The organism is Paenibacillus sp. DMB20 (assembly GCF_000987955.1).
In the GTDB taxonomy this organism is placed as follows: domain Bacteria; phylum Bacillota; class Bacilli; order Paenibacillales; family Paenibacillaceae; genus Paenibacillus_AQ.
The window spans coordinates 1-57,671 of the sequence record NZ_LAZU01000017.1; the positions used below are offsets into that span (position 1 = coordinate 1).

The 57,671-nt window shown below is 52.2% G+C and carries 50 protein-coding genes, 3 pseudogenes, 1 riboswitch and 1 other annotated feature (1 of these 55 running past the window's edge); of the genes and pseudogenes, 39 read left to right on the forward strand and 14 right to left on the reverse strand.

Going from position 1 to position 57,671, the window contains the following annotated elements:
- The first annotated feature begins 393 nt into the window (after nucleotides 1-393).
- Nucleotides 394-1,236 carry a M15 family metallopeptidase gene (locus XI25_RS05545; RefSeq protein WP_046677734.1) on the forward strand — a complete coding sequence of 281 codons (843 nt, stop codon included), beginning with the start codon at nucleotides 394-396 and terminating at the stop codon, nucleotides 1,234-1,236.
- 136 nt (nucleotides 1,237-1,372) lie between these two features.
- Here XI25_RS05545 and XI25_RS05550 read toward each other — a convergent pair whose 3' ends face one another.
- A complete protein-coding gene (locus tag XI25_RS05550; RefSeq protein ID WP_046677735.1) occupies nucleotides 1,373-1,738 on the reverse strand; it encodes a hypothetical protein in 366 nt (121 codons plus the stop codon).
- Nucleotides 1,739-2,460: 722 nt separating this feature from the next.
- Here XI25_RS05550 and XI25_RS05555 point away from each other — a divergent pair.
- The 9 genes from XI25_RS05555 (at nucleotide 2,461) to XI25_RS05595 (ending at nucleotide 11,120) form a co-directional block, all read left to right on the forward strand.
- Nucleotides 2,461-3,285, forward strand: a complete 825-nt coding sequence (locus XI25_RS05555) for a sugar phosphate isomerase/epimerase family protein (protein ID WP_046677736.1) — start codon at nucleotides 2,461-2,463, stop codon at nucleotides 3,283-3,285.
- Nucleotides 3,286-3,318: 33 nt separating this feature from the next.
- Entirely contained in the window at nucleotides 3,319-4,671 is a 1,353-nt protein-coding gene (locus XI25_RS05560; protein ID WP_046677737.1) for an amino acid permease, read from the forward strand.
- 82 nt (nucleotides 4,672-4,753) lie between these two features.
- Nucleotides 4,754-5,776: an SIS domain-containing protein gene (locus XI25_RS05565; protein ID WP_046677738.1), complete on the forward strand. Its 1,023-nt coding sequence runs from the start codon at nucleotides 4,754-4,756 to the stop codon at nucleotides 5,774-5,776.
- Nucleotides 5,777-5,835: 59 nt separating this feature from the next.
- The gene (frlD, locus tag XI25_RS05570; protein ID WP_046677739.1) at nucleotides 5,836-6,618 is read left to right on the forward strand and encodes a fructoselysine 6-kinase; all 783 of its coding nucleotides are present in this window, start codon (nucleotides 5,836-5,838) and stop codon (nucleotides 6,616-6,618) included.
- Between the two features lie 62 nt (nucleotides 6,619-6,680).
- A complete protein-coding gene (locus tag XI25_RS05575) occupies nucleotides 6,681-7,415 on the forward strand; it encodes a GntR family transcriptional regulator (RefSeq protein WP_046677740.1) in 735 nt (244 codons plus the stop codon).
- Nucleotides 7,416-7,665: 250 nt separating this feature from the next.
- The gene (locus XI25_RS05580) at nucleotides 7,666-8,454 is read left to right on the forward strand and encodes a zinc ribbon domain-containing protein (RefSeq protein ID WP_046677741.1); all 789 of its coding nucleotides are present in this window, start codon (nucleotides 7,666-7,668) and stop codon (nucleotides 8,452-8,454) included.
- Nucleotides 8,455-8,546: 92 nt separating this feature from the next.
- Nucleotides 8,547-9,383, forward strand: coding sequence for a TrmB family transcriptional regulator (locus XI25_RS05585; protein WP_046677742.1), 837 nt, complete (start codon nucleotides 8,547-8,549; stop codon nucleotides 9,381-9,383).
- Between the two features lie 207 nt (nucleotides 9,384-9,590).
- Nucleotides 9,591-9,893 carry a hypothetical protein gene (locus XI25_RS05590; RefSeq protein ID WP_046677743.1) on the forward strand — a complete coding sequence of 101 codons (303 nt, stop codon included), beginning with the start codon at nucleotides 9,591-9,593 and terminating at the stop codon, nucleotides 9,891-9,893.
- A gap of 126 nt (nucleotides 9,894-10,019) precedes the next feature.
- Nucleotides 10,020-11,120, forward strand: a complete 1,101-nt coding sequence (locus XI25_RS05595) for a metallophosphoesterase (RefSeq protein ID WP_046677744.1) — start codon at nucleotides 10,020-10,022, stop codon at nucleotides 11,118-11,120.
- A 142-nt stretch (nucleotides 11,121-11,262) separates the two neighbouring features.
- On the opposite strand, the gene XI25_RS05600 is transcribed toward XI25_RS05595, so the two are convergent.
- From XI25_RS05600 to XI25_RS05615, 4 genes are all read right to left on the reverse strand, one after another.
- Nucleotides 11,263-12,120, reverse strand: a complete 858-nt coding sequence (locus tag XI25_RS05600) for a carbohydrate ABC transporter permease (protein WP_046677745.1) — start codon at nucleotides 12,118-12,120, stop codon at nucleotides 11,263-11,265.
- Entirely contained in the window at nucleotides 12,110-13,063 is a 954-nt protein-coding gene (locus XI25_RS05605) for a carbohydrate ABC transporter permease (protein ID WP_046677845.1), read from the reverse strand. Before XI25_RS05605 ends, XI25_RS05600 begins: the two co-directional genes overlap by 11 nt.
- A gap of 7 nt (nucleotides 13,064-13,070) precedes the next feature.
- Nucleotides 13,071-14,387, reverse strand: coding sequence for an ABC transporter substrate-binding protein (locus XI25_RS05610; RefSeq protein WP_046677746.1), 1,317 nt, complete (start codon nucleotides 14,385-14,387; stop codon nucleotides 13,071-13,073).
- A gap of 103 nt (nucleotides 14,388-14,490) precedes the next feature.
- The gene (locus tag XI25_RS05615) at nucleotides 14,491-15,042 is read right to left on the reverse strand and encodes a glycerol-3-phosphate responsive antiterminator (protein WP_046677747.1); all 552 of its coding nucleotides are present in this window, start codon (nucleotides 15,040-15,042) and stop codon (nucleotides 14,491-14,493) included.
- 420 nt (nucleotides 15,043-15,462) lie between these two features.
- Here XI25_RS05615 and XI25_RS05620 point away from each other — a divergent pair, with 420 nt between their 5' ends.
- The 3 genes from XI25_RS05620 to XI25_RS05630 all read left to right on the forward strand — a co-directional run bounded on the left by XI25_RS05620 (nucleotide 15,463) and on the right by XI25_RS05630 (nucleotide 22,975).
- On the forward strand, nucleotides 15,463-20,577 hold the full coding sequence (locus tag XI25_RS05620; RefSeq protein ID WP_046677748.1) for a choice-of-anchor I family protein: 5,115 nt from the start codon (nucleotides 15,463-15,465) through the stop codon (nucleotides 20,575-20,577).
- A 188-nt stretch (nucleotides 20,578-20,765) separates the two neighbouring features.
- A riboswitch (purine riboswitch) is annotated at nucleotides 20,766-20,865 on the forward strand.
- Nucleotides 20,866-21,007: 142 nt separating this feature from the next.
- On the forward strand, nucleotides 21,008-21,577 hold the full coding sequence (locus tag XI25_RS05625; RefSeq protein ID WP_046677749.1) for a xanthine phosphoribosyltransferase: 570 nt from the start codon (nucleotides 21,008-21,010) through the stop codon (nucleotides 21,575-21,577).
- Nucleotides 21,578-21,613: 36 nt separating this feature from the next.
- Nucleotides 21,614-22,975, forward strand: coding sequence for a nucleobase:cation symporter-2 family protein (locus XI25_RS05630; protein ID WP_046677750.1), 1,362 nt, complete (start codon nucleotides 21,614-21,616; stop codon nucleotides 22,973-22,975).
- A gap of 94 nt (nucleotides 22,976-23,069) precedes the next feature.
- Here XI25_RS05630 and XI25_RS05635 read toward each other — a convergent pair whose 3' ends face one another.
- The 5 genes from XI25_RS05635 to XI25_RS05655 form a co-directional block, all read right to left on the reverse strand.
- Nucleotides 23,070-23,408, reverse strand: a complete 339-nt coding sequence (locus tag XI25_RS05635; protein WP_046677751.1) for a DUF4870 domain-containing protein — start codon at nucleotides 23,406-23,408, stop codon at nucleotides 23,070-23,072.
- A 174-nt stretch (nucleotides 23,409-23,582) separates the two neighbouring features.
- A complete protein-coding gene (locus tag XI25_RS05640; RefSeq protein WP_152669073.1) occupies nucleotides 23,583-25,538 on the reverse strand; it encodes an electron transport protein in 1,956 nt (651 codons plus the stop codon).
- A 40-nt stretch (nucleotides 25,539-25,578) separates the two neighbouring features.
- Nucleotides 25,579-25,851 carry a hypothetical protein gene (locus XI25_RS05645; RefSeq protein ID WP_046677753.1) on the reverse strand — a complete coding sequence of 91 codons (273 nt, stop codon included), beginning with the start codon at nucleotides 25,849-25,851 and terminating at the stop codon, nucleotides 25,579-25,581.
- Between the two features lie 74 nt (nucleotides 25,852-25,925).
- Nucleotides 25,926-27,077 carry an MGDG synthase family glycosyltransferase gene (locus tag XI25_RS05650; RefSeq protein ID WP_046677754.1) on the reverse strand — a complete coding sequence of 384 codons (1,152 nt, stop codon included), beginning with the start codon at nucleotides 27,075-27,077 and terminating at the stop codon, nucleotides 25,926-25,928.
- Nucleotides 27,078-27,131: 54 nt separating this feature from the next.
- A complete protein-coding gene (locus XI25_RS05655) occupies nucleotides 27,132-28,151 on the reverse strand; it encodes a serine hydrolase domain-containing protein (RefSeq protein WP_046677755.1) in 1,020 nt (339 codons plus the stop codon).
- Nucleotides 28,152-28,528: 377 nt separating this feature from the next.
- Between XI25_RS05655 and XI25_RS05660 the strand changes: the two genes are divergently transcribed.
- The 17 genes and pseudogenes from XI25_RS05660 (at nucleotide 28,529) to XI25_RS05740 (ending at nucleotide 43,988) form a co-directional block, all read left to right on the forward strand.
- Complete coding sequence (locus XI25_RS05660; protein WP_046677756.1) at nucleotides 28,529-28,717, forward strand: hypothetical protein; 189 nt, start codon at nucleotides 28,529-28,531, stop codon at nucleotides 28,715-28,717.
- A gap of 262 nt (nucleotides 28,718-28,979) precedes the next feature.
- Nucleotides 28,980-29,728 (forward strand): annotated as a pseudogene (gene map / locus XI25_RS05665) (type I methionyl aminopeptidase).
- Between the two features lie 368 nt (nucleotides 29,729-30,096).
- Nucleotides 30,097-31,155, forward strand: coding sequence for a cytochrome c oxidase subunit II (coxB, locus tag XI25_RS05670; RefSeq protein ID WP_046677757.1), 1,059 nt, complete (start codon nucleotides 30,097-30,099; stop codon nucleotides 31,153-31,155).
- 157 nt (nucleotides 31,156-31,312) lie between these two features.
- Nucleotides 31,313-33,159, forward strand: a pseudogene (gene ctaD / locus XI25_RS05675) (cytochrome c oxidase subunit I).
- Complete coding sequence (locus XI25_RS05680) at nucleotides 33,156-33,782, forward strand: cytochrome (ubi)quinol oxidase subunit III (RefSeq protein WP_046677758.1); 627 nt, start codon at nucleotides 33,156-33,158, stop codon at nucleotides 33,780-33,782. The pseudogene ctaD and the gene XI25_RS05680 overlap by 4 nt, the downstream one beginning before the upstream one ends.
- Before the next feature lie 3 nt (nucleotides 33,783-33,785).
- On the forward strand, nucleotides 33,786-34,109 hold the full coding sequence (locus XI25_RS05685) for a cytochrome C oxidase subunit IV family protein (protein WP_046677759.1): 324 nt from the start codon (nucleotides 33,786-33,788) through the stop codon (nucleotides 34,107-34,109).
- A 175-nt stretch (nucleotides 34,110-34,284) separates the two neighbouring features.
- Nucleotides 34,285-35,193, forward strand: a complete 909-nt coding sequence (gene ctaG, locus XI25_RS05690; protein ID WP_046677760.1) for a cytochrome c oxidase assembly factor CtaG — start codon at nucleotides 34,285-34,287, stop codon at nucleotides 35,191-35,193.
- A 19-nt stretch (nucleotides 35,194-35,212) separates the two neighbouring features.
- A complete protein-coding gene (locus XI25_RS05695; RefSeq protein WP_046677761.1) occupies nucleotides 35,213-35,677 on the forward strand; it encodes a DUF420 domain-containing protein in 465 nt (154 codons plus the stop codon).
- 196 nt (nucleotides 35,678-35,873) lie between these two features.
- Nucleotides 35,874-36,596 carry a hypothetical protein gene (locus XI25_RS05700; RefSeq protein WP_235439680.1) on the forward strand — a complete coding sequence of 241 codons (723 nt, stop codon included), beginning with the start codon at nucleotides 35,874-35,876 and terminating at the stop codon, nucleotides 36,594-36,596.
- Between the two features lie 55 nt (nucleotides 36,597-36,651).
- Entirely contained in the window at nucleotides 36,652-37,068 is a 417-nt protein-coding gene (locus XI25_RS05705; RefSeq protein WP_046677847.1) for a GntR family transcriptional regulator, read from the forward strand.
- Nucleotides 37,058-37,960 carry an ABC transporter ATP-binding protein gene (locus XI25_RS05710; protein WP_046677848.1) on the forward strand — a complete coding sequence of 301 codons (903 nt, stop codon included), beginning with the start codon at nucleotides 37,058-37,060 and terminating at the stop codon, nucleotides 37,958-37,960. The genes XI25_RS05705 and XI25_RS05710 overlap by 11 nt, the downstream gene beginning before the upstream one ends.
- 18 nt (nucleotides 37,961-37,978) lie before the next feature.
- Entirely contained in the window at nucleotides 37,979-38,881 is a 903-nt protein-coding gene (locus XI25_RS05715; RefSeq protein WP_046677762.1) for an ABC transporter ATP-binding protein, read from the forward strand.
- Nucleotides 38,874-40,163, forward strand: coding sequence for an ABC transporter permease (locus XI25_RS05720; RefSeq protein ID WP_046677763.1), 1,290 nt, complete (start codon nucleotides 38,874-38,876; stop codon nucleotides 40,161-40,163). Before XI25_RS05715 ends, XI25_RS05720 begins: the two co-directional genes overlap by 8 nt.
- A 295-nt stretch (nucleotides 40,164-40,458) precedes the next feature.
- Nucleotides 40,459-40,995, forward strand: a complete 537-nt coding sequence (locus XI25_RS05725; RefSeq protein ID WP_046677764.1) for a sigma-70 family RNA polymerase sigma factor — start codon at nucleotides 40,459-40,461, stop codon at nucleotides 40,993-40,995.
- 4 nt (nucleotides 40,996-40,999) lie between these two features.
- A complete protein-coding gene (locus tag XI25_RS05730) occupies nucleotides 41,000-42,013 on the forward strand; it encodes a DUF4179 domain-containing protein (protein ID WP_046677765.1) in 1,014 nt (337 codons plus the stop codon).
- A 206-nt stretch (nucleotides 42,014-42,219) separates the two neighbouring features.
- A complete protein-coding gene (locus XI25_RS05735) occupies nucleotides 42,220-42,927 on the forward strand; it encodes a hypothetical protein (RefSeq protein WP_046677766.1) in 708 nt (235 codons plus the stop codon).
- Between the two features lie 95 nt (nucleotides 42,928-43,022).
- A complete protein-coding gene (locus XI25_RS05740; protein WP_046677767.1) occupies nucleotides 43,023-43,988 on the forward strand; it encodes a formylglycine-generating enzyme family protein in 966 nt (321 codons plus the stop codon).
- A 109-nt stretch (nucleotides 43,989-44,097) separates the two neighbouring features.
- On the opposite strand, the gene XI25_RS05745 is transcribed toward XI25_RS05740, so the two are convergent.
- The 4 genes from XI25_RS05745 to XI25_RS05760 are packed head-to-tail and all read right to left on the reverse strand — an operon-like array spanning nucleotide 44,098 to nucleotide 46,759.
- Nucleotides 44,098-44,442, reverse strand: coding sequence for an EamA family transporter (locus XI25_RS05745; RefSeq protein WP_046677768.1), 345 nt, complete (start codon nucleotides 44,440-44,442; stop codon nucleotides 44,098-44,100).
- A complete protein-coding gene (locus XI25_RS05750; protein WP_046677769.1) occupies nucleotides 44,426-44,779 on the reverse strand; it encodes a DUF2304 domain-containing protein in 354 nt (117 codons plus the stop codon). Before XI25_RS05750 ends, XI25_RS05745 begins: the two co-directional genes overlap by 17 nt.
- The gene (locus XI25_RS05755; protein WP_046677770.1) at nucleotides 44,776-45,480 is read right to left on the reverse strand and encodes a glycosyltransferase family 2 protein; all 705 of its coding nucleotides are present in this window, start codon (nucleotides 45,478-45,480) and stop codon (nucleotides 44,776-44,778) included. Before XI25_RS05755 ends, XI25_RS05750 begins: the two co-directional genes overlap by 4 nt.
- Nucleotides 45,446-46,759, reverse strand: a complete 1,314-nt coding sequence (locus XI25_RS05760; RefSeq protein WP_082112225.1) for a glycosyltransferase family 39 protein — start codon at nucleotides 46,757-46,759, stop codon at nucleotides 45,446-45,448. The genes XI25_RS05755 and XI25_RS05760 overlap by 35 nt, the downstream gene beginning before the upstream one ends.
- A 179-nt stretch (nucleotides 46,760-46,938) precedes the next feature.
- Between XI25_RS05760 and XI25_RS05765 the strand changes: the two genes are divergently transcribed.
- The 9 genes and pseudogenes from XI25_RS05765 to nhaC all read left to right on the forward strand — a co-directional run bounded on the left by XI25_RS05765 (nucleotide 46,939) and on the right by nhaC (nucleotide 57,567).
- Nucleotides 46,939-47,928 carry a LacI family DNA-binding transcriptional regulator gene (locus tag XI25_RS05765; RefSeq protein ID WP_046677771.1) on the forward strand — a complete coding sequence of 330 codons (990 nt, stop codon included), beginning with the start codon at nucleotides 46,939-46,941 and terminating at the stop codon, nucleotides 47,926-47,928.
- Nucleotides 47,921-48,799 (forward strand): ribokinase, encoded by an 879-nt coding sequence (rbsK, locus tag XI25_RS05770; protein ID WP_046677772.1) that lies wholly within the window; start codon nucleotides 47,921-47,923, stop codon nucleotides 48,797-48,799. The genes XI25_RS05765 and rbsK overlap by 8 nt, the downstream gene beginning before the upstream one ends.
- A 1-nt stretch (nucleotide 48,800) precedes the next feature.
- On the forward strand, nucleotides 48,801-49,199 hold the full coding sequence (rbsD, locus tag XI25_RS05775; RefSeq protein ID WP_046677773.1) for a D-ribose pyranase: 399 nt from the start codon (nucleotides 48,801-48,803) through the stop codon (nucleotides 49,197-49,199).
- A gap of 16 nt (nucleotides 49,200-49,215) precedes the next feature.
- Nucleotides 49,216-50,696 (forward strand): annotated as a pseudogene (locus tag XI25_RS05780) (sugar ABC transporter ATP-binding protein).
- Nucleotide 50,697: 1 nt separating this feature from the next.
- Entirely contained in the window at nucleotides 50,698-51,666 is a 969-nt protein-coding gene (locus XI25_RS05785) for an ABC transporter permease subunit (RefSeq protein WP_046677774.1), read from the forward strand.
- Nucleotides 51,667-51,680: 14 nt separating this feature from the next.
- Nucleotides 51,681-52,598, forward strand: coding sequence for a ribose ABC transporter substrate-binding protein RbsB (rbsB, locus tag XI25_RS05790; RefSeq protein WP_046677775.1), 918 nt, complete (start codon nucleotides 51,681-51,683; stop codon nucleotides 52,596-52,598).
- A 259-nt stretch (nucleotides 52,599-52,857) separates the two neighbouring features.
- A complete protein-coding gene (tyrP, locus tag XI25_RS05795; RefSeq protein ID WP_046677776.1) occupies nucleotides 52,858-54,270 on the forward strand; it encodes a tyrosine-tyramine antiporter in 1,413 nt (470 codons plus the stop codon).
- 12 nt (nucleotides 54,271-54,282) lie between these two features.
- On the forward strand, nucleotides 54,283-56,151 hold the full coding sequence (tdc, locus tag XI25_RS05800; RefSeq protein ID WP_046677777.1) for a tyrosine decarboxylase: 1,869 nt from the start codon (nucleotides 54,283-54,285) through the stop codon (nucleotides 56,149-56,151).
- 18 nt (nucleotides 56,152-56,169) lie between these two features.
- Nucleotides 56,170-57,567, forward strand: coding sequence for a Na+/H+ antiporter NhaC (gene nhaC, locus XI25_RS05805; protein WP_046677778.1), 1,398 nt, complete (start codon nucleotides 56,170-56,172; stop codon nucleotides 57,565-57,567).
- Between the two features lie 78 nt (nucleotides 57,568-57,645).
- Nucleotides 57,646-57,671: a binding site (T-box leader), on the forward strand (it continues 196 nt past the right edge of the window).

Genomic DNA, 57,671 nt, shown 5'->3' on the forward strand with positions numbered 1-57,671 from the left:
GGACCGGCCGGGGATTGGGCCGGCCTGCTGCCGCAGGTGCGCGGCGCAGCCAAGGCGCTGGGGCTGGTTGTCCGCCAGGCGGCGGACAACGCCGAGCGCCTGCGCCGCGGGATGCCGAGCCGTGACGACGGGCGAGAATAGCCCTTTTAAGGCTTTTCGCCCATATTTAGAAAGCATAAGATTTCATGCTGCCCCAAAACGCCGTTTGCCCTTCTTGAAAGACAACGGCGTTTTTTTGCGGACAAAAGCCGAAAAAACGGGCTTGCTTGCCGTATGAGGGAATCACGTTCAGATGCGGATGTCTTTTTCTGTCATATTGGGGTTTGTCCCCGTAAACCGCTATGGGGTACAATGGACATCTAAGAGAGACATGAGGAAAGGAAGAGACGGAAGATGAGCGTTTTAACAGGGAAAGTCAAACGTCGGACAAGCCTGATGCTTTCTTTTTTGATGCTTGCGGGAGCGCTGCTGGCGGGATGCCAGTCGGCAGGCTCCGGCGAAGCGAAAGGACGGGACCTGCAATCGCAAGCGGAGGCGCAGCAGGGCGGTACGCTGCCGGAGGAAGGCAATGAGGCGGATCCCGTCATGGCCAAGCGGAGCGAGAACGCTCTTCAGGCAACGGCCCGGGAAGAGAATGGCATGCAGGTTGTAACGAATGAGGATTCGGTCGCCGTCGTCGTGAACAAGCAGCGCAGCCTGCCCGACGGATATGCGCCGGGCGACCTCGTGGAACCGAACGTAAAGTTCTCTTTCGACGAACCCCATGAGAAACGGAATATGCGCAAGGAAGCCGCGGAGGCGCTGGAGAAACTGTTCGCGGCGGCGGAAAGCGAAGGCATCGAGTTGCGGGCGGTTTCGGGCTACCGTTCTTACGAGCGCCAAAAGTCGGTATATGAGAGCCATGTCCGCTCCAAAGGGGAAGAAGAAGCCCGTCGGATCAGCGCGGTTCCGGGAACGAGCGAGCATCAGACCGGCCTGTCGATCGACGTGTCGAGCGCAAGCGCAGGTTATGAGCTGAGCGAGGCCTTCGGCGATACGAAGGAAGGCTTGTGGCTGGCGGAGAATGCCCCGGAATACGGCTTTATTATCCGTTATCCTGAAGGTCAGGAAGGGATTACGGGGTACGTATACGAGCCGTGGCATATCCGTTATGTCGGAGAAGACCTCGCCCCGGACATTGCCGCCAGCGGATTGACGCTAGAAGAGTATTTCGACGAGGCCAACATGAAGCTGTAATCCTGTCAGCAACCCGAACCGGATTTCGGCCGGTACCTTGAGCCGATATAGGACAATACAAAAAAACCTTTCTTTCAACCAATGGCCTGTCGGCCTTTGTCGGAGGAAAGGTTTTTTTACGTGCGGCGGGCTGATCCTATTTGTTTAGCGGAGACCCTTCGTAGCCGGGGTGATCATACCCCGAGTTCTCTATTTTGGGAATGATGTTCATCTCCTTGATCGTCTGCCGGGTACTCTCGTCCCCATAGCGGTAGAGAAAGCGGTAGAGCGCGATGGTCCGCTCGTCATACTCCTCCGCGGCATCATCGTGATCCGCGGATTTATAAGGCACAAAGGTGCGTTTAAACGCATATTTGTCGCTTCCGCCCACCTCATCCAGTAAATCTTTCAGCTGTGTAAGCTCCCCATCGTTCAAGGATACGACAAACTCGTTCGAGTCATTGGGTACGTCCTGTATCAGATTGTGAGCTACGGAAACGTAGTAACGTCTCTTTTCGTTCATGGCTGATCCCTCCGTGATCCGTTTTGAAGCGCCATCGTCCTTCTATGGGGGACGGTGTCGTCGCTCCTGCTTCTTTTATCCATTGTTTACACGTTCACACGGTCCGTGAATCAAGGACAGTTTCCCCAACCTGGTTCTTGTCACGCATACAAATCTTCTTTCCGTCAACGGCTCCAACGGCCATTCCATGAAAATTCTCCTGGGAGGCGTACAGCTATGCCCGAGAACCGCCGAAGAATTGCTTTTTGTCCAGAAGCAGGATTCTAACGGACAATAGATCCGTTATCGCCGCTTTTAAGGCTAAAAGAAATTCTAACGGACAACAGGTCCGTTATGGATCATTTTGACGTATTTTCCTCGTCTCATCCGCTCGTAAGAGTCTTCCATGTCCGTTAGAAAACGAATAGCGGGTTTATGGATGGGTAGCGGACTCCATGTCCGTTAGGTTGTCATCACGGTCATAGACTCAGGCCTCCCTCTCCCGCCGCCATCAACTCTGGCAGCCTTGCTATTGTTGCCATCAACCCTTACTATTGCAGCCTTAAACTCTGGTATCACTATCCCGTGCCTAACCCCCGGATCCCTGCTGCCCCTGAAAATTCCTTCCGAACGTCAAACCGCTTCCTCGGCATGAAAAAATAGTTTGCAATTATGTCATGTATAATTATAATACATTATATAACAAATGAATACGGTTACATTGGAGAGGAGGTGAACACATCATGATCCTGGCCGGCATGAACATCACTTTTCGTCATTATCCCTTCGATTTTTTCCTGAACAGCATGGAGAAGCTTGGGCTTCGGCATATCGAGCTGTGGGGAGGGGAGCCGCATTTTTACATCGACAGGCAGCCGCTTCGCTCCATAAGGACCATCCGCAAGTCAATAAAAGAAAGAAGCCTGCAGGTTGTCTGTTACACGCCCGAACAATGCGTATACCCCTTTAATCTGGCATCCTCCGATCCGGACCTCAGGTGCAGAAGCTTGGCCTATTTTGAAGAGAATCTGTATGCGGCAGCGGAGCTGGAGGCGCCGATGATGCTTGTCACGTCGGGGATCGGGGATTATTCCGTCCCCGCCGCAGAATCCTGGAAATATGCGTGCGACTCGATTAGCCGTTTAGCCCGCGCTGCGGAAACAGAGGGAATAGGTCTGGCATTGGAGCCTTTAACCCGGTTCGAGACCAACCTGATTTATGATTTGCAAGGTCTGAAGAACATGCTGAAGGAAATAGGCTCGCCCGCCTTGTTGGGAATGATCGATACCGTCGCCATGCAGCTGGCGGGTGAAACCCCGGATGATTATTATGCAGCATTCAGCCAAGTGCCTCATTTCCATCTTGTTGACGGGGACGGCTGCTCCGATGCCCATCTTGGGCTAGGGGACGGTAAATTGGACTGGCCTTCCTATATGGGGGCTCTCCTGCGGCATGGCTATAAAGGGGCTTTCACGCTGGAGATCATGGGCTCCCGCTATTACCGGGATCCGGAAGACGCAATTCGCAAATCGCTGGCAGGGCTACGAAAATTCGGTTTTTCCTCGTGATTCACTATTTCGTTTAAAATGGAGGAAACGTGAATGAGCAACGGCACGCTTACAAGAAAACTCGGTTTCTGGTCCGCATTGGCACTGGCTGTCGGAACCACCATCGGTTCGGGCATATTCGTCTCGGTAGGCGAGGTGGCGGGGGCATCCGGCACGCCGATGATTTCGATCCTGGCTTGGTTGATCGGCGGTCTGATCGCGATCCCGCAGATGATGGTGCTGGGGGAGCTCTCCACCGCATATCCGGAGAACGGAAGCGGTTATGTGTACCTGAAAAAAGCCGGTTGGCGACCTTTCGCATTTCTTTACGGCTGGGCCGCCTTCTGGGCGCTTGACCCGCCATCGATAGCCATTATGGCATTGGCGCTTGTATCTTACGTCGCGATATTCTTTCCGTTTTTCGCGGGACTCGCCGGAAAATTGCTTGCGGTGTGCATCATACTGGCCATTACGGCTCTCCATTACCGCAGCGTCAAGGACGGCGGAGCGTTTCAGGTGTTTATTACCGCCGTCAAGGTCATTCCTTTCGTTATCGTTATCGTCCTGGGCTTTCTGTACATGAACCCCGGGTACTTTGCCTATACGCCACCCGCCGGAGGGAACGCGGGAGGAAGCTTGATCGGCGGGATATCGGCAACGACATGGGCTTATACGGGGATGGCTTCGATCTGCTTCATGGCCGGGGAGTTCAGGAATCCGGGCAAAGTGCTGCCGCGGGCGTTGATCAGCTCGGTCCTGATCATTATGCTGCTGTATACCGCGTTGTCGGTCTCCGTTACCGGTCTTATGCCTTTTGACCGTTTAATGAGTTCGGATGCGGCTTTGTCCGAAGCGGTGTCCCTTATTCCCGGGCTCTCGGGCATGGCTTCTTCGTTTATCGCCATTACGGCGATCATCGTCATCTTCGGCTCGTTAAGCTCATGCATCATGTTTCAGCCTCGGCTTGAATATGCCATGGCGAAGGACGGGCTGTTCTTCAAGCGGTTTGCGAGGGTTCATCCCAAGTACGAAACGCCGAGCTTCTCGATCATCGTTCAGGTTTCCTACGCGTGTTTACTCGTGTTTTTGACGGATCTGACCACGCTGCTCGGTTATTTCACATTAATTCAGCTGGTAATTAACATATTGGACTTTGTATCCGTTTACAAATGCCGGAAAAATGAGGACTACAACCCGGTCTATCGGATGCCGATGTGGCGTATAACGACGATCTTGGCCATACTGGGCGCGGCTTGGCTGGCTTGGGGAACCTTTACCTGGGCGCCGGTTGAAGGCATGATTGCCGCACTTGTCGTCATTGTGACGGGCCTCCCGGTCTACTTCTATTGGGAGAAACGAAACCGTTTAACCCGCAAGCAGGAGCCCGGGGCTCCGATCACGCAATAAATCAAAAGTTTTCTTGTTACAAAAGTGTTAATATGTTATATTACAAAACATAACAAATATAAAAGAGAGGCTGGTTGATCCCATGCTCGAACTGGACAAAACAAAAGTTGATTTTCTCGTGACTTCAAGTATGATTCCTGAGGTGGAAACGTTCATTCAAGAAGGTCAGCCCAAAATCGCGAAAATTGCGCAGCAATTGGTCGACAAGCAAATCCGGAAGATCTATTTTGTAGGGTGCGGCAGTTCCAAAGCGGTCGGTTCCGCCGCGAAATATTTGATCGATAAATACAGCACCTTCATTGCTAATGTTCATACGGGTTGGGACTTTGTTGACCATACCCCCCGCGCGCTGGGCTCAGACTCTGCGGTTGTCGTGATCTCCCATTCCGGCACGACGGAGGAAGTCGTGAAAGCTTTGCGTTTGGCCAATGAAGCCGGAGCCGTCACGATCAGCGTAGTCAACCAGGGAAAAGGCAATCCGCTGGGCGAAGAAGCGCAGTATGTCATCGACTATAACGCGCACGCGATGTGGGAATGCCACCTGCTGGCCTTGTATTTCCTCGCGCTGGAGTGGATCCGCAACGCGGAGCCGTCGAAGGAGGTAGAGTCGATTCTTGCGGATATCCCGAAACTGCCGGGCGTTCTTGCCGATCACATCGACTCGTTCGAGGCGAAAGCGCTGGAAATGGCAAAATCGGTCAGCGGCTGGAAGGGATTCTACACGGTGGCTGCCGGCCCGCTGCTTTCGCTGGCATACAAGGAAGGCGTCATTACCAACATGGAATTTATGTGGGGACACGGCGCCGTGATCGAGAGCGGGGAATTCCGCCACGGTCCGCTGGAAATCGTGGAGCCCGGCGTACCCTTCGTTTTCCTGATCGGGACGGACGCTTCGCGCCATATTACGGAACGGGCCCTTCGTTTCGTGAACAAGTATAAAGGGGAATCTCTCGTGTTCGACTACAAAGAGCTGTCGGGGGGCTTGCATGCCGATCTGGCGCCTATGGTGATGTTTGTGCCGCTCGAATGGTTTTCGTATTACTTTGCCGTCGCGCGGGATCACAATCCCGACGACCGCCGCTATTACGGCGTCGTAGAATATTAAACCGTCCGATTCCCCTATCCTCCGGATAGGGGAATATTTCCACCCAGGGAGGCGTTGACATGAAAGCCGTTACCATTGGAGACAACTGCATGGACGTCTATTTATCCCGGCAGGAGAGCTATCCTGGCGGAAATCCGGTAAATGTGGCCGTCTATCTCAAACAGCTCGGACTGGACGTTTCGTATATCGGCTGGGTCGGCTCGGACGAATACGGACGGCAAATGACCGAAGCCATCGGGAAAAAGGGAGTGGACCTCAGCCATCTGCATATCAAAAACGGGCATACGGCCATCACTTTTGTGGAGCTGCAGGGAAATGACCGCGTATTCGGGGAATACCGCGAGGGGGTTATGGAGAAGTTTCGCTTGACCCGGGAGGACCTCGAGTTTGCGGCCTCGCACCAGTTGGTTCATGCCGGAATATGGGGCCGCTGCGAATCTTGTTTTCCGCAGCTGCACGCTATGGGGTTGATCACTTCGTTTGATTTCGCGGACCGGCTGGAGCGGGAAATTCCCCCCGAGCTGCTAGCTTCGGTCGATTATCCGTTTTTTTCCTACTCGCAGGATGACGCCTATATCCGCGAATACTTGAAGGAGATACAAGCCAAGGGCGCCAAAGCGGCCATTGCCACGCTCGGAGAGAACGGAGCGCTGGCTTACGACGGGGAGCGCTATTACAAGGAAGCTGCTCGGGAGGTTGCGGTGGTCGACACGATGGGGGCAGGCGATTCCTTTATCGCCGGATTTCTCTACGGGATCGTTCAGCGGCTTCCTCTTGCCGGCTGCTTGGAGCAAGGAACGAGCAAAGCGGCCCGGACGATAACGTATTTCGGAGCCTGGTAGCTGGAAATGTACTGGATTTTGCATGTATAATATAAGGAAACTACTGCTGACACGAGGTCGCCATGAATCTAAATCCTTTAAAAACACAGCCGTTGTACATGCAAATCAGACAAATGCTTAGCAACGATATTAAAGAAGGAAAATACAAGCCGGATGAGCAAATCCCGACGGAAGCGGAGCTGTGCGAAATTTATCAGGTAAGCCGAATCACGATCCGCAAAGCGATCGAGGAGCTCGTAAAGGACGGGACATTAACCCGCATCCAGCGTAAGGGTACGTTCGTAACCACCAATCGGTTTCAGAATGAGCTGCTGTCCGTGAGCGGCTTCTCGGAGTTCAGCCATCAACTGGGGCATATGGGGAACTCCAGGATTCTACGAAGCGAAATCATTGAAGCGAACCATGATATGGCGGAGCAGCTTCGGGTCGAAGAAGGCAGTCCGGTATTGGAGCTCGAACGCCTCATGTATGTCAACGAGCGTCCATTGTTTTATGATCTTGCCCACTATCCCTTAACGCGTTTTCCCGGCTTGGAGAAGAGAATCGACCGCGCAGAATCGATATATAAAATCCTTAAGGAAGATTACGGAACGGAAATCGACAGCAACGATAAAATCATCAACGTGATCGGAGCAACCCGGGAACTGGCAAAATATCTCGAATGCGATACGGGCGCAAACTTGTTTCGTATCGTCAAAACCGCGTATGACGCGGAGGATCGGCCCGTCCACCTTTCCGTATTCATGTGCGAAACCAACCGGGTGAACCTGACGGTGCACCGTGCCAAGAACAAATAAACGACAGCCCTCGGCGGTTTAGCATCACGCTTGCCGCCGAGGGCTTTTTTGTGATTCAAGAACTACGACCCTTTTCCCCCGACTAAGGTCCATTTGGCTTCACGGCCGGAATTCGTTATAATTCCTTTGAAGGAATACGAAGTTATCACGTTTATGTTCATGTTTATTCTTGCGGTATCAGGATGCGGGCTCTCGTCGTTTCTCTTCCTGATATTTTGAAATAAACCGGATTCGAGGAGGAGAGACACCGATGAATTTTTTGCAAAGGCTGAAGGATGGGGCAAACAAAGCGACCGAAAAAGCCCAAAATGTTGTCGAGGTTAACAAATTAAACGGTCAGATTTCAGACATAGAAAACAAAAAAACTTCCTATTATGCGGAAATGGGGAGAGTATTTTACGAGGGATACCGCTCGCAGGATATGACGGTCGCGGAGAAGGAAATGGTGAACCTTGCCAAATCCTGCGACGCTCTTCAGGAGCAGATCGATGAGCTGCGCTTAAGGATTGCCGTCCTGAAGAACGAGCGGCTGTGCCAGTGCGGACGCACCGTTGCGCTGGATGCGAACTTCTGCCCATACTGCGGAAGCAAGCTGGACAACGGCATGAAGGCCGGACCGCAGCGTCGCAGCGAGCCTCGGGAAGAGCAGCCGGAGCGGGAGGTTCTTTTTCCGGAGGAAATCGCGATTCCCGAGAAGGGCGAAGAGCCTTTCATTTACCGGCCGGATGCGGCAAGCCTGGAACCGGAAACCGAGGCGCCTGTATATGAGCACGAGGACGAGGAGCTGCTGCGCCGCCAGGAGGAGGAACGGGAACGCGAACGCGAACGCGAACGCCGCCATCTGGAGGAACTGGAGCGTGAACGGGAGCGCCAGTTGGAATTGGACCGCCGAATCCGTTTTTGGCAGGAGAACAACCAGAGTCAGGAAAACCTGCCGAAGGAAGGCGCGGTAAGGGACACCGTGAAATGCCAGATTTGCAGCGCCGACCTGCCGAAGGGCTCCAAATGGTGCCCGCGATGCGGTGCGGAGCAAATCTAGCGCGTATGGATGACAATGCAGCATTGCGCATGAACAGCGGGATGGACGGCGATGGAAAGCATCGCCGCAGGCAGCTTTGGGAGGACATATAAATGGAACAGTTACTGCATCATTTGCGCAATCTGGGCTTTACCGAAATCGAATCTAAAATTATGGTCGACCTTGCGGAGCATGGCCCCGCCGGAGGCTACGAGGTTGCAAAGCGTCTCGGAGCCTCACGCTCCAACGTATATGCAGCCATGCAGCGGCTGGAGCGTCAGGGAGCACTGCAGCGCGAAAGCGGCGAGCCCGTACGCTACAAGGCGCTGAAGCCGGAGGATTTGACCCGGATGATATCGGGCCGGGTGGAAGCATCTCTCGCCTACGTGGAGAAGAGCCTTCCAAGGCAGGAGAAGGATGGGGAACCGTTTCTTAACGTCGAAGGCGATAAAGCGGTGCTGGAGCTCGCGGCGAAAAAACTCGCCCAGGCCGAACGCGAAATTGTGGTGGATGTATGGCGGGAAGAGGCGACGCTGCTGCGCGAGGAGCTCGAAGCGGCGGAAAAACGCGGCGTCCGGGTGCTTTGGGCGTGCGACGGACCGGATAACGGTCTTGCCCGTACGCTGGCCTGGCCCGGCTGGAAGGGGATTTCGGAACGAAAGCGGGGAGGACGCAAATTCTCTTTTGTCATCGACAGGGAATGGTGCATGCTGGGCATGCGGGGCGGAGAGATGGACACGCAGGCGCTTGTGACCTCCCACCCGGTCATGGCTGAACTTCTGCTGCACCATTTTTCGCAGGAAATGGTTCTGTTTGAACTTGAGCAGGATATGGGCCGACAGCTGGAGGAGAGGTACGGCTCCCATTACGGAGCCATTCAGGGCAAGTACGTCGCCTGCGGTCCGGATAATCAGGAGGAAGAAACGGTTGGGGGCAAAGAGGAATCATAAGGGCGGCGCCAGTGAATTTCATCATTTCAAAGATTTGTAAATGGAAATATACTGGGACATACTAGGATGGGATGACGCCGGGAATGGTCCCGGTTTTTGCCGTTTTTCAGGACTGTTTTCCGCCGAATATAACAGCTTCCCAACCGGCGCAGGCAGATGCCTGCCTATCATGACGGCCCATGGCCAACGGAAAGGAGAAGTTTGACTATGGAATGCATCATTCATTTTACGGTTGCGTATGAGGAGGGCCCCAAGAAACTGCGGGGTTTGGTTTTTGTGGATAAAGGAAAGCTGCCGGATGGCGATCAGATTCTGGAGATGTTCCGGGATATGGAGTACAATGTGGTACCGGATCCGAACGAAGAATTGGTATACAGGCCGGCGGATGCGGGCGAGAAATACAAGTATATCCGGGTTAACGAGCTGGATGTCGGGGAAGCCAAATATACGGAGGACCGCAACCTCAAATCGATCGTAGGCAACCTGCTTCCGAAGCGCATCGGTTTGTAGGGTTAAGGGACCCCGCTAATCAGCGGGTTAGACCAATATGCCGGAACAAGCCAATGTTCCTTCAGGTGCACGGTCTGGGGTATGTCGCCGCCTCTTGACATGATGGGGTTACGGAAGGGGAAGGCGATGTTTATTTGGATAGGGATAGCAACGCTCCTGATATACGGCTTTCTGGTCTTTTATATTGGCAGGAGCTTATGGAAATGGATGAGCCCGGGGTCATCCTGGCAGCTGAAATTTTTATATATTGCCGTGCTGGCCGTCGTATCAACATCTTTTATTTCCGGACGGTTTCTAGGCAATCTTACGGTATTGAACATGATCGGCTCTTACTGGATGGCCATATTTTATGTATTGATTATCCTGCTCCCGCCGATGCATGCCTGCTTATGGCTCCTGCGGTTGACTGCGCTAAACAAGGATATCGCCGAGAAAAGGGCAGGCTTCGCCGTGCTGGTGCTGATGGTGGTGCTGATCGGTTACGGCACCTTTAACGCCTATAGTCCCGCCGTTCGCGCTTATGAAATCAACATCGCCAAAGATGCAGGCCCATTGAAGCGGATGAATATCGTGATGGCCTCCGACATGCATTTCGGATTGCTCTCGGGCAAAGCCCATGCCGAGCGGCTGGTCGAGGAGATTAATGCATTGAAGCCGGATATCGTATTATTTCCGGGCGATATTATCGATGACGATGTGGATGCCTACTTGCGCCAGGGGATCGACAAAATATTAACCGGAATCCAAGCGCGCTACGGGGTGTATGCATCCCTCGGCAATCATGACAGGTTCGAGGGAGAAATTACGGAACTGATCGGCGTATTGGAGAATAGCGGAATGACAGTACTTTATGATGAAGCGCTAACCGTAGAGGGGCTTACTCTGGCGGGGAGGCGGGACAAGCAGGATAAAGATAGAGCGGACCTGTCTTCCATCCTCCGGGGCACGGATCTGACCAAGCCGGTCATTCTTCTCGATCACCAGCCGAATGCTCTTGACGAGGCGCAGCAGGAGGGGGTGGATCTGATTCTTTCCGGCCATACTCACCGGGGGCAGGTGTTCCCTGCCCATCTGATCACTCAGGCATTGTTTGAGAACGACTGGGGATATTTGCAAAAGGGCCGGCTTCAATCTATCGTATCCTCCGGCTACGGGTTCTGGGGCCCTCCGATCCGACTGGGCTCCCGCTCCGAGATCGTGCAGATTCACGTTGCATTTGGCAGATAGCCCTGCAGAAAACGGTTGCATGCGGCAAATCTAAAAGTCTGCCGCCTTTCGACTGTCTATATAACAGGGGTGCCCTAAGAAGAATCATTCTTCTTATGAGCACCCCTGTTTACGTACAATCGCTAGCGGTTCGCCATGTCTCCTATTTAAAGGTGGAGTTTGCCATGGCGGCGACGATATGACGCTGCATGGCGCTGAACACGATGACGATCGGCAGGATGGCCATGACGCTGGATGCCATGATCACGTTGAAATACATGGCTTCGTCTCCCGCGATGGAATCGCGCAGCATCGCAATTCCCACGGTCAATACCCGCATGTCGTCGGTGTTGGTCATAATGAGCGGCCAGAAGTAGGAATTCCAGGACGAGATGAAAATCAGAATGCCCAGCGTCACCACCGTCGGCATGGCCATCGGCAGCAGCATCCTGTACAGGATGGTAAAGCGTCCGGCCCCGTCGACCCGTGCAGCCTCAAGCACGTCATTATTCAGCGACTTAAAAGCCTGCCGGAGCAGAAATATGCCGAAAGCCGAAGCGCCATGCGGAATGATTAACGCCCAGTATGTATTGAGCCATCCCAGGTCCGAGATCATGACATATACGGGAACGAACGTGATCTGCTCCGGTACGATCAAGGCCGCAAGCACCAGGAAGAAGAGGGCGTCCCTTCCCCAAAAGCGTCCTTTCGCGAAAGCATATGCCGCCATCAATGCCACGTTCAGCTGCAGCACGATTAACCCGGCGGACATGAGCAGCGTATTGCCGAAGAAGCGGGCATACGGAATCACGCGGAACGCCTCGGCGTAATTTTCCCAGGCGAAGGTTTTCGGCCAGAAGGTAGGCACCGCCATCCGCATCTCCGCCTGGGTCTTCAGCGAGCTCACGAGCAGCCAGTATACGGGGAAGAACATGATAAGCGTAACCAAAACCGCAACCGAAATCCTCACGGCGGTCAAGGTTTTGTAATGCTTTTGCCCAGCCATCCGGTTATCCTTCATAATGCACCTTCTTCCTGCCGACCAGCCACTGAAGCAGCGTCAAAAGCAAAATAATCACGAACAAAATCATGACGAGCGCCGAGGCTCTGCCGGTTTTAAACTCCGCGAACGCCATCGTATAAATCCAGTACACGATTGCATTCGTTTTCTGGAGCGGCCCGCCGTTGGTCATGACATCAATCGATTGAAACGCTTGCATCGAAGAAATAAAACTGGTGATGACCAAGAATAAAGTCATTGGAGAGAGCAGCGGCAGCGTAATGTAACGAAAAACAGACGTGCGGCTGGCACCGTCGATGGCTGCGGCTTCATAATATTCGGCCGGTATTCCGCGCATGCCCGCAATAAACAGGATCATGGCAAAACCGACGCCTTTCCATACCGAGACGGCCGCGAGCGCGGGCAAAACCGTCTGAGGATTGATGAGCCACTCCACAGGATCCATGCCGAATAATGCCGTGATGCGGTTCAGAAGCCCATACTGCCCGTTGTAGATCCAAGTAAATACCATGGCTGCAACAACCATGGAAATATAGTACGGCATAAAAATAACGCCGCGCATAAAACCGAACAGGCGGGAGGACGTGACATTCAGTAGCAGGGCCAGCAGCAGGCCGATGACCAGCGTCAGAACCACATCCATCACCGTGTACATGAACGTCACCTTGAGCGATTGGTAAAAGTCCTCGCTGGCAAGTATTTTCGAATAGTTGTCCAGGCCGACGAATTTTTTGACCGGTCTCGTCATGTTCCAGTTGGTGAAGCTGATGTATACGGAATAGATGAGCGGATAGAACAGAAACACGCCGAGAAAGCCCAGGGCCGGCAAAGCAAACAGAAAATCCTTCCACTTTTCGAGTGCTCCGTAAGATAAAAACCGTTTATGAACGGAAGCGGAAGTCCGAACGGACGCCGCTCCCATGGATTGTTCTTTCATATTCATCCCCGAATCACTCATAATCCGCCAAAATCTCGTTAACCTTTTTCGCGGCTTCCTTCATCAGCGCAACCGGATCCTCATGATTCAGCACCATGCCGCCCATCACTTCGTTGTATACGGCGCTGAATTCCGGATAAGCCGGATGCTGCATGCGAGGCGTAACGTTGTCGAAATGCTCGTATACCGCTCTGTATTGAGGCCATCTCTCAAAATACTTTGCTCCTTCTTTCGACTCGATCGCGGATTTGCGCGTAGGCAGGTATCCTACCGATTCAGCCCATTTGATGTTGTTGTCGGCGGAGGTCATGAATTCAATGAATTTCCAGGCAGCTTCCTTTTCTTTCTCCTTTGCGCCTTCCATCATGACGATCCCGGCGCCGCCGATGTTGGAGGTACGGTTTTTGTCTCCCGGCAGGAACGATACGCCGACCTCGAAGTCCGCGTTTTCCCGGTAAGTCTTCAGCATCGCGGAGGTATGCTGCACCATGGCGATTTGTCCGCTTAAAAACATTTGACGCATGTTATCCGAAGCGCCTTTCCCGTAGCCCATCTGCATCGATCCTTCGTCGATCCAACGCTTGAAATTTTCGAGGTAACGCAGGGATTCCGGGGTTTCCACCGCTGATTTTGCCATGTCGTCGGTGAGGATTTTTCCACCGCCGTTAATCAGCCAAGGATCGGAGTACCACGCATCCCATCCGGGAACGGCAAATGCATAACGTTTGGTTTTTCCGCTTTCCTTCAGAGCAACCTTTTGGTTAAAGCCGTCGATTTCATCCCAGGTCTGCGGCGGCTGCACGCCGAGCTTGTCCAGCATCGTTTGGTTGTACACGAACACGCTGGTGCTGACGATCAGCGGGAATCCATACTGTTTTCCGTTATAAGCGTAAGCATTCAGCATGCCCTTCGAGAAATCATCGGTGTTCACCTTGTCGCGCTCGATCCAAGGCGTGAGATCCGCAAAAACGCCGCTGTCGGCAAAGTTCGGCAGGGAGGATACTTCCACGTTGGTAACTGCAGGGACATCGCCGGCCGCTACGGCAGCCTGCAATTTTTTATGCAGGTCAGGATAGCCCCCCTGAAATACCGGCTCTACCGTGATGTGCGGATACTTTTTGGAAAACTCTCCGATCATGTAATTCAGGCCTTCCAGTTGATTCTCCGCATGGGCATGCCAGTATTGAATCGTAACCGGCGTTTTGTCTTCCTTCAGTTTCGGATCCGCCGCGGCTGCGGAGCCGGAATCCCCTCCGGACCCGCCGCAAGCCGTCAACCCTACGGCAAGGGTGGTTGCCAATGCCATGCTAAGCCATTTTTTCATCTTCATCCCTGTGTAATACCCCTTTCGAATAAGTAGATGTGTGTTTCATGCTTAAAGGGTTTTCTCATGTTCTCCACCCAGGTTCGCTCATGGATCAGTTGAAAAATAGCTACCAGTACCTTGTGTCGCCGATGGATACATGATCCGCTCCGCTTTCCATCGCCTGACGAATTTCCTCATGGCTCCGTATCAGTCCCCCGACGGTCAAGGGGCACTTTATTCTCTGCTTCATCTCCGCGATTACCCTCGGCATTAATCCGGGCATGAGTTCAACCTCGTCCGGACGGGCCTGTTGTATCATCTTGATCGCCGTTTCCACCGCCGCCGAATCGATCGCAAACACGCGCTGTATGGACAGGATGCCGGCTTGGCGGGCGGCCGCCACCGCATGGGTTTTGGTCGTCACGATCCCGTCGATGCCGAAGGTGTCCGCCATGTATTGCACCGCATAGCTGTCCCGGCCTATACCGCCGACCATCTCGAGATGCACAAACACCTTTTTGCCGGTCCGGTGCAGATTCTGAACGATGCATGAAAGCTTCAACATGTCTCCGGTCATCAGAATGACTCTTTCAACATCGCTGTTAACGGCAGCTTCAATCTGCTCTAGCTTGGTAATCGATGCGATAATCGGCAGGCGGCTATCGTTAAGCTTGCTCACGCTTCATCCTCCTTTTTCCAACCTTCTCAATGTACACGCTCAGGATAAAGCGAAGGTTAACGTTATGTAAAAACTGTGTAATTGTTAATGAAGAAATTTTTCCGATGCTCCGGGATGGCGGGCAAACGTCATGTTTTTTAGCAAAATAAATAACCCGAACACAATCCGACCATAAAGGACGGCATCGTGCACGGGCTTTCTCATCATCTCTACCCCGGGATATGCAGCTACTATTAAACTAACGCTTGTTGATCAAGAGAATATAAACGGATTGTAAAATCTTTGTAAACGACGATGCGAATTCATGGTTAATCCGAAAATAAAAAAACTCGTTTACACAAACCTCGATATATTTTGAGCTTCAGATAACAATTCCTCCCTACACTTTTAACTAGTTTCATATAAATAGGGGGGATCGTTTTGAAGGGAAAGGGCGCAAAAGTAGTCTCGCTGCTGATGGCGGCGGAAATAACCGTTGCTTCCATGTTTACGGGAGGAGCGGTATTTGCCCAAGAAAGCGTGGAGATGAGGCAAACGGCAAATGCTGAAAATACGGTCCAGGGTTCGGACAAGGCGGCTGCGGATTTCGGCATCTCGAACGTATCGCTTCCCGAGGCTTATGCAGGAGAGGCCTATTCCGTCATGGTTGATGTGTACGGCGGACAAGCACCTTATACGTTCCGGGCGGAGGGTTTGCCGGCCGGCCTTTCCATTGCTGCGGATTCGGGCCTGTTAACGGGAATGCCGGCTGCGGGACAAGAAGGAGAGCATTCCGTGGAGGTAACGGTCCATGACAGCTCGGTTACGCCGAAGGTAGCCCGTTCCATATGGAAGCTTCATATACAGGGATCCCGACTGGATCTTGTGGAGGACCAAATCGCGGTCGGGATGATCGGGCATTATTCGGTCGGTACGGCCAACAAGGATGGCGGCGTCGCCGAAATCGTCAAATATAACAAGGATAATGGGAAATTTTATCTCGTCAACGGTTCGACCCAGCCGGCCAGCCTCGAAATCATATCGCTGGGCGACGGCAGCAATCTGCAAAGGGATAAACGGATCAATATCGAAGAGCTCGCAAACAACGAAGGATTTCAATTCGGGGATCTGACCAGCGTGGACGTAAACACGGAAACGGACCGGATTGCTGCAGCTGTGCAGGAGCAGGATCATGCGAAGCCCGGAAAAGTGCTTGTGCTCGATTACGAAGGCGGCTTGGTAAAAACCTATGAAACCGGCGTTCAGCCCGACATGGTCAAATATACGTCGGACGGACGTTACATACTGACTGCGGACGAAGGGGAACCTCGCACGGCGACCGCCCCCGATCCCGAGGGCAGCGTGACCATCGTGGATACGGTAACGGATGAGGTCTTCCATTTGAAGTTTGATCAGCCGGATCTTATTGATGACAAGGTCCATGTCCGGGGGCCTGCCGAAGCGGACGGGGCGATCCGGACCCGAGGATCCAAGGCGGACGCCGTTCATGACCTGGAGCCGGAATATATTTCCTTATCCGGGGATGAAACGACAGCCTATGTCTCTTTGCAGGAGAACAACGCCATCGCGGTCGTGGATATTGCGGGTAAATCCATCAAGGGAGTTCACGGGCTGGGCCACAAAGATTTTAACCTTCCCGGCAATGAGCTCGATCTGGTGAAGGACGGCTCGATTAAGCTGGAGAACGTGCCGTTTTACGGGATGTATATGCCGGACGGAATCGCCACGTACAGCGCGGGCGGCAAGCAGTATGTGCTGACCGCCAATGAAGGGGATGCGACAGGCTGGCCTGAACGCAGCAATGAAAGCAAAATCGGAAATCTGAAAGCGGGATTGGATCCTTCCTCCCCGGCAGCGATGTTCCTGGCCGACAAAGGAACGGCCTACGACAAGGTTGAAGTCGCCGCCGACATGGTGAATTCCGGACTGTACTTGTACGGAGGACGCTCCTTCTCGATCTGGAATGCGGAAGACATGTCTCCGGTATATGACTCCGGAAGCGATTTTGAGAAAATTACGGCGTCGCGATTGCCGGAGTATTTCAACGCGAGCAATGACAAGAGCGAGATGGATGGCCGGAGCGCGAAAAAAGGGCCGGAGCCGGAATATGTAACGACCGGCAAGGTCGGCCTTAAGACTCTCGCCTTTGTCGGACTGGAGCGGATTGGCGGAGTGATGACCTATGACGTCACGAATCCGTCCAACCCGGTATTTCTGAACTACCTCAATACGCGGGATTTTCAAGCAGGATTAACATCCGATTCCGGGCCGGAGGGACTGGAGTTCATTGCTGCGTCCGACAGCCCTACGGGACGGCCGCTGCTGCTCGTCGCCAATGAGGTCAGCGGCACGGTGGCGGTTCTGGAATTGAAGGTTGCCAAGGTAACCGTGGATCAGCCAGCCCTTGAATTGGCCGTGGGAGCCGAACCTGTCCGTTTGAATGCCTCCGTGGAACAGGCCGGCGGAGGCCATGCCGGGCTTGCGTGGAGCTCATCGGATGAAAGCGTGGCAACGGTTGACGGCACCGGTCTGGTTACCCCGCTGGCAGAAGGCGACACGGTGATTGCCGTAACGAGCGAAGACGGTTACGGATCGGCGGAAGTGCCGGTAAAGGTGAAGGGCTCCGCGCCTGGAGGAGAGCCATGGAAACTGACGGTCATGCACACGAATGATACGCATGCGCACCTGGCCGACGTGGCAAGACGCGCAACCCTGGTGAAGCAGGTCCGCAGCGAGGCCCGAAATACCCTTCTGGTGGATGCGGGCGACGTGTTTTCCGGCGATTTGTATTTTACCAAATGGTTTGGCCTTGCCGACCTGGCCTTTATGAATTACATGGGGTATGATGCAATGACCTTTGGCAATCATGAGTTTGACCAGGGAACGAAAGCGCTGGCCGAGTTTGTTGCGAAAGCCAAATTTCCGCTGGTCAGCTCGAACATCGATTTCAGCAAAGACTCCCATATCGCTCCTTTGCTAAAAAATCCGGCAATCATCAATAAGGATCAAACCACGGAAAACGCCGGCGTATATCCTTACGTGATTCTTGAAGTGGACGGCCGGAAGATCGGAGTCTTCGGCCTGACAACCGAAGATACGGCGGAAACCTCCAGTCCGGGCAAGGACGTGACTTTCCGCAACGCGGCCGAAGCTACCCGCGAAACCGTGGAAGCGATCGGGAAGGAAGGCCCGAACATTATCATCGGCCTGTCGCACCTGGGTTACGCCAGGGATAAGGGGCTTGCCGAGGCTGTGGAGGGAATCGACCTGATCGTGGGGGGCCATACCCATACAAAATTGGAAACGCCTGAAGTCGTAACGGACAGCCGATACCATACGCCGACCGTCATCGTTCAGGCGAACGAGTGGGGCAAATATCTGGGACGGGTCGATCTGGCCTTTGACAAGCATGGCGTAGTGCAAACCGGACCGGAGCTTGGAGGCCGGCTGATTCCGGTTGACGGCAGTGTGGAAGAGGATGCGCAGGCGAAGGAAATGCTGGCTCCGTATGATGCCGAATTGAAGGAATTGATGGGCCGGATTATCGGCAAGGCAGCCGTTCTTCTGGACGGCAAACGGGAAAATGTCCGTTCCAAGGAGACGAATCTCGGCAACCTGATTGCCGACGGCATGCTGGCAAAAGCCAAAGAGCTTAAAAATGCCGATGTCGCCATCATGAACGGGGGAGGCATCCGGGCCTCCATCAATGCGGGCGAAATCACGATGGGCGAGCTGCGGACGGTGATGCCGTTCGGCAATACCCTGTTCGTTATGGACGTGACGGGCCAGCAGTTGAAGGGCGGGCTGGAAAATGGAATCAGCGGGGCCAAGCTGACGGATCTGCCGGGTAAATTTCCGCAAATTGCCGGCATGAAATTCAAATGGGATCCGAGCGGGCCGGCCGGAAACAAAGTATTTGATGTTCAGATCAAGAAGGGAGGCAGTTATACGCCGTTGGTTCTGTCCGAAACCTATCGTCTGGCGACGAACAGTTTTGTGGCGAAGGGCGGAGACGGATATAAATCTTTTGCCGAGGCGATTGCCGAGGGCCGATATAATGAAGATTTGGGTTACCCGGATTATGAAATTTTCATGGAGCATGTGACGAAACTCGGGGGAGAGGTATCGCCATCGGTGGAAGGAAGGATTACGGAGCAGAAGAAACCGTCGAATCCGGGAGGCGGACCCTCTCCGGGATCCGGTTCGGAATCCGGCGGATCTAGCGGCGGCGGGGGTTCTGCAACGGCGCCGAGCCAGCCGAACCCGCCATCCCAAGTCACAAAACCGGCTCCTTCGAATGTCCTAACGGCGAAGGAAGCGCACCTGACCGTTGGAACCGGCTCTTCGGGCGAACCCGTAGACCAAGTAACCGTGAAGGAAGAGGCTTTGAAAAAAGCCGTCGAAACTCTTACTGCAGGCGGCAAACACGAGCTTGTGATTCAAGTTCCGGAACTGAACCGTGCTGCCGAGATCTCGCTTTCGGCGGCATGGCTGGAACGGGCGGCGAAGCAAGACGGGCACGCTGCCCTGGTTGTGGAAACGGGACTGGCTTCCTTCCGCATTCCGCTTCAAGCGCTGAACCTGGGTTCTGCCTTGAAAGAAGGAGACTTGGGCAAGGCAAACGTCAAGGTTCGGATCAGTCCGGCGGGAAGCGGGGCCGACGGAGCGATGGAACGCGCAGCTGCTTCCATGGGAGCTTCTTTCATTAAAGGCAGTGCGGTTCGGTTCGAAGTTGCCATTGGTGCCAAGGGCAAGGAACAGGGATTGAGCGATTTTGGCAAGACGGTTGTAAGCCGCATACTCCCCGTGCCTTCCTCTGCCAATGCGGGGACGTTGGTTGCCGTCATGTATGATGCCTCTTCAGGCACGTTCCGATTCGTGCCGGCTCTGCATGTTACGGTAAACGGCAAACCTGCCATAGAGGTCAAACACACCGGCAGCGGAATCTACGCGCTTTTGCAGTATAAGAAAACCTTTGCCGATTTGGATGGCCACTGGGCCAAGAGCGAAATTGAGTCGATGGCATCCCGGCTGTTCGTCAAAGGGATAAGCGATGGCCATACTTTTGTTCCCGGCCAAGAAATAACCAGAGGCGAGTTTACGGCGATGCTCATCCGGGGACTGGGCCTGATGCCGGGCGAGGCAAACGGAAAGTTCCGGGATGTGGCAAAAGGGTACGCCTTCTCCGGCGAGATCGGCGGAGCCCTTCGCTACGGGATGATCCAGGGCGGAGATGGAGGAACCTTCGCGCCTAACGACAGGGTCACAAGAGCGGAGATGGCCGTGATGACAGCCAGGGCCCTCCGTGTCGCGAAAGAACAAACCGAAGCCCTGAAGGGGGACGGCAAGCAAAGCCGATTTAAAGACGAAGCCTTGATTCCGGCCTGGGCTTCCGCCGATGTGAGGTATCTGGCAGAGCGGGACATTATCCGGGGCGACAAACGCAGCAATTTTGGCGCAACCGATCCGGTCACCCGGGCCCAAGCCGTGGTGGTACTGCTTCGGATCATGAAACAACTGGACTTGGCCGACTGAATATATAGCTGAAATGAAAAATGGACGGCCCCGGGTTGCCTGTAATCCGAGGGCCGTCCTGCTTTGCTTTTATCGCCCTTCGGGACAAGATGAAAAAACAAACGCGTTTTAAAATTTCCGTAAATTTTCACTTTGTTTTTCATAGTAAATAAGGTATACTTCATTCATTCACGAAATTAGGAAAATACGATTTCATAGAGTACGTTTCTCGTATATGTGCAGGAATCGGCCTGCATGTCTCTACCCGATCACCGGAATGATCGGACTACGGGATGACGGCGAAATTTATTTCCCTGCCCTTGACCGGGTAAGGGAATGTTTATTTTGCTGATCAAGCCCATTTGTTCCATCCGGTGACCGGCATGGAGGAAGTGGGCTTTTTGCTGTTTTGCGAAGAACGGCTCGATCACATAACAAGAGGAGGGGCATCATGCAATTGCTGCAAAACAAGGTCCGGGAGGAAGGCATCGTGCTGAACGGACAGGTCCTGAAGGTGGATTCGTTCCTGAACCATCAGATGGATCCGGTGCTGATGAAAGAGGTCGGACGGGAGTTTACCCGGCTGTTTCAAGGGGAAAACATTACACGGGTGTTGACGATCGAATCGTCCGGCATCGCTCCCGGGATCATGACCGCACTGGAACTGGAGGTGCCGCTCATCTTTGCCCGAAAGCAGAAATCGCTGACGCTCCGCGAGGATATTTTCGTGGAGAAGGTGTATTCCTTCACGAAGCAGGAGACAAACGAAATCACCGTTTCGAAAAAATTCATACATCCGGGCGACCGGGTTCTCATTGTCGATGACTTTCTTGCTAACGGGGAGGCCGCGTTCGGACTCGCTCGCATTGTGGAGCAGGCGGGCGCCGAAGTGGCCGGCATCGGCATCGTGATCGAAAAAGCGTTTCAGCCCGGCGGGCGTTTGCTGGCCGAAGCGGGATACCGCGTCGAATCGCTGGTTCGCATCGCGGCTTTGGACAACGGCGTCGTTACGTTCGCGTAGATCAACCAATCCATTATCGGGAGGCATTCATTTTCCATGGAAGAACAGAAGCTGTCCGCTCAGGAGCCGATTTTTGACAAACGTCGCCATCCTGCCAAAACGTTCTCGCTCGGTATTCAGCATGTGCTGGCTATGTATGCGGGCGCCATTATCGTACCGCTGATCGTAGGCAATGCCCTTGGCCTGACGACCGAGCAGCTTACCTATCTGATCGCCATCGACCTGCTGGCGTGCGGCGTCGCCACCCTGCTGCAGGTGTTCGGCAACAAATACTTCGGAATCGGGCTGCCGGTTATGCTGGGCTGCGCCTTCCAAGCCGTCGGTCCGATGATTATTATCGGTGCCGAGCACGGCATGTCGGTCATTTACGGCTCCATTATCGCCTCCGGCCTGTTCGTGGTCCTGTTCTCGGGACTTTTCGGCAAGCTGATCGCCGTGTTCCCGCCGGTCGTAACCGGCTCGGTCGTGACGATTATCGGTCTTACGCTTATCCCGGTGGCGCTGAACGACCTTGCCGGCGGACAGGGCAGCGAAGATTTCGGCAGCCCGTTGAATTTGACGCTCGGCTTTAGCGTCCTGTTGTTCATCATTTTGATGAACCGCTTTGCCAAAGGCTTTCTGCGCTCCATTTCGGTTCTGCTCGGCTTGATTCTGGGCACGCTGGCCGCAGCTTTTATCGGTGACGTCAACCTGACGCCGCTGCATGAAGCGGGATGGTTCCGCGCTCCGCAGCCGTTTTATTTCGGAACGCCGGAATTCAAGCTGATTCCGATCCTGACCATGATCCTTGTGGCTATCGTCAGCGTGGCCGAGTCGACGGGCGTATTCATGGCTCTCGGCAAAATCGTGGGGAAAGACATCACCTCCAAGGATTTATCCAAGGGCTACCGTGCCGAAGGGCTTGCCATCATGGTAGGCGGCATTTTCAACTCGTTTCCGTATACCACCTACTCGCAAAACGTCGGGCTCGTGCAAATGAGCCGGGTTAAAACCCGCGACGTGATCGTGGTGGCGGGCAGCCTGCTGATCCTGATCGGATTCGTGCCGAAAATCGCCGCATTGACGCAGCTTGTGCCGACTTCCGTTCTGGGCGGCGCGATGATTGCGCTGTTCGGGATGGTTGTGTCCTCCGGCATTCGAATGCTGGGGGATCAGGTGGATTTGAACCGGCACGAGAACCTGTTCATCATCGCTTGTTCGGTGGGCATGGGGCTTGGCGTTACCACCGTGCCGAATCTGTTCGCGCAGCTGCCGGACTGGGTTCGCATCCTCGCCGACAACGGCATCGTGGCCGGCAGCTTGACGGCCATCGTACTGAACCTGCTGTTTAACGGATTAAAACAAAGCAAGGCCGTAACCCTCCCTGCGGGAGAGACGGCCGAAGGGCATGCCGCGTAAGCGGATGCCCTTTTTTAGTATAAAGACGGACTTCGACTGAGTTTTCTGTTCTTTAAAGGAAAACAGACTCTTTTTCTCGTTGCCGCCTGCTCTCTTACATCCGGGCAATCTGCTTCTCCGCAAAGCGGCCGATCCACGGCAGCTTGAACCAGCGGCCCTGAACGGCGTGGAACATCAGCACAAGCCACATGAGTACGCCGATCAGCGCGAGCAACCCGGAGGCCAGCAGTCCGACAATCGGGACGGCCCCGGACAGCATATGGGCGAGTGCCAGGCTTCCGAAGGCCAGCAGGGACTGGAGGGCATGGAACATGACGTAGCGGCTTCTTTTTTCGAGAGCGAGAAAAAGAATTCCGCCGACCATCGGAAACAGGTAACACAGGGTAGCGGCCAGATTTTCAGGGATTCCCGTGGACGATTTGAACGGGGACATCACACCAACTCCTTGTCTTTAGGGCAAGCTACTATACCATATGACCGCTTGGGACAAAGTATGATGCCTGCAAGGAATAAAGATGGGAGCCTCTTTTAATGGGATGTGCCGAACAAAGAACGGATCGGCCGCCGTTCGTTTACGGTCTATCGGCCGATCCGTCCCGTTGTGTCCTTACTTCATTTTTAATTGAAGCAGGTATTGGATGAGCGCGTTCTGCTGCTCCTTTGTAAAGCCCGTGTTTTCATCGACCCAGAACTCATGGCCTTGGCCTGTTACGTGGGTATCTCTAAGCCGGGCATCGCTGCGGTTTGCCTCGATGACCCGCTGGCGGAGTTTTTGGTCGATCATGGCTTTAAGGCTGTTATAGGGGTCGGGCAGGATTCCTTTGAACAAGGTTCCGGATATGCCAAGCTGGGGCAGCTCCGGACCAACCGCTACCCCGCCGTCGTGAAGATAAGGGGCCGACCAGGGGAGACCGATGAGGCCCATAACCTTATAGCCGCCCTCCGAGCCCTGATGGGCAAAACCGAGCTTAAGCTGGCCGGGATCGAGATGGCCGGTCGGGATTTTCGTGATCTTGGCGTCTTTCGGAATCGGAATGGGGGTATCCGGCATGTAGTTTACCGGAGGCCCGAATTTCCGCTCCGTCCCGGCAAAAGACCGTGCTCTGGTCGGCTCCGTACCGATGACGGAAGATGGAACGATCCGGTGGTTCGTAAAAGAATCGCCTGCGTGGCAGCTGATGCACTGGGCTTTTCTGAACACCTCGGCTCCAAGCTTGACGGTTTTCGGGTCGGCCGCCTGCTTCGGCTCCGGCGGCTTGATCGTGTTCTGGTATGCGGCCATGGCGTTTACCTGTTCGTTGGCTTTATACCCCGGAGTGCCGATAAACAGACCGTTTGGCGCCACGGGCGACATTTTCGGAAACTGCGGGGATTTCACGGATTCGTTAAAACCGGGAACGCCGGGCGTTCTGCGGTCAATCTTATCATGGAACTCCGACGGTTTTAAGCCGCTTGCCGGATCATACCGATATCTTGGATTGGACGCATTTTGGAGGATCGTTCCGATGAACACTTCCTTGTCGATGCCAAACAGCGTGCTGCTGACCTCCAGTTGGCTCAACGGATCGGTGTTTTGCGCATGGACGTTGTTGCTGAAGGTGCTGAGGCCCTTGAAATTTCCGGCCATGGCAAACCCGCTCCAGCTGTAGGGATGCTTTCCTTTTGTGAATATATCCGGCATCTGGGTCATGTTGCTTACCAGATCCGGCGTCGTGTCAAAGCTTCCGGGCGTCCACTTCGAAAAGTTTTCGTCCACGGCCTTTTCAAGCGCGTCAGGGTCGGGAAGATGAACCTGTTTGCCTTCGGAGGAGGTAACGCGACGATCGGTGCTTTTTACATATTGAACCAGGTTCCTGACATCGGTATGGGTGAAGAAGGAAGCCGTATTCGGCGCGAGAGCCATCAATTGGCCGACGTTAAAATCGGCGTTCGGGGCACCTTCCACAATCTGTTTCGTTTCGGGGTCCACGGTGGCGTGGCAGGCCATGCAAGTGACGCCGATCTTCACTCTTCCTTCCGAATATTTCAGCGGGAGGCCCAGCGGCAGGTAAGAGCCTTGGGCGACATCGATGCCGGTGTCGAACTTGTCGCCTTTTTTGTAGGATCTGCCTCCGATCGTAGCGTCCGTGTCCAGCTCGACCCGAAGGTTTGAAGTTCCTTTGCCCTTCAAATCAAGCAGCGCCTTGGTTATGTTTTTCAGTTTGATCGGACCATCCAGTATGCCCAGCACGTCGGTCATGAACACCTCGTTGCCGAAGGTTTCCTTATAAAGCGTCTTTCGTCCCAGCGCCAACAGTTTTTCATCGACTTGAACCGCGCCCGTTTCGGGCGTGATCCCGGAGGCGGCACCCACGTTGCCTTTACCCTGCACGGGAATCGGGCCGTCCGGCAGGTCGAAGGCGCGAATGCCTTTGTCACGAAGCGCTTGGGAAGCGGACGGGTTGGCCAGTATCCGTTCGGGAGGCATATAACCGTATTCCGGTTCTCCCAGATGGATAGCTAGCCATCCGGCGCCGATCAAAAGGATGGGGAGCAGAATCAGCAGCCGTTTTCGTTTCATCATATAACCCCCTTCTCCATTTGGGGTTCAAGCGATAGCAAAATTAGTCCTCGGCGTTGCTGTACCGCGGATGCACCTTGTCCTGTTTGCCATGTCCCTTTTCCTTCACGATCAGGCGCTCGTCTGTACGTCCGTCGTGATGATTTTCAAAATCGTATTCGGTCAGACGCCATTCCGTCGTGCCGAGAATCGGATCGGCACTGAAAGTCTCGCCGCGTTTAAAATACTCCTCACGGCCCCATTCATTGGTATATACGCCGTCCACCTCAACCTTTTCGTGGGTGATGGGATGCATACCTTTATCCTTTCCAGACATGCCATAACTCCTCTCGTGATGTGAATAGATTGATATGCATAACGTATCCAGTTTCAAGCGGGAATATCCGCCGTTTACACGCCGGACAGCTCCAGCTCCCGCTTGGATTGAAGCAGATTGGCGAACAAATCGTCCACAATGGTTTCTGCGGCATGGGGCTTGGAGAGAGCGTCTATCCGGCGCTTGACGCTATCCAACGCTTCCCGATTTCTCAGGAGATGGCATATCCGTACGGCAAGATGCTCCGGATCGTAGGAGATGGTCGCGGCGCCTTTGCTCTCGAGGTATAGGGCATTGCCCCGCTCCTGCCCGGGTACGGGCCGATAGAGAAAAAGGGGAAGGCCGCAGGCGATGCATTCGGAGATCGTTATGCCTCCCGGCTTGGTAACCATGCAGAAACTCCTCTCCATCAGCCTGGAGATCCGTTCCACATAACCGAGAACATGAACATGCGGGCTATCTTTGAATGCGGCGGTCAGCTGTTCGCACAGCGGCTTGTTCCAGCCGCAAATAATGACGGTCTGAAGCTCGGGCTCGCATTCAAGCCTTTTGCCTATTTCCATGCAGTTCTGGATCGCGCCGTACGCGCCGCCCATGAGCAAAACCGTTTTCCTGCCGGGATCCAGACGGATATCCAGGGGCTCGGGATCCTGCCCGTTTTGGCGCAGATCAAAAAACGGCATCAGCGGGATGCCGCTGACGATAATTCGCTCGGAGGGAATCCCCCGTTCAATCGCTTCCCGTTTAAGGTCATCCGTAGCGACGTAATATCTGTCCACGCCGGGGTGGAGCCAGCGTCCATGAAGATCGTAATCGGTGAGGACGGTCACGACTGGAGCGGACTGCCCGCTTTGCCCGTTGGGCCGGGAGATGGTGACCTGCGGGAAAGTATGGATAATCAGATCCGGTTCTTCCCGGCACAGATACCGGCTTAATTTGGCGAGGCCAACCCGGTGAAGAAGAGTTCCAAAAAGCGAGTCCGGTTTCATATGCTTGGTTTTGTCGTAGATCCATCCGTATAAATACGGAAAGGATTTGAAGCTTTGCATGTATAAAAACTTGGTCATTTCATTCAAAAAAGGATGGGCCTCCGCCATCAAGTCCAAGAGGAGAACCTCCCTGACGCCCTTTCGCCGGAGCTGCGCTTCAATGGCGTGGGCAGCCTGCAGGTGCCCGCTCCCGTAACTGGCGTAAAGAATCAAAATCCGTGGCGAGGGTCTGTTCATGGGAATACCGCCTTTCATCTGTTGATTTACCAGTGAGAGCGATGGGAGGGAGCTTTATGCCATGATCGATTTCAATACAAATTTATCCAGCAGCATCCGCGGATTTTTCCAACGGGTTACGCGGCTGTCCTGAGTGAACACGATAACCGTGTCGAGGCCGGGGAACAGATAAAGCTGTTGTCCTCCGTGCCCGTGTGCGAGCGAGAACGGGTGTCCATCGATTTTTCCCGACCACCATTGGTATCCGTAGTCGCCAAAAGCGGGATAACCTTCCGCCTGCGGAGCCAGAGCTTCTTTAAGCCATCCTTCCGGAATGATCTCCGTATCCTTCCATTTCCCTCCGTTCATGCAGCAAAGACCGAATTTGGCCATGTCGCGGGACGTCAGGTACAGACCGATATGTCCCATGCTGTGCCCTTCGGGGCTTGGCGTCCATGCGGCGTGCCTGATGCCGAGCGGAACGAAAAGACGCTCGGAGGCGTATGAAAATGCATCTTTTCCCGCAGCCTCGCTGAGTGCGACGGACAGAAGATGGGAATCCGTGCTGCGGTATTGGAAGGTCCCCATATGCTCCTCGATGACGGGAAGGGAGAGGGCAAAGGAAGTCCAATTACGGGTCCGGTGAAGCTGATGTATCAGCGGTTCGCCTAGTTTCTTGCCCGTTTTCCAGGCAAAACCCGAGGTCATGGTCAGCAGGTGCCTGAAGGTGACCCGGTTCAGGAGGGGATGCCTTGTTTTTTTTGCGTACTTCCCGAGCAAGGGCAGAATGGGAGCGTCGAGCGGCGGCAAAAGCCCGTCCCCGGAAGCCATGCCGAACAGGACCGAGGTGAAGCTTTTGGTGGCTGAACGAAGATCGTTCAATGCCCCCGCATGATGGCCGTTGTAATACTGCTCGTAAATAAGGCTGCCGCCTCGGACCATCAGGAAGCTTTTCATTTTCGGATAACGGGAGATGATGGTCTGATGGGCTTCTTCCAAAACGTCCGTCCGGCATCCCTGCTCCTCGGGAGGCAGCGAAGGAAAGAGGGGGGCGGTCTGAGCCGGAGAGGTCAGCATGGCTGCCGGTTGCTCCATTTTGCAAAACGCTCCTTTCCTATAACCTTATACCGTAAGTATAAATTTCCGATAAACGAGTCATTTTTTCGTATATGCACAAATGGATAGTCAACTTTCTACCGATATTTTAACCAAAAAAGCGGGAAGCATCTTGCGGTAAAAAAATGAGTCAAAAAACATTTATTGGGAAAGATGAAACCGTCGGAGGAATATGATACAATATATAAATGATTCAGTTACTTGCTTATGTGGTAAGTATAGTGTCAGAGGTTTTGGTAAGTTGCTGAATATCAACCTATCACCAGAACTGCAGTCGGCTACAATTTAACAAGGTAGATCTTTTCGGCATTCTCTTAAACGGAGTTATTTATTTCCACGTTTTGGGAGGGATCATCATGGCAACGAAAGGTCACAATGAAGTTAAAGAAAGTCTGCGGGAAATGACACGAATTTTCCGGCCTAAAGATCCGAAAAAATTTGTAAAGGAGTATGTCCGGAAATACCATATTATGGGAGGCTATGAAGAAGAGCTTACGCTCGTCGTGGAGCATGAGCTTGGAAGAATGAACTCTTCCGTTTCGTAAAATGTTTAAGCCCGCCTAAGAGAAATGCCAACATGCATGCTAATTTATGACGTAAAATTTAAAACAGATAAACCTTTGGCCGTTTTCGGGGAAATCCCCGGAAACGGTTTTTTTGCGAATTCGGGCCTATACCTAACAGCAATAAGCGCCTTCGTTTTTCTCAGCGGATTCAGGGGCTTCTACTTGGCGCCCGCATACATATAGTGTATGGATACCCCCTGTTGCTCATGATAAGGGGTGGCTTGCAAAGGAGTGTGGGAGCATGAAAATATCGCTCAAGAGCAGGGAAGAGATAGGGTACATGCGGGAGGCCGGGCGAATTCTTGCGGCATGCCACCGCGAAGTAGCGAAGTGGGTTCGCCCGGGCGCATCCACGCTGGAAATCGATGCGAGGGTAGAGGATTATCTGAAAAAGGCCGGTGCCTCACCGGAACAGAAAGGGTATAAGGGATTTCCGTTTGCGACATGCGCTTCGGTTAACGACGTCGTTTGCCACGGCTTTCCCGGAACCCGAAAGCTTCGTGACGGAGACGTCGTGACGATCGATATTGTCGTCAATAAAGACGGCTGGCTTGCGGATTCGGGGTGGACTTATGCCGTCGGGACGACCGCTCCCGAAATAACGAGGCTTATGGATCATACGCGTGATGCGCTTTATAAAGGAATAGGAATGGCAAGGGCCGGCCAAACCCTTGGCGATATAGGAAGCGTGATCGAGCAGTCGGCCATTGAAGGAGGGTTCGGCCTGGTGAAGCCGCTCGTCGGGCATGGCATCGGCCGGAAACTGCATGAGCCGCCTGACGTTCCGGGTTACGGCAGTCCGGGTAAGGGCAAAAAGCTGAAGGAGGGCATGGTATTCACGATCGAGCCCGTATTTACGCTCGGGCCGTCCGGCGCGTCCTCTGGAGCGATGACGGCTGGACGATCTCGACCGCCGACGGAAGCGTGGGCGTTCAGTACGAGCACACCATCGCGATTACCCGGGAAGGCGCGATGATTTTGACGGAGTAGAGTAAGAGGGAAGGGACCCCTTCTCTCTTTTTGCATGGGCAAAAACCGTTTCAAAATGTGACTTTTGTCCATATATATACATAATGTCTACTATCCTGGAAATTATCGATGTCAAGGCCGCCAAAGCGCCTTGATCGATGTATGCAAACAATGAAAACGATTGCAAATCCAGATACGGCGCGACTTTGTCATCTTTTCGAACAATTTGTGAACTCCTTGTGAATGATTGACAAAAGGTAGCCTTAAACTTATATTTAATAAGTGATTGCTTTAATTGACAGGATTACTTCATCCGTGATACTGCAGGTAGATTACCGCTGTTCGCGCCGGATGGTAGTCTACGAAAATCGGAAAAGTGGGGTAGATCAATGATGAAACGGTGGCAGGCTGTAAAGCGTCTCCTTCCTTTGTTGGCCGTGTTTTCTTTGCTCTTGTCCGGCTGCGGCCGCGAAGACTTGTCAGCACTGAATCCGCAGGGTCCTGTAGCTGAAGGGCAACTGGGTTTGATCAAGCTTTCCATCGCAATCATGACTCTGGTAGTCATTGTTGTATTTGCGATTGGGATATACGTGTTGATTAAATTCCGCAGAAAAAAGGGACAGAACGAGGTTCCGGAGCAAGTGGAAGGGAACCACAAGCTTGAAATTATCTGGACAGCCATACCGCTGGTCCTCGTAATCGTGCTTGCAATTCCTACGATCCAGCAGATTTTTGCGTACGGCGACGGGCCGAACGACTGGAAAGACAAGAATGCGCTTCAGGTAAAGGTAACGGCACACCAATTTTGGTGGGAATTCGAGTATCCGCAATACGAGGGATTAAAAACGGCGCAGGAATTGCTGATCCCCGTGGACAAGAAAATCGCGCTGGAACTGAAAACGGCTGACGTGCTGCACTCCTTCTGGGTACCGGCCCTCGCAGGCAAAATGGATACCAACACGGACGGCACCATTAACCATATGAGCCTTAGTACTCCAAAACCTGGTACATACATCGGCAAATGCGCCGAATTGTGCGGACCGTCTCACGGCTTCATGGAATTCCGCGTGAAAGCGGTTGAGCCTGAAGACTTTGAAAAATGGGTTGAAGCAAACAAAGCGCCGGCTGTGCTTCCGGAGGATAAACAGCTCGCCGAGAAATTCAAAACGAACTGCCTCTCCTGCCACGCCGTGGGCGACCAAGGCGGATTTTCGGCTCCCAACCTGACGGGAATCGGATCGCGTGAAACCATAGCGGGAATCTTGCTGAATGATACGAACGGTGCAAAAGGCTCCAAACCGGTAAAAGACAACCTTGTGGAATGGCTGAAAGATCCTAAGGGGGTTAAACCCGGCAACCTGATGCCTGCTCCGAAAGATCTCGGATTCAGCGATGAAGAGATCGAGCAGATCGCCGATTATTTGGCGAATTACAAGTTGGAGTACTAATGGAAGGAGTTCCGAAAAGCGCGGTTTCGGCTTTTCGAACAACCTCTAATACAGCAAGAATTTTATAAGGGGGTACAAAACCTTGGCTCATGCTCATGCTCAAGCCCAAGCCCATGTTCATGCTAAGGCCCACGGCGCCAAGCGCTACACCGGGCTCATGGACTGGTTGACAACGGTTGACCACAAAAAAATCGCAATATTATACCTGGTGGCGGGCGGACTGTTCTTTGGCATCGGCGGCATTGAAGCGATTCTCATTCGCTTGCAGCTGATTAAGCCGATGAACGACCTGGTTTCGGCGCAGGTCTTTAACGAACTGATCACCATGCACGGCACGACGATGATTTTCCTCGGCGTTATGCCGGTTATCTTCGCACTGATGAACGCGGTGATTCCGCTCCAGATCGGCGCGCGCGACGTAGCGTTTCCGTTTCTGAACTCGCTTGGCTTCTGGACATTCCTGTTCGGCGGTCTTCTGCTGAACTTAAGCTGGATTATGGGCGGGGCCCCGGATGCGGGCTGGACGGCATATACGCCTCTATCCTCGACGGATTACAGTCCAGGACGCGGGGTTGACTTCTACACGATCGGCCTTCAGATCGCCGGTCTCGGTACCTTGATCGGGGGCATCAACTTCCTGGTAACGATCATTACGATGCGTGCTCCGGGCATGTCCTTCATGAGAATGCCGATGTTTACCTGGACGTCTTTCATTACGTCCGTCATGATCTTGTTCGCGTTTCCTGCAGTAACCGTTGGCCTGGTTCTTCTGAGCTTCGACCGGATTCTCGGAGCCAACTTTTTCGATGTTGCGGGAGGCGGCAACCCGGTGCTCTGGCAGCATATTTTCTGGATCTTCGGACACCCTGAAGTTTACATCTTGATCCTGCCGCCTTCGGCATTATTTCGGAAGTGATTCCGACCTTCTCCCGTAAACGGCTGTTCGGTTACAGCTCCATGGTGTTTGCTACCATCCTGATCGCCTTCCTCGGCTTCATGGTTTGGGCTCACCATATGTTTACGACGGGACTCGGTCCTGTGGCGAACGCGCTGTTCTCCATCGCAACGATGCTGATCGCGGTTCCGACAGGCATTAAAATCTTTAACTGGCTTTTTACCATGTGGGGCGGCCAAATCCGCTTCACCAGCTCGAACCTGTTCGCCATCGGATTTATTCCGACTTTCGTTATGGGCGGGGTTACGGGTGTCATGCTGGCTGCGGCGCCTGCCGACTACCAGTATCATGATACGTATTTCGTCGTTGCCCACTTCCACTACACGATCGTTGGCGGTCTGGTATTCGGACTTTTTGCGGGTCTGCACTACTGGTGGCCGAAAATGTTCGGACGCGTGCTTAACGAAACCATTGGCAAGCTGACCTTCTGGTTCTTTGCCATCGGCTTCCATATGACGTTCTTCATTCAGCATTTCCTTGGTTTGATCGGGATGCAGCGCCGTATCTTTACGTATCTGCCGAACCAGGGCTTTGACACGATGAACCTGGTCAGCACGATCGGGGCGATCCTGATGGGAATCGGCGTGCTCCTGTTCCTGGGCAATACGATTTCGTCGCTCACTAAGCCTAAGAATGCGCCTGCGGATCCGTGGGGAGACGGCCGTACGCTGGAGTGGACGATTCCATCTCCTCCTCCGGAGTACAACTTCAAGCAGACTCCGCTTGTTCGCGGAATCGATGCTTTCTGGAAAGAGAAAATGGCAGGCAACAAGGAAATGACGCCGGCTGAGCCGATCGGTGCGATTCACATGCCGTCGCCTTCGATTTTGCCGTTCGTGATGTCTCTGGGCCTCTTTATTGCAGGTCTCGGCTTTATGTTCAGCAACGAACAATTCTCGAACTCTTTTATGAGTTTGATCTTCAATAATTACATCGTTTTGGCCATCGGTCTGATTATCACCTTCGGAGCCATGATCACGCGCTCCCTGGTCGACGACCACGGCTATCACATTGAACCGGAAGAACTGGAAGAGGAGGGTAAAGCATGACATCCGCACACGCAGAACATGTAAACGGAAAGCTTCCTCACGAGCCGGAAAAAGCGACCCTTGAGGGCCGCAACAAAACGCTTGGCTTTTGGCTCTTCCTTGGCGGAGAAGCCGTACTCTTCGGTACGCTGTTCGCGACGTTCCTTGCTTTGCGCAATCAAAACGCCGACGGTCCTACGGCCGCCGAATTGTTCTCCCTGCCGATTACGGCAGTAGCCACGCTGATCCTCCTGGTCAGCAGCTTGACGAGCGTATTCGCGATTCAGGCGATGCACCGTCACAACCTGAAGTCGCTTAAAACCTGGCTTATCGTCACGGTTGTTCTCGGCCTTGGGTTCCTGGGGCTGGAGATTTACGAGTTCTATGAGTATGTTGCGCACGAATCATTCGGTATGACGACGAGTGCATTCTCATCCGCATTCTATACGCTGGTTGGTTTCCACGGCGCCCACGTGGCGTTCGGCGTTGTATGGATCAGTCTGTTGATCGGACAGCTGTTCACCAAAGGGTTAACCGTGGTGACGGCACCAAAAGTTTATGTGTCCGCAATGTACTGGCACTTTATCGACGTGGTATGGGTGTTCATTTTCTCGGTCGTATACCTTCTCGGAAAGGTGGGCTAAGGAATGACTGCAGATCAACAACAATCGGAACGTCATGCGATTAAACACCGCCATCGCGTGGAAGGTCCGCAAAAGCACATTATCGTCTTTATCTTTTCGATTGTGCTGACAGCTATAGCTTTTGCTGCGGTGGCTGCGGGTGGTATCAATCCGGCTTTCACCATCATTTTGCTGCTGATTATGGCTGTGCTCCAAGTGTTTGTGCAGATGGGGTACTGGATGCACTTGAAGGATAAGGGCCATCTGATGCCGATCATCTTTATGATCGGCGGGTTCTTCGTGGCCAGTACGGCCATCGTCATGGCTTTATATTGGGTTTGGTGGTAAAATCATAAAGAGGTGGCTTGCGCCACCTCTTTTTTTCAGAATAACAGAAGATGTGTGATCATTCTGCAGAAACGGTTACCGTTCACGTTGGTGGACGGAAAAGCCGTTTCTCTTCCGTTAAGGGCCGTTGTCACAATTTAGACAGAATTTTACCCGGTAATAGGAGGTTTTCGGCATGCTGGGTTTAGAATATTTTAGCTTTGCAGAGAAGTGGAGTCCCTTCTTTCTTGCGTTCATGCTCCTGGTTACCGCAGGGTATTTCCTCCTGATCGGTCCGCTGAGCAGTCGCTTTGAAGGGAGCGAGCCTGTGTCTGTAGGCAGAAAAACGCTTTTTCTGATGGGGATGCTGGCGATGTACATGGCCCAGGGCGGACCCATTGACCTGTTGGGACATACGATGTTTTCTTTTCATATGGTAAGCATGGCCATGTCTTATCTGGTTGCGACGCCGCTTCTGATTTTGGGCATTCCCGTGTGGTTGTGGCGGTCATTGGACCGGATCAATCCGTTTAAGAAGCTGCACGTATTGGCACGTCCGGTCGTGTCCGCGGTCGTGTTTAACGGCTTGTTCTCGTTTTATCATTTCCCGGCCGTACACGATTATGTCATGCTGAATTTCTGGGTTCACCGATTCTACTATCTCATCTTGTTCATTGCCTCGCTGCTCATGTGGTGGGCGATCATTCAGCCGATCCCGGAAAAGGACAAATCATCGGGCCTGATGAAAATGGGCTACATTTTTCTGAACATGGTACTGCTGACGCCTGCATGCGCTTTGATCATTTTCTCGAGCGAACCGATGTATGCCACCTACAGCGATCCAAACACCTGGGCCAAAGCGATGGGGTACTGCGTACCCGGCGATCCGTCGGTTCTGCTGGAGCGTTTCGGGGGTCCGTCCTTTTTCGGTTACCTGGAACCGGGCATTGATCAGCGAGTCGGCGGCATCATCATGAAATTTTTCCAAGAGGTCATTTTCGCTTCGATGCTCGCTTATGTATTCTTCCATTGGTACAAGCGGGAGAACAAAGAGGATGATCCGCTTCCTGCGGAAATGCCCGACAGCAAATTGAATCAAGCGTAAGAGCTAAGGGGGATGTTCCATGGATTTGTACACGCTGTTTCCCACTATCAGCACGACGTTTATCGTGATCAGCGCGGTGCTTGTCGCGATCGGCTGGGGACTCATCATTAAGGGTAAGCGCGATGCGCACAAAAAGGTCATGATCTGGGCTGCGGTTGCGGCGATTATCTTTTTCATTATCTATTCTTCCCGAACCGTATTTATCGGAAACACGTCCTGGGGAGGACCGGATGACCTGAAGCCTTATTATCAGGTGTTCCTGATATTCCATATTGTATTGGCCACGGTAGCTGCCGTATTCGGTATTACGACGCTTACCCTCGGGTTTAAGGAGAAATTCTCCAAGCACCGGAAATGGGGCCGCGTCACATCGATCATCTGGTTTTTCACTGCGATTACCGGCGTAGCCGTCTATACGCTGCTTTACGTGATGTATCCCGGGGGCCATACGCAGCCGGTATGGAACGTCATTTTCGGCTTGTAAAAGATCAGAATAAATGAGTGCCAAGGAATTGATGGGATCCGGCAGCTTAAGCTGCCGGATTTTTTGTGCGCATGTTTCGATGAAATGGAATATTCAGGGTTGACACTCCCATATCTACACTATATACTGTGTATAAAGATATACACAGTAAGCACAGGTGAGTCACCTATATGAACCACAGGGGAAGGTGAGGAGATTGCAGACCGTCAGACAGGCGATGAGAATCGTCTCGAAAGAGTTGAAGAATGACAAGCTGCAAATCATATGGACGATATTATTTATGCTCTACATGGGTTTGGTCATTAGTTTTTTTATAAACAGCCTGTTTGAAGAGAGGTTCTATAATCCCTTCGCCGATTTTTTAATGATTATGTTCGGTTCCATGCTGGGATACAGCTTTTCGAGAAGGTCGTTCAAGTATTTGAGCGAGGATTCTTACACCCAGGTGCTGTATTATTACCGGAGCATTCCGGTTCCAACGGAAGCCGTCATCGTAAGCCGAGCTATTTTCGGAATCGCCTCCTTTGCGGTAAACAGCGTCGTATTTTTTGGACTCATTTATTTTATTGCCGCGGATCTTAGGACCGCGCTGAACCTGGCGGCCTACGTTTCCTTCGGGCTTACGTGGGTCGGGATTGGGATATTAGTCAACGGATTGTACATTTATTTCGAAAATTTAATCAGCGGAAAAGCGTACTTCTGGATGACCATGCTCCTCCTTGTCCTCATCGGATTCATTATTTTGGTCTTGTTCCTTATCGGATTAAGATTTAGCCTGTTTTACTATGTTGCGGATGCTTCGAAAAAATGGGAGCTGCTGTCACCGGTCATGTGGGGTTCTCTCCTCATCGGCCTGGCCGGTTACGCCGGCATGTGCCGGTTGACTTACAAGCACATGCTGGTAAGAGATCTATCCTGAACATGCAGGGGAGCGACGGCCCATTAAAATATGAAAACGAGGTGAGGTGAAAAAGGTGCGAATCCCGATACAAATCAACGAGCACAGCGCGGAACCTTTGTATCACCAGATTGAGACGCAGCTCAGATCCTTGATCATCAGCGGACAGATAGGGGAGGGGATGCTTTTGCCGTCCATCAGAGAATTTGCCAGCGGTCTAAATTGCAGTGTTATAACGGTACGCCGGGTGTATCAGGATTTGGAGAGCGAAGGTCTGCTCCGGACCCGCCAAGGGACAGGCACCTTTGTCGCCGGCGTGGGGGACCAAACCCGCGAACGTTTCAAACGGGATACGGTTATCGAAGCGCTGGAAGCCGCGGTTGACACGGGGCTTTCCGTCCATTGCAGCGAGGAAGAGCTGAAAGCTATTTTTATGGAGATTGTTCGGAAGAAATATCATCAGGGGAAGGAACGTGAATCCGGTGGAAAATAACGTGATCGAATTGCGTAACGTTATTAAGCGGAGACGAACCAAACATGTGGGACCCCTGAATCTGTCGATTCCCGAAGGGTATATCATCGCCCTCGTCGGACCGAACGGATCGGGCAAGAGCACGATGTTGAACATGCTGATCCAGACGGTGTTGCCGGATGAAGGCGAGATCGGCTGGTTTGGAAAGCAGTTCCCGAAAGGTCTTCCGCTGGATATCCGAAGACAGATCGGATTCGTGCCGGAGCAGCTTAGCTCGGAGGAGAGATACATGACGGCTGACGAAGCCGCATCGTTCCGCTCTCTATGGTACGACAGCTGGGACGGGTACTATTTTGACGAGCTGATGTCCAAATTCGGCGTTCCCCGTGAGGTCAAGCTGCGCAAGATGTCAAAGGGCGAACGGCGAAAGTTTGAAATCGCCGCAGCCTTGGCGCCGCGACCGAAACTGCTGCTGCTGGATGAACCTTCCTCGGGCCTTGATCCGTTTGCCTGGAAGCTGATGATGGACCAGCTTCGGGGCTGCATGAAGGACGGGAGCACCACGATTATATTGTCCACCCATATCGTGGACGAGATCCGGAGACTGGCCGATTACATTGTTCTGATGCATCACGGAAAGATGCTCGGGATGGTCGAGAAGGATAGTCTGCTGGATAATTGGAAGGAATGCTGGATTGCGGGCGATGCTTCCGTGGTGAGCGAACTTCCCGGAGTCGTCAGCATGCTGCAGGAGGGAGCGAACAGCATTTCTTTTGTAACCACGGAATGCCTTGAGGTGGAGCGGATTCTTCACTCGGCGGGAATGAGCTTTTTAAAGACAAGAGGTTTGGAATTGGATGAAGTGTTAAGTTTGTGGATTGATGGAAACACGCCTGCCGGCGTACGGCAATAAGGAGAGGAGACAGGAGATATGCAGCGATTGCATTTGGAAGACGTGGTGAAGATTTACGCGGATAAAACGGCGGTAAATCGGATCTCACTACAGGTGAACGAGGGCGAGATTTACGGCCTGCTCGGAGCGAACGGAGCGGGAAAGACAACGACGATGCGGATGGTTCTCGGGCTGATCTATCCGGATGAAGGCAATATCCGATATAACGGCAAGCCTTATAACAATGAGCTTCGCCGGATCATGGGATACCTTCCGGAGGAACGCGGGCTGTATCCGAAAGTAAAGGTTAGCGAGCAGATCTCATATTTGGCCCAGCTTCGCGGCATGTCCGCAAAGGATGCGGATAAAAGCCTTCGCTACTGGCTCGACCGGTTTGAGGTTCCGGAATACTACAACAAGAAGATCGAAGAGTTGTCCAAGGGAAATCAGCAGAAGATGGGATTCATTGCCGCAGTTGTTCATCGTCCGCAAATCCTGATCCTCGACGAGGCATTCAGCGGCCTTGACCCGGTAAACGTGGAGCTTCTGAAGTCAACGGTAAAGGATCTGCGGGATCAAGGAACCAGTATCTTGTTCTCGACTCACCGGATGGAGCATGTGGAGGAGCTGTGCAAAAACATTACCATCCTCCACCGTTCCAATACGGTGCTCCAAGGCAGCCTAAAGGATATCAAAAGCCGCTATCCGCGTGAAGAAGTGGCTCTCGGTACATCGGGCGAGGTCAAGGGGCTGGAATCCATCAACGGCGTAACCAAGGTGGATCGCCTGGAAGACGGCTACTTGATACGGATCAGCAATGTGGATGCAGCGCAGGATATTTTGAATCTGGCGATGTCGCAAAGCGTGATTCACCGGTTTGAAGTGAAGGAACCGACACTGAATCAAATATTCATTAAGGCGGTGGGTGAATCCAATGAGTAATACATGGACGGTAATCCGGTTTACGTTTATGAACAAGGTCAGAACCAAATCGTTTATCGTAACGACCTTGATCTTTGCACTTTTGATAACCATTGGCATTAATATCCCGTATTTCATTCAATTGTTCAGCGGGGATAAAGCGGATGAAGCGACCCGGATCGGTCTCGTATACGGGGAACAGCAGACGATTGCGGAGGACTTGAATAAAACGCTTCCCGACATAACCCAAAATTATGAATTTATAAAATATGACGCGTATGATGAAGCCGTTCTGAACAAGGATGTGGCTAAGGGAGACATTGAAGGTTATATCCGGTTTGAAGCAAAGGAAGAGAGCAAATTCCCGACGGTTGTATACAGCTCGGAAGACGAAACCCTCGACCCTGAGCTCCATTCCGCGCTTCAGGCCGCCCTGCAGGGACCGAAAACGCGAAGCGTTGTCGAGGGTCTTACATTAACGGACGAACAGATTAACGAAATCAACACGCCGGTTCAGATCGATACCCGCAGTGTTGAAAGTCAAGGCGCCGGAGGCACGGGTGCTGCCGACAACGATACCAAAGACAATCCTGTCAATTATGTAGTGGTGTATGCGTTGGTGATCCTGTTCTTTATCACGCTGATGGGAACAGGCAACATGATTGCATCCGAAGTTACAACCGAGAAGAGCTCCCGCATTATGGAAATTTTGATTACGAGCGTATCTCCGCTCAGTCAGATGTTCGGCAAAGTTATCGGGATGTTCCTGCTTGGCATCGCCCAGATTGCCACCTTTGGCGTAGTGGTTGTCATCAACCTGATGCTGCCGCACAACATGGATGCCTTGTCTTCGCTGAATATCGACCTCAGCGCGATTGACCCGATGCTGCTCGTGTTCGGTATCGTATTCTACATCTTCGGATACTTCCTGTATGCCGTGCTATATGCTGCTATCGGTTCGATTGTCAGCCGTACCGAGGATCTTGGACAGGCGATTATGCCGCTGACCATGGTTTCGCTCGCTGCCTTCTACATTGCGATTTTCAGCCTGAGTGCTCCGAATTCGGCGCTGATGAAGATATCGTCTTATATTCCGTTTATATCACCGACATCCATGATCGTACGGATCGGCTTGGCAAGCCCGCCGTTGTGGGAGATTATCGTTTCCCTCGCGATTTTGATCGTTTCCATCTTTTTCTTCGGCTGGCTGTCCGCAAAAATCTACCGCACCGGCGTTCTGATGTACGGCAAGCGCCCAACCTTCAAAGAGCTGGGTAAAGCGATGAAGGCATACAAAATGTAGGGTGCTTCCACACAGCTGTTGTGAGTAATGGTTATAAATGAGACGGAATTTAGTTTTAGATGAGACTTTTTATATCGTAAAAATAGACTAAAAATGGAAAGACCAGCTAAATGAGATCCTTGATTTAGCTGGCCTTTTTTCTGTTCAGAACAAAATATGAAAATAAACCTGTTTAATCCTTGTTATTAAACAAGTTAAAAATCATCTTCAAAGGATTTAACACTGATAGGTTTATGCCTTTTCATTCGTATTACATAGTAGACTTAAATCAACAGCGTAAGGGAGGGCAGCGTTTGTGAGAATTACAGAAGCCAACGTTGTACAACAAATTAAAAAACGCAATGAAAAAACCATTGCATTCCTTATTCAAACGTACGGGGGCTTGATCTCAGCGATCATTAAACGCCACGTGCATTACAATCAGCAAGAATATGAGGAATGCTTAGATGATGTGCTGTTAGCCATTTGGCAGCATATCGATGCATTTGACGAAGAGAAGAATACATTCAAGCAGTGGATTGCCGCCATTGCAAAGTATCGTGCAATTGACTACCAGCGAAGAATAATCAAAACTCAGCAGAAATTTATAAGCGCTGAAATAACGGATGATATGTACAGAGAACGGCCTCAGTCTCAACAACAAGACGTAGCAGAAATGTTAGCCCATCTTTCTTCTACGGATCGGACTATTTTTGAAAAGTATTATTTAGAAGGTGTCTCGACAAGCGAAATGGCACAGCAAATGAACGTGAAGGAATCCTGGATACATAACAAGCTCTCACGAGGGCGTAAAAAGCTGAGACAGGTTGTATTTTCTAAAAACGAGGTGTAAATTCATGTCCACTTATAAAAAGTTAAACGATATGCAGATTGACGTATCCCAATATGAGGAGGAGCAATTAACCGAACTGGAACAAAAACGGTGGGAAAAACGCGTAAATACAAAGCTTCACAAACAGAAAAAAAGCAGATCGAAAAAGTGGATCGTGGGTACGGTCGCGGCCTCCGTTTTGGCAATAGGTCTGAGCATTCCTTTTGGAGGCGTTTCGCTGGCTAAGGTACCTTTTGTAGGAGGACTCATCGAACAGTTCATTGATCAGAATAACCCTCCTAATTATTCAACCTATAAAACAGCTATTGGAGAAACGTCTGAGAATAAATACGGCAAGATGACTTTAAATGAAGTGCTGGTCGATACAGACAGTCTCCTCATCAGTTCGACCTTTGAGCCGGCCCAAGGCATCTCTTTCAACTATCAGACTCATTTATTTCCGACGGTCCTGGTCAATGGTCAAAATCTTACGGTAATCAGGGGAACGCAGTCTATTGAAGTGAATGATGATATGTATACCATTTACGGAGATATCAAGCTTAGCGAGCTGCCAACCGAAGGGCCGCTTCAAATCAAACTCACCTATGATACCATAAGCAAGAGTTTCAAAGATGATGTTGTGATCGAAGATCCATGGGTATTTGACATCAAGGCATCCACGGATCAAATGATGAAAGATACGAAAACCGTTCAATTAGACAAAACCATCACACTCCATAACGGAGAAAAAGTGAAGCTTAATAAAATCGTTTCCTCCCCTGTTTCGACCGTACTTTATTATAATCTGACGCGGGGCTCGGAAAATACACACTTCAAACTCGTTTCAGCTACCGGTGAGGAATTGGAGGCTAGAGTAACGTATGCTCACGATAGTGGAGAACCGTCTTACAGCCGTTTTGACCCGGTTGATTTAGAAAATGGAAAGTTCTCTCTTGTTCCTATCAATAGTGATAACGCGGTAACTGATCGCGAAGTAGTTGATTACAAGGAAGTAGGACCGTCTGTTCCGATTAAATAATCTTGCAAACGGGGAGTACTTCCTGACAATCCCCCACATGTGAGTAATATATAATTGAGGCTCAGAACAAATGGCCTGCCTTATCAAAAAATTGATTTGGCGGGCTTATTTATTTTCTTTACAGGCATCCGAACAATCACGCGCGACCGTGGAAATTCATACTGTAAGCATAATATGGGCGCTTCTGAGGAGAAGGGGGAGAATTCATGATGCTGCTTGATATGAAACAAGGGGATGTTAATGGGGACGGCGTGGCGGACAATGTATACTTAATCGGCAATAAAGCCAGTGAAACTGCGGTTTTTGCGGATAACATTACCCTTGTGGTTCAGGATGGACGCACGGGTGAGAACACAATCGTCAACTTCAAAAATAACGCGGGGTATAATGCAAGGCTGTTCCTTGGGGATTTTTCCAAGGATAATGTGCCGGATGTGCTCGTAAGCATTGATTCCGGAGGCAGCGGCGGATATGGCTTCTTCTACATTTATTCGTTCCGGAGCAATATAGTTCGGACTTTGTTTGACGTAGACCTATATAATAAAGAGTATGTTTTCAGGGTAAATTATGAGGATTTTTACAAAGTAAGCGTAGGGAGCCCCCGGCTTAATGTGCTTTTTACAATAGACATCAGCTATAAAGGTTATGACTATTTATCGCAGTTTTATGATGAAGGCGGTAAACTGAAACAACCGATTCAGGGGGAGGTACTTGCGTTAGGCGCGGTATACCCCGTTGTTACCGATCCGAAAAGTTTGAGTTATGATTTGCTGGCAATTCAGCGTATTATCGGGACGACGAACGCGGATACGTTAGGTTTTGTCGAAAACTTTTTGACGTGGAACGGGATCCGGTTTGAATCCTCGAGGTTAACGGTGTCTATACCGGGTACGCCGTTAGCAATTCATTTTTAGAGTATCTTAGAGCGATTTTCCTCTGCCATCCTTGCGGATTGTCCGGCAGGTATCGTATTCTTAAAAAAAAGATCTGAAATTTTGGAGGCATTCCATTGTACAAACCATCATCCTGCTGCGCAGGCGGAAGAGAACAAATCACATTTCGCGACGAACAGAAAACGCTATCGGATGAGGTGAAACTGCCCGGAGCCGATAGACCGTTCGGCAACAACCTGGTAACGATTCCCGGAGGCGCGTTTACGATGGGGACGGATACCAAGGAAGGCTTTCCCGCGGATGGGGAAGGGCCGGTACGGCAAGTTGAACTGGATTCTTTTCAAATGTCTCCGCATGCGGTGACGAATGCCGAGTTTAGGGCTTTCGTGGATGCCACGGGATACGTAACGGAAGCGGAACGTTTTGGATGGTCTTTTGTCTTTCATCTGCTGGTCTCGGAAGAAACCAAGGAGAAGGTGGCTGATGTACCGTGGGAAGTGCCGTGGTGGTTCGTGGTTGAAGGGGCCCATTGGGCGGCTCCGGAGGGACCGGATTCGGATGTCAGAGACCGGTTGGATCACCCTGCCGTTCATATTTCCTGGAATGATGCGGCTGCTTATTGCAAATGGGCCGGGGGCCGCCTGCCGACGGAGGCCGAATGGGAGTATGCGGCCCGCGGCGGGCTGGAGCGGAAGACGTATCCCTGGGGGGACCTGCTGAAGCCGGACGGCGAGCACCGATGCAACATATGGCAGGGGAAGTTCCCGACCCGGAATAGCGCGCTTGACGGGTACGTCGGCACGGCGCCGGCGGACGCTTATGAGCCGAACGGATATGGACTTTATAACATGTCGGGAAACGTATGGGAATGGTGCAGCGACTGGTTCAGCCCGGCATACCACCGCCAAACGGATGCCCGAAACCCGGAATATAAGCAGCCGATCGGCCGGCGCTCCATGCGCGGAGGCTCATACCTGTGCCACCGATCCTATTGCAACCGGTACAGGGTGGCGGCGCGCAGCTCCAATACGCCGGACAGCTCGACCGGGAACATGGGCTTTCGGATGGCGCGTTCCTTGTAATCGAAAAAAAGGCCGCCCACAAAAAGTAAACCGACCCGGTGCCTCCTTGGTACCGGGTCGGTTGCATGCTAAAGGGTAAAATTAGAGGACGGCTTGATCGAAGGCACCCTTATTTCACGATCAAATAGGCTCCGAATATGATCACGGCCATCCCGGCTAGTTTCGTGAGCGTAATCGTCTCGTTAAACAGAAAATAAGCTGGCAAAATGGCCAGGACGTAAGCAAGGCTCTGCAGCGGATAAGCAACGCTCAGCGGAAGCCGGGATAATACGATAAACCACAGAACCGTCGCAAATCCGTATAGAACGAGGCCGCTCCAGATATATGCGGAAGACAGCAGCTTGGCCAAGTGAAGTCCTCCGCTGTTCTGTATGCCGAGCTTGAACAAAATTTGCCCGAACACGAGGAGCACGATGTTGAGAAACAGGTAGACATAACTAATGATTGCTTTCACTGGAGGCAGATTCCCTTTCTTTAAGAATGGTAACTTCCTGAGTCAGACGCAATACTTGTTGATTCAGCTTCGAAATCACGATCGTCAGGTGAAGGATGAAGACGAAGCAGAATAACAATCCAAAAAGAAAAAGGAGCGCGGGCGCATATTCGATGTTCAGCCAACCCGCAAGCTTTTCAACCAGCCGCACGTTCATCGAGATGATGAGCTGCAAAATGCCCATCAGAATCCACAGAAGGGAATATTGCTCCTTAAGTTTTTGGCGCCGGACCAGTTCGAGAATAGTGAGAAGAAATGCAGCGCTGAACAAGATGGATAACGGATAAATATTCATCATGGCTGAGTTTTCACCCCGTTGAAGCGCAAAGCGCTCATAACAACCGACAGCGTCACCTTTATCATATAATATACCGATTTCATCGGAGTGATGGAAGATTTTCCGGTTTCCCGCTGCCGCATCTCCGCCTTGACTTCCGTAATTCTGCAGCCGCTGCGCGTAAGGTAAACGATGGATTCGACCTCCGGATAATCGATCGGATAATAATCGGCATACAGCTCGATTACTTTTCGCCCGGCAGCCCGGAAACCGCTGGTGGTATCGGTGAACCGCTGCCTTGTGACGAGGCTCACCAGAAACGAAAAGAAGCGAATCCCGATCAGGCGCATGGGCGAAGAACGGTAATCGGTTTTCTCGAGAAAGCGGGAGCCTATCACCAGATCATGATCCCCTATCTTGGATAACAGCCGGGGAAGATCCTTGGCCGAGTGCTGGCCGTCTGCGTCCATTTGCACGGCGACGTCGTATCCATGCTCGCGGGCGTACAAATAACCGGTCTGCATTCCCCCTCCAATCCCCACGTTAAACGGCATATTCAATACCCGGGCACCCGCGGAAGCCGCGACAGCGGCCGTATGGTCCGTGGAGCCGTCATTGACCACAAGAATATCCGCCGAAGGCATATGGCATGAAATCTCGCCGATCACTTGCCGGATGCTCTGTTCTTCATTGTAGGCCGGAATGATAATCAAGACTTTCACCGATCATGCCCCCCTTTGATTTTTTATTTTTGTAATTTGGATACATAAGCATGAGTTGATCGACAACAAACCCCGCAAATATCATGAAAAAGAAGATCGTTGGATAGCCGTACCTTGACATCGCGACGAAAGGAAGATGGATGGCCGTGAAATAAGCGAAGGTCAACAAGGCCGGAAGCATCGGTTTCCAGGATCTTTTGAATCCTGCCCAGACGATGCCTAACAGGCCTGCATAGACCAAAATGGTTTGTACGATCTCGACATAGGCTTTTTTGATCGAAAAAATATCCCGCAAATAAAAGGGAACCATATATAACGAATTAAACCTTCCGATCGTGTAGTGATACAGATACGTCATAGGTTCTTGGGAGAAGCCGTATTTAAGAATGTCCAACCCTTTTTTAACGGCACTTTCGTCAGCCCCCATGAAAATGGTCTCCGGATCATACTGGGGATAAACAGCAAAAAAGCCTGCAGGCGGCAGCTGATAGTCGATTCTTGTCCCTAAGAGAAAAGGACTTCCTCCCGAGCTTGTAAACAAAATAAAGTCTCCGAACGTCTCCATATTGCGGATCCACCATGGAATCAGCAGAATGATGTAGGAAATGACGATCGTTAAAGTATACCGTACCATCTCTTTAAAGGAATACCGGTGCGCCAGCCATAAAAAAAGCATAATGGCAGGGTATAGCGAAGCTTGGGGCTTGAAGTAGGCCGCGGCGGCGGTTAAGACGCCGACGGCGATGTACCAGGATGTTTTGCGGTAATGAACGGCCAAAATCATGGAACACAGCAGCATGAAAACGACAAACCGGTAAGTTCCCTCGGTCAGCACGGAGCCCGATGTGAAGTAATCCGGCAGATACAAAGCGCTCAACAGGGTTGCGATTACGGCTGCCCGATGATTGAACGTATACCTGGCTATGAAATAAATCAGATAGATGCAAAGTGCCTGCAATAGAGCCTGAAAAACGCGAAAAGCGGTTACTCCGCCCTCATCGCCGAAAACCGCCATAAACCCGCTCAATATCAGGGGCAGGCCCGGCATGATGAAGGCCGAAGGCTCGTCCCCAGAGTTGTAAACCAAGGTTCCTTCATGTAAGAGAACCCGCGAGGTATGAATGTATTTCACATCATCGTTGTTGAGCTTTTCCGGATCGCCCAGGAGAAGGCGGTCATGATGGGTGATCGAAATGATGGTGGACAGCAGAAACACAAATAAAGAGACGAGCAGCAGAAATCGCCTTGTTGCAGGTTCTTTAAGATAACTTGAAAACAACAGTATGTACCTCCGACTTTTTTAAACCCTCTTAATATATATAACATTTAATAGCATGAAAAAGTTCCAAGTTTTGCAAATAACACAAAATATCCCACTATAAAAACGCTTGCAGTAAAAAACAAGATATGATATCTTATACCTGTAACCGGTTACACAGCAGATGAGGTGATTTCGGAATGGCAACGATTAAAGATGTGGCAAATCAGGCAGGCGTCTCGGTGGCAACGGTTTCCAGGGTACTGAATGAAAACGGCTACGTTCATGAGGACACCCGCCGGAAGGTGGAAGAAGCCATCCGCCAGCTGAATTATTCGCCCAATGAAGTGGCTCGTTCTTTATACAAAAAGAAATCCAAATTAATCGGATTGCTGCTTCCGGATATCACGAACCCTTACTTTCCGCAGCTTGCCCGGGGGGTTGAAGACCGCCTGCAGGAGAATGAATACCGGCTGATCTTCGGCAACAGCGACGAGAGCCGGCAGAAGGAAATGGACTACATCCAGACCTTCGTCCAGAACAACGTGGTCGGCGTCATTTCATCCACGAACGACCCGGATGCAGACATTTACGCGGGACTGAAGATTCCCGTCGTATTTCTGGACCGGACCTCCAATGACAGCCCATCTGTTTACGCGGACGGCCGGGAGGGCGGCAGACTGGCCGCACGGGAGATGGCAAAGCGCGGCAGCAAACGGATTACGGTCATGCAGGGACCGGTGAGCGTCCGGCCCGCGATGGACCGTTTTGAAGGAGCCGTGGAGGTTCTCAAGGAGCTTGGCGTTCCCTTTGACGTATTAAAGACGACATCCTTTTCATTTACCGAAGCGGAAGGCTGGGCCAAAGAATTGTTTCGTCAATATCCCGATACCGACGGCGTGATCGCAAGTAACGATATCGTGGCTTCGGCCGTGCTGCAGGAAGCGTTTCGGTTGGGGAAAAGGGTGCCGGAAGACATACAAATCGTCGGCTTTGACGACATTCCGCTAAGCAGGCTGCTTACGCCGTCATTGTCCACGATCCACCAGCCCGCCTACGAGATGGGCCGGGAGGCGGCAGGCCTGCTCATGCAATTGATCGAAGGATCGCATGTGGAACATAAGATCATACAATATTCCGTTCAGTTCATAGAACGTCAGACGACAAGAAAGGTGGATTACGATGGCTAAAATCACGGTAGTAGGAAGCTCGTCCATGGACCTGGTCGTGACCTCGTCCAAACGTCCGGGCGCGGGGGAAACGGTGCTCGGCGACCATTTCAAGACGGTGCCCGGAGGAAAAGGCGCCAATCAGGCCGTAGCTGCGGCAAGGCTCGGCGCGGAGGTAACGATGATCGGCTGCGTCGGCGACGATCATTTCGGCCAAATCATTTTAGACAATTTCAAGTCCAACGGTGTTGCTATCGACTATGTGGAACCGGTTACAGGTATGGAGAGCGGCACGGCCCATATCGTGCTGGCCGAAGGAGACAACAGCATCGTAGTGGTCAAGGCAGCGAATGATTGCGTGACTCCGGCATACATCGAGAAGGCCGTGGACGTCATCCGGCAATCGGATATCGTCATCATCCAGCAGGAAATTCCGGAGGAGACGGTCGTCTATGTCAGCGAGCTGTGCGCCAAGTTTAACGTGCCGCTTATGCTGAATCCCGCGCCGGCGCGTCCGGTGCCGGCATCCGTCGTGGAACAGGCGTCATATATTACGCCCAACGAACATGAAGCGGCCGTTCTTTTCGGCGAGGAGCCGCTGGGCGAGGTGCTGCGGCGCTATCCGAACAAGCTGTTCGTGACGGAGGGCAAGCGCGGGGTCCGGTATTTCGACGGCGACGAGGAGACGATCGTTCCGGGTTATGCCGTCGAAGCGGTGGACACCACCGGAGCGGGGGACACCTTTAACGGAGCCTTTGCGGTGGCGCTGGCGGAAGGAAAGAGTTTGAAGGATAGCCTGAAATTCGCGAACCGCGCGGCTTCCCTGTCGGTCACGAAGTTCGGGGCCCAAGGCGGCATGCCGACCCGCAGCGAAGTGGAAGGGAGTCTTTAAGATGAAAAAGAAAGGGATCCTGAACAGCCACATTGCCAAAGTATTGGCCGATTTGGGGCATACGGACACGATCGTGGTGGGAGACGTCGGTCTCCCGATCCCTCCGGGGGTTGCGAAGATCGACCTGGCCCTGACGTTCGGACTGCCGAGCTTCCGTGAAGTGGTGGATGCCATAGCCGAAGACATGGTTATCGAGAAAGTGACCATCGCGGAAGAGATCAAGTCGGCAAATGTGGAAACACTGAACTATATCAACGATAAATTCCAAAATTGCGATATCGAGGCTTGCCCGCACGAGCGGCTTAAGGAGCTGACGCGGAACGCGAAGGCGGTGATCCGCACGGGAGAAGCGAAGCCGTACGCAAATTGCATTTTACAGTCAGGCGTCCATTTCGGTTAAAAAAGGAGGAAGCACCATGAACATTGAGATGAGAAACATTCATAAATCCTTCGGTACGAACCGCGTGCTGACCGGCGTGGACTTTGATCTCCGCGAAGGAGAGGTGCATGCCCTGATGGGAGAGAACGGCGCCGGCAAATCCACGCTGATGAATATATTGACCGGGCTTCACAGCCGGGATGAGGGAACGATCGTGATCGACGGAGAGGAAACCTACTTCTCGAATCCGAAGGAAGCGGAAGAGAAGGGGATTGCTTTTATCCACCAGGAGCTGAACGTCTGGCCGGATATGACGGTTCTGGATAACCTGTTTATCGGGAAGGAAATGACGTCTCAGCTCGGATTTTTGAACATGAAACAAATGAAAGCGCTAGCGAAGGAACAATTCGGCAAGCTCGCTGTAACGATTCCGCTGACGCAGGAGGCGGGGGAATGCTCCGTCGGCCAGCAGCAAATGATCGAGATCGCCAAGCGCTTATGACTAACGCCAAGATCATTATCATGGACGAGCCGACGGCGGCGTTGACCGAGAGGGAAATCGGGAAGCTGTTCGAAGTGATTCGATCCCTGAAAAAAGAGGGCGTATCCATTGTATACATTTCGCACCGGATGGAGGAGATCTTCGCCATCTGCGATCGCATTACGGTCATGCGGGACGGCAAGACGGTGGACACGAAACCCATTTCGGAGACGAACTTCGACGAAGTCGTCAAGAAAATGGTCGGTCGGGAGCTTACCGAGCGTTATCCGGCACGGCATCCTTCTCCCGGCGAAGTGGTTCTCGAAGTGAAAAACATATCGGGCAAAGGCCGTTTCGAGAATGTCAGCTTTTCCGTACGGTCCGGCGAAATCGTCGGCGTATCCGGTCTGATGGGAGCGGGGCGCACCGAAATGATGAGGGCGATCTTCGGCCTCGATCGGCTGGACGGCGGCGAGATATGGATCCGGGGCAAAAAGGTAAGCATCAAGAAGCCGGACGATGCCGTCAAGCATGGAATCGGGTTCATTACGGAAGACCGGAAGGACGAAGGGCTGGTGCTCGATTTCTCGGTACGGGAGAACATGGCTTTGACCAATCTGTTCAGCTTCTCTTCCAAAGGCTTTATTTCCGGGAAGAAGGAGCAGGAATTTGTGGATGCGCTTACCAAGCGTCTGCAGATCAAAACGCATACGACCGAAACGGCCGCTCGCGATCTGTCGGGGGGCAACCAGCAAAAGGTCGTCATTGCCAAATGGATCGGGATCGGGCCGAGCGTACTCATCCTGGATGAGCCGACGCGGGGCGTGGACGTAGGCGCCAAACGGGAAATATATCAGCTGATGAACGAGCTTACCGAACGCGGCGTGGCGATCATCATGGTCTCCTCGGAGCTGCCGGAGGTGCTCGGCATGAGCGACCGCATCCTCGTCGTTCATGAAGGAAGAATAACCGGTGAAGTGGACCGGGAACATGCCACGCAAGAACACATCATGACTCTAGCTACGGGAGGACAGTAACATGACAACAGTAAACAGCGCAAAGGCGGAAAAAGGTTTCAAGGTCTCCGGTCTGACGCAAAAGCTCGGTCCGCTGCTTGGATTAATCATTCTTGTCGTCATCGTCTCCGTTTTGAATCCGGGTTTTCTGGAACCGCTTAACATTTTGAATCTACTTCGCCAGGTATCGATTAACGCCCTGATTGCTTTCGGCATGACGTTTGTCATTCTGACCGGCGGCATCGACCTGTCGGTCGGCTCCATTCTGGCGCTGTCCAGCGCGTTTGTCGCCAATATGATGGTGGCCGGCTTTGACCCGATCCTTGCCATTATTATCGGCTGCGCGCTTGGCGGCGTGATGGGGATGGTTAACGGCATCATGATTACCAAGGGGAAAATGGCGCCTTTTATCGCCACGCTTGCAACCATGACGATTTTCAGAGGGTTGACTCTGGTTTACACCAACGGCAACCCGATTACGGGTCTCGGCGACAGCCTGACATTCCAGTTGTTCGGACGCGGTTATCTGTTCGGCATTCCGGTGCCTGCGATTACGATGATCCTTACGTTTGCCGCACTGTGGGTGATCCTGCATAAAACCTCGTTCGGACGCAAAACGTATGCGATCGGCGGCAACGAAAAAGCTTCGATCGTGTCGGGCATCAAAGTGCCGCGCGTGAAAATCATGATTTACTCCCTTGCAGGCATGCTCTCCGCCTTGGCCGGCGCGATTCTGACGTCCCGCCTGAATTCCGCGCAGCCTACCGCAGGTACTTCCTACGAGCTCGACGCCATCGCGGCGGTCGTCCTCGGCGGAACCAGCCTTTCCGGCGGCCGCGGGCGGATCGTCGGCACGCTGATCGGCGTGCTCATCATCGGAACGCTGAATAACGGTTTGAATCTGCTGGGCGTCAATTCCTTTTATCAGATGGTCGTCAAGGGCGTCGTCATTGCGATCGCCGTGCTGCTCGACCGGAAGAAATCGGCTTAAGGGGGAGAACTACGATGAAAAAAACAACCTTGTTCCTTGTGTCACTCATGCTGATCTTCATGACCGGCTGTTCCCTGGAGCCGCCGGAATGGGCCAAGCCCAAAACGGGGGGAGACGTGAAGGATATCAAAATCGGCCTGTCCATCTCTACCCTGAACAACCCGTTCTTCGTATCGCTTAAAGACGGCGTGGTGGCGGAAGCAGCCAAGCTGGGCATGGAAGTTGTCGTGGTGGACGCGCAAAACGACTCCGCCAAGCAGAGCAATGACGTGGATGACCTGATCCAGAAGGGCGTGAACGTGCTTTTGATCAACCCTACGGATTCATCCGCCATCTCGACGGTCGTTCAATCCGCAAACAGCCTGGGCATTCCGGTCATTACGCTGGACCGTTCCGCAGACAAGGGCGACGTGAAAGCACTGGTCGCTTCGGACAACGTAAAGGGTGGACAAATGGCGGCGGAGTATATGGTAAAACAGCTCGGCAAAGGTGCGAAAGTCATCGAGCTGGAGGGCGTACCCGGCGCATCCGCTACCCGCGAACGCGGCAAGGGCTTCCATGATATCGCGGACAAGGAGTTGACCGTGGTTGCGAAGCAGGCAGCCGATTTTGACCGGACGAAAGGCCTGAACGTCATGGAAAACCTGCTGCAGGGCAATCCGGACGTAAAAGCGGTCTTTGCCCACAATGACGAAATGGCGCTGGGCGCGATCGAAGCGATCCAAAGCTCCGGCAAGGACGTCATGGTCATCGGCTTTGACGGCAACGACGATGCGTTGAAGTCCATCAAGGAGGGCAAGCTGACCGCCACCGTGGCACAGCAGCCCGAGCTGATCGGACAGCTGGCGGTTCAGGCCGCCAAGGATGTGCTGCAGGGCAAAACGGTGGAAAAAACCATCCCTGCGCCGCTGAAACTGGTGGTAAAAGAATAAAAGCAGCATTTATAAGACGAAGATTAATGCATCAACGTCTCCAGGTCCGAAATGGACCGGGAGGCGTTTTTTTGTTTTTTGCCGATTGCTTTTCAGAATATTCCACCGATTGAATAAGTTGATTTCTCGCAAGACAATATAAAGTTACCGTGAAGGGAAGCAATTGGGATGGGTTGTGAATTGAAGTGATCATCGTTTAGTAGACGAGGAATGATCTTGTTTATCGAATAGACAACCGAAGGAAGGAAGAAACTCATTTATGGCCAATCGGAAAAAGTTAACTTTGTTTGGGTTGATCGGGATTACCATGGCTTTCTTTGGCACCGTTCGTAGTGTTCCGACGCTTTCCATAACGGGGTGGACACAGATTTTTTATATGTTGGTGGCGGCGATTTTGTTTGCTCTTCCGATCGCCCTGATGTCAGCGGAGCTATCGACGGGATTTGCCGAGGAAGGCGGCCCGCAGGTATGGGTGAAGAACGGGATGGACGAGAAATGGGGGTTCGTGACTTCCTGGCTGTTGTGGGTTCAGATGTTCTTCGGCATGGTCATGGTAGCATCCACGGTAGGCGTATTGTTCGGCTACGTTGTCAATCGGCCCGAGCTTTCGTCGAACAATATTTTCATTTTTGCGGTCATATTGGTTTCGTACTGGGGAGTAACCTTGTTGAACCTGAAATTCGACATGGTTAAGATCGCCGGCAACTGGGGTGCGATCATCGGCGTTTACATTCCCTTTGTGTTCCTTGTGATTCTTGGGGTGATTTATATGCTGAAGAACGGTATCCAGCAGGGAAGCTATCTGGGGCACTTTAAGGCCAGCGATTTGCTTCCGGACCTTTCGGACCTTGGGAGCCTCGCTTATTTGTCGGGGATTATCTTCATCTTCGCCGGGGTGGAAATATCCTCCGTCCATGCGAATAATATCGAAAACCCGAAACGGAACTATCCGATTGCCGTGATTGCATCGGTCATCCTGCTTGTCATTTTTAACCTTGTTGCGGGCTTGACGGTATCGAATGCCGTCCCGGCAGGGAAGATCGAATTAGCGAACATCACGCAGCCTTATCTGATCTTCTGTCAGGATTTAGGCATTCCGGTCATTTTCGTGAATGTGATCTCCGCCATGATTTTAATCGGCGTGTTGGTCCAGTTGAGCGCGTGGGTGCTGGGGCCAAGCAAGTCCATGATTAAAGTAGCGGACGAGGGGGGCTTGCCGCCATTTTTCCAGAAGAGAACGGCTCGTGACATTCCCATAACATTCGTGATGATTCAGGCGATCGTCATTTCGCTGGTTTCCGTGCTTTATATCGTTGTACCGGACGTGAACAGCGCCTTTCTGATCATTACCATCACGACGACGATTTTGTACTGCATCGTCTACGTCTTGATTGCGATTTCCGCGATTCGGCTGCGGTACAAAAGGCCGGATATGGAAAGGCCGTTCAGATTGGGGGCCAGGGGAAATACATTGATGTGGTTTGTTTCCCTCCTGACCTTGCTGAGTATCGGCATTACTCTGGTCGTCAGTTTGATTCCGCCTTCCGTGCTGGATCCAAGCCAGTACACCGGCTACGTGATTTTTCAAATCGCCGCTACCGTTATTATGGTGGGGGTTGCCTTGATCATCTATAAATTCAAAAAGCCAAGCTGGAAAAAAAACAACCATTAGGAGGTCTGCATCATGAACAATCATATCCCGCAAATTGACCTGAAAGCTCTGTTTCTCGGGGACAAAGGGGAAAACGTTGATCTTTTCAAGGAACTGCTCCTTAAAATGGTGGACGAGCATGTAGGCTGGCGCCAAAACTACCAGCCGGAAGATTTGCCCGTCATTACGCCATTCGATAAAAGCGAGAAGAGCTTTCAGGATACGGCAAACCATATGCGGAATGTTTTCGATGAATTATCCGCCAAACTTCGCTCGCAATCCCTGCCATGGCATACCGCCGGCCGTTTCTGGGGGCACATGAATTCCGAAACGTTGATGCCGGCGATCATTGCGTATTCTGCCGCGATGCTCTGGAACGGAAATAACGTGGCTTATGAGTCCTCCCCCGGAACCTCGCAAATGGAAGAGGAGGTTGGGCACCAGCTTTGCAAACTGATGAGTTACGACGAAGGGACGAGCTGGGGTCATATTTGCGCCGACGGCTCCATTGCCAACTTTGAAGGCCTCTGGTATGCCCGTAACTTGAAATCTTTGCCGCTTGCGATCAAGGAAATCGCCCCTGAACATGTCGAGGGCAAGTCCGAATGGCAGCTTCTCAACATGTCCACCGAGCAGACCCTTGACATCATGGCTAAATTGCCCGAGAAGCTGGATGAAATCAAAGAAAACTCGGCCAGAAGCGGACGTTATCTGTCCAAACTGGGAAAATGGCTCATTCCGCAAACCAAACATTACTCCTGGCTTAAGGCCGGCGATATTCTGGGGATCGGTTTGGATGCCATCGAAGCGATTGACGTGGATAGCACGTACCATATGAACATTGAAAAGCTGGAAGCCCGAATCCGTGAACTGGCGAGCCAAAATATTCCGATTCTCGGTGTTGTAGGCGTGGTGGGGAGCACGGAGGAAGGACAGGTTGACCATATCCATAAAATCGTTGCCTTGAGAGAAAAATTATTCGAAGAAGAGGGCATCTATTTTTATATCCACGTAGATGCTGCTTACGGTGGCTATGCCCGTGCGATTTTTCTTGATGAGAACGACCATTTCATGGATTACGACAAAATCAACGAAGTCTACAAAAGAAATCAGGTGTTCATGGACCGGAAGCTGAAGGACGAATGGCTTACCGAAGAGATTTATAATGACTTCAAAGCGATGAGCCAAGTTGAATCCATCACGATCGACCCGCACAAAATGGGCTATATCCCTTACTCTGCCGGCGCCATTGTTATCAGGGACATTCGGATGCGCGACGCCATCTCCTACTTTGCAACTTACGTATTCGAGAAGGGGGCGGACATTCCCGCATTGCTTGGAGCTTATATCATGGAAGGCTCGAAAGCGGGCGCAACCGCAGCAGCCGTATGGACTGCCCACAAGGTACTGCCCTTGAATATCACAGGTTACGGCAAGCTGATGGGGGCCAGCATCGAAGGAGCGTACCGCTTCTATAATTTCCTGAAGAACAAGAAGTTCAACGTGAACGGCAAGGTCATTACCGCCTATCCGCTGACCAAACCGGATTTCAATATGGTCGATTATGTCTTTAACGTTGAAGGAAACACGGACCTGGAGAAAATGAACAAGCTGAACCATGACTTTTTCGACCAGTCATCTTATGTGAAAGGCGATCTCTACGACAACGAATTCTTTACCTCGCACACCGACTTTGCGGTTCCGGACTATGGCAACAGCCCGCTGGAATATGTAAAAAGCCTCGGGTTCACGACAGAAGAATGGGAACGCGTCAAAAAAGTGACCATTTTGCGTGCTTGTGCCTTGTCCCCGTACGCGCATGATCCGGAAGTCTTCGAGTACTATGAAAAGAAGCTTGAGGAAGCCATGCGTGAAAACCTTGAGAAGGCCCTGAATGGGTAACCTTAAGGAGTTCGGCATATGAAAAAGGAAGAGGTATCGCTTAATGAAAGCGTGTTTCTCTTAGTGATCTTGCTGGCGATTATCGGGACATGCATTATTTTGCTCAGCATGGATCCGCAGATCCCGATTTTAATCTCGATTGGGATCATGATCATCTTTGCCAAGGTCAAAGGATTTTCCTGGGACGCGATTCACAAAGGTTTGCAAAACGGCATAACTCCCGGCTTGATACCGATTCTGATTTTTATGCTGATCGGAGCGTTGGTGAGCGTATGGATCGCAGCCGGAACCATCCCCACCATCATGGTTTACGGCTTCGGGATTTTGTCGGCTAAATTTTTTCTGCCTTCCGTATTCCTTATATGCGCTCTTGTAGGGGTTACGGTCGGCAGTTCCTTTACAACCATATCAACCGTGGGAATCGCCTTATTCGGCATGGGTCAAATTATGGGTTACGATCCCGCCATCACCACGGGGGCCATCATATCCGGGGCATTCCTGGGGAACAATATCTCCCCCCTCTCGGATACGACCAATCTGGCCTCCGCCATTGCCGAGGTCGATTTATTCGCGCATATCCGCTATATGCTCCGGGTCGTTATTCCAGCCGCTTTGATTTCGCTTGTGTTTTTTGCCGTGGCCGGGCGTTCCGGCGTCTTGTCTACCGGAGCCAAGATTAGCGAGCTGGTGGATACGCTCAATGCGTCTTTCGTCATTTCCGTTATGACGCTGATTCCGGTTCTTGTTCTTTTTCTAAGCGCCTGGCGAAAAGTTCCGGCCATACCGACCTTATTGTTGTGCATTGCCGTTACGATCATCGTCCTTTTCATTTATCATCCTGGAACCGGCTTTCTTGAATTATCCAGGTTGATGCAGGACGGTTACGTGGCAACCACCGGTGTTGAGAGCGTCGACAAGCTGCTCTCCCGCGGCGGCATTCAAAGCATGATGTGGTCCGTATCCCTGATTCTGCTGGCACTGGCGATGGGCGGCCTGCTCGTGGAGTTGAAAATCATCGGTACGATCATCTCCAGTGTCTCGGGCTTCGTAAGCACCAAGGGAAAACTCATACTGACGACGGCTCTAAGCTCCGTAGGCATTAACCTGCTTCTGGGTGAGCAGTATTTGTCCATTATTCTACCGGGGGAAGCATTCAAGCGCCAGTATGACAAAATTGATCTTCCCCGCAAAGAAATGTCGAGGATTGCGGCGAATGCAGGCGCTGCCGTCAATGCCCTGATTCCCTGGGGGGTAAGCGGCGTATTTATCGCCGGGACCTTGGGGATTTCGACGCTCGCGTATTTTCCGTACGCCATCTTCTGCATCACGGCTCCGGTTCTTAACGTCCTGTACGGTTTCGTGAATCCCGGCAAGACGAATGTTCTTCCAAGACCGCGGAAGCGGTCGCCAAGCTAGACAAAAAAGTTTTATCGAATTAAAAAAAGTGTTGACAAACCCTAAATGCAGGACTAAGATGACATTAATCTAATATTGGATGGCACGATGAAAGAGCGAAGTAG

Excerpts from the sequence above, each read along its gene's own strand:
- XI25_RS05585 (WP_046677742.1), top strand. The coding sequence starts at position 8,547 with ATGGAACAGTTACTGCATCATTTGCGCAATCTGGGCTTTACCGAAATC.
- XI25_RS05555 (WP_046677736.1), top strand. The coding sequence starts at position 2,461 with ATGATCCTGGCCGGCATGAACATCACTTTTCGTCATTATCCCTTCGAT.
- XI25_RS05575 (WP_046677740.1), top strand. The coding sequence starts at position 6,681 with ATGAATCTAAATCCTTTAAAAACACAGCCGTTGTACATGCAAATCAGA.
- XI25_RS05650 (WP_046677754.1), bottom strand. The coding sequence starts at position 27,077 with ATGAACAGACCCTCGCCACGGATTTTGATTCTTTACGCCAGTTACGGG.
- XI25_RS05785 (WP_046677774.1), top strand. The coding sequence starts at position 50,698 with ATGACAACAGTAAACAGCGCAAAGGCGGAAAAAGGTTTCAAGGTCTCC.
- XI25_RS05580 (WP_046677741.1), top strand. The coding sequence starts at position 7,666 with ATGAATTTTTTGCAAAGGCTGAAGGATGGGGCAAACAAAGCGACCGAA.
- XI25_RS05685 (WP_046677759.1), top strand. The coding sequence starts at position 33,786 with ATGACTGCAGATCAACAACAATCGGAACGTCATGCGATTAAACACCGC.
- XI25_RS05720 (WP_046677763.1), top strand. The coding sequence starts at position 38,874 with ATGAGTAATACATGGACGGTAATCCGGTTTACGTTTATGAACAAGGTC.
- tyrP (WP_046677776.1), top strand. The coding sequence starts at position 52,858 with ATGGCCAATCGGAAAAAGTTAACTTTGTTTGGGTTGATCGGGATTACC.
- XI25_RS05635 (WP_046677751.1), bottom strand. The coding sequence starts at position 23,408 with ATGTCCCCGTTCAAATCGTCCACGGGAATCCCTGAAAATCTGGCCGCT.
- XI25_RS05545 (WP_046677734.1), top strand. The coding sequence starts at position 394 with ATGAGCGTTTTAACAGGGAAAGTCAAACGTCGGACAAGCCTGATGCTT.
- XI25_RS05610 (WP_046677746.1), bottom strand. The coding sequence starts at position 14,387 with ATGAAGATGAAAAAATGGCTTAGCATGGCATTGGCAACCACCCTTGCC.
- XI25_RS05765 (WP_046677771.1), top strand. The coding sequence starts at position 46,939 with ATGGCAACGATTAAAGATGTGGCAAATCAGGCAGGCGTCTCGGTGGCA.
- rbsD (WP_046677773.1), top strand. The coding sequence starts at position 48,801 with ATGAAAAAGAAAGGGATCCTGAACAGCCACATTGCCAAAGTATTGGCC.
- frlD (WP_046677739.1), top strand. The coding sequence starts at position 5,836 with ATGAAAGCCGTTACCATTGGAGACAACTGCATGGACGTCTATTTATCC.
- XI25_RS05595 (WP_046677744.1), top strand. The coding sequence starts at position 10,020 with ATGTTTATTTGGATAGGGATAGCAACGCTCCTGATATACGGCTTTCTG.
- XI25_RS05680 (WP_046677758.1), top strand. The coding sequence starts at position 33,156 with ATGACATCCGCACACGCAGAACATGTAAACGGAAAGCTTCCTCACGAG.
- ctaG (WP_046677760.1), top strand. The coding sequence starts at position 34,285 with ATGCTGGGTTTAGAATATTTTAGCTTTGCAGAGAAGTGGAGTCCCTTC.
- XI25_RS05730 (WP_046677765.1), top strand. The coding sequence starts at position 41,000 with ATGTCCACTTATAAAAAGTTAAACGATATGCAGATTGACGTATCCCAA.
- XI25_RS05695 (WP_046677761.1), top strand. The coding sequence starts at position 35,213 with ATGGATTTGTACACGCTGTTTCCCACTATCAGCACGACGTTTATCGTG.
- XI25_RS05560 (WP_046677737.1), top strand. The coding sequence starts at position 3,319 with ATGAGCAACGGCACGCTTACAAGAAAACTCGGTTTCTGGTCCGCATTG.
- XI25_RS05565 (WP_046677738.1), top strand. The coding sequence starts at position 4,754 with ATGCTCGAACTGGACAAAACAAAAGTTGATTTTCTCGTGACTTCAAGT.
- XI25_RS05600 (WP_046677745.1), bottom strand. The coding sequence starts at position 12,120 with ATGAAGGATAACCGGATGGCTGGGCAAAAGCATTACAAAACCTTGACC.
- XI25_RS05625 (WP_046677749.1), top strand. The coding sequence starts at position 21,008 with ATGCAATTGCTGCAAAACAAGGTCCGGGAGGAAGGCATCGTGCTGAAC.
- XI25_RS05715 (WP_046677762.1), top strand. The coding sequence starts at position 37,979 with ATGCAGCGATTGCATTTGGAAGACGTGGTGAAGATTTACGCGGATAAA.
- XI25_RS05605 (WP_046677845.1), bottom strand. The coding sequence starts at position 13,063 with ATGAATATGAAAGAACAATCCATGGGAGCGGCGTCCGTTCGGACTTCC.
- XI25_RS05630 (WP_046677750.1), top strand. The coding sequence starts at position 21,614 with ATGGAAGAACAGAAGCTGTCCGCTCAGGAGCCGATTTTTGACAAACGT.
- XI25_RS05640 (WP_152669073.1), bottom strand. The coding sequence starts at position 25,538 with ATGATGAAACGAAAACGGCTGCTGATTCTGCTCCCCATCCTTTTGATC.
- nhaC (WP_046677778.1), top strand. The coding sequence starts at position 56,170 with ATGAAAAAGGAAGAGGTATCGCTTAATGAAAGCGTGTTTCTCTTAGTG.
- XI25_RS05590 (WP_046677743.1), top strand. The coding sequence starts at position 9,591 with ATGGAATGCATCATTCATTTTACGGTTGCGTATGAGGAGGGCCCCAAG.
- tdc (WP_046677777.1), top strand. The coding sequence starts at position 54,283 with ATGAACAATCATATCCCGCAAATTGACCTGAAAGCTCTGTTTCTCGGG.
- XI25_RS05660 (WP_046677756.1), top strand. The coding sequence starts at position 28,529 with ATGGCAACGAAAGGTCACAATGAAGTTAAAGAAAGTCTGCGGGAAATG.
- XI25_RS05655 (WP_046677755.1), bottom strand. The coding sequence starts at position 28,151 with ATGGAGCAACCGGCAGCCATGCTGACCTCTCCGGCTCAGACCGCCCCC.
- XI25_RS05645 (WP_046677753.1), bottom strand. The coding sequence starts at position 25,851 with ATGTCTGGAAAGGATAAAGGTATGCATCCCATCACCCACGAAAAGGTT.
- rbsK (WP_046677772.1), top strand. The coding sequence starts at position 47,921 with ATGGCTAAAATCACGGTAGTAGGAAGCTCGTCCATGGACCTGGTCGTG.
- XI25_RS05550 (WP_046677735.1), bottom strand. The coding sequence starts at position 1,738 with ATGAACGAAAAGAGACGTTACTACGTTTCCGTAGCTCACAATCTGATA.
- XI25_RS05735 (WP_046677766.1), top strand. The coding sequence starts at position 42,220 with ATGATGCTGCTTGATATGAAACAAGGGGATGTTAATGGGGACGGCGTG.
- XI25_RS05750 (WP_046677769.1), bottom strand. The coding sequence starts at position 44,779 with ATGATGAATATTTATCCGTTATCCATCTTGTTCAGCGCTGCATTTCTT.
- coxB (WP_046677757.1), top strand. The coding sequence starts at position 30,097 with ATGATGAAACGGTGGCAGGCTGTAAAGCGTCTCCTTCCTTTGTTGGCC.
- rbsB (WP_046677775.1), top strand. The coding sequence starts at position 51,681 with ATGAAAAAAACAACCTTGTTCCTTGTGTCACTCATGCTGATCTTCATG.